The 54556-nt window shown below is 70.6% G+C and carries 59 protein-coding genes, 1 tRNA gene and 1 other RNA gene (2 of these 61 cut by a window edge); 21 read left to right on the top strand and 40 right to left on the bottom strand.

Going from position 1 to position 54556, the window contains the following annotated elements; genetic code table 11:
- The 10 genes from G8E01_RS05885 to G8E01_RS05840 form a co-directional block, all read right to left on the bottom strand.
- A protein-coding gene (locus tag G8E01_RS05885; RefSeq protein ID WP_205827431.1) for a D-arabinono-1,4-lactone oxidase crosses the window boundary here: on the bottom strand, positions 1 to 65 show its beginning. It extends 1201 nt beyond the left edge of the window; 65 of the gene's 1266 nt are visible here — the first part of the coding sequence; it begins with the start codon at positions 63 to 65; the stop codon falls past the left edge of the window.
- 38 nt (positions 66 to 103) lie between these two features.
- Positions 104 to 1615 carry an arabinosylfuranosidase ArfA gene (gene arfA, locus G8E01_RS05880; RefSeq protein ID WP_166317147.1) on the bottom strand — a complete coding sequence of 504 codons (1512 nt, stop codon included), beginning with the start codon at positions 1613 to 1615 and terminating at the stop codon, positions 104 to 106.
- A 50-nt stretch (positions 1616 to 1665) separates the two neighbouring features.
- On the bottom strand, positions 1666 to 2583 hold the full coding sequence (locus G8E01_RS05875; protein ID WP_166317144.1) for a carbohydrate ABC transporter permease: 918 nt from the start codon (positions 2581 to 2583) through the stop codon (positions 1666 to 1668).
- Entirely contained in the window at positions 2583 to 3503 is a 921-nt protein-coding gene (locus G8E01_RS05870) for a carbohydrate ABC transporter permease (RefSeq protein ID WP_166317141.1), read from the bottom strand. The genes G8E01_RS05875 and G8E01_RS05870 overlap by 1 nt, the downstream gene beginning before the upstream one ends.
- A gap of 54 nt (positions 3504 to 3557) precedes the next feature.
- Positions 3558 to 4892 carry an ABC transporter substrate-binding protein gene (locus G8E01_RS05865; RefSeq protein WP_166317138.1) on the bottom strand — a complete coding sequence of 445 codons (1335 nt, stop codon included), beginning with the start codon at positions 4890 to 4892 and terminating at the stop codon, positions 3558 to 3560.
- Between the two features lie 156 nt (positions 4893 to 5048).
- Entirely contained in the window at positions 5049 to 6554 is a 1506-nt protein-coding gene (gene araA / locus G8E01_RS05860; protein ID WP_166317135.1) for an L-arabinose isomerase, read from the bottom strand.
- Between the two features lie 29 nt (positions 6555 to 6583).
- Complete coding sequence (locus G8E01_RS05855; protein WP_166317132.1) at positions 6584 to 7276, bottom strand: L-ribulose-5-phosphate 4-epimerase; 693 nt, start codon at positions 7274 to 7276, stop codon at positions 6584 to 6586.
- On the bottom strand, positions 7273 to 8901 hold the full coding sequence (locus tag G8E01_RS05850) for a xylulokinase (RefSeq protein WP_205827430.1): 1629 nt from the start codon (positions 8899 to 8901) through the stop codon (positions 7273 to 7275). The genes G8E01_RS05855 and G8E01_RS05850 overlap by 4 nt, the downstream gene beginning before the upstream one ends.
- Before the next feature lie 89 nt (positions 8902 to 8990).
- A complete protein-coding gene (locus G8E01_RS05845) occupies positions 8991 to 9995 on the bottom strand; it encodes a LacI family DNA-binding transcriptional regulator (protein ID WP_166317126.1) in 1005 nt (334 codons plus the stop codon).
- Between the two features lie 71 nt (positions 9996 to 10066).
- A tRNA-Lys gene (locus tag G8E01_RS05840) sits at positions 10067 to 10142 on the bottom strand.
- Positions 10143 to 10282: 140 nt separating this feature from the next.
- Here G8E01_RS05840 and G8E01_RS05835 point away from each other — a divergent pair.
- From G8E01_RS05835 to G8E01_RS05825, 3 genes are all read left to right on the top strand, one after another.
- Positions 10283 to 11089, top strand: coding sequence for an inositol monophosphatase family protein (locus G8E01_RS05835; RefSeq protein ID WP_166317123.1), 807 nt, complete (start codon positions 10283 to 10285; stop codon positions 11087 to 11089).
- Positions 11086 to 11601 (top strand): hypothetical protein, encoded by a 516-nt coding sequence (locus G8E01_RS05830; protein WP_166317120.1) that lies wholly within the window; start codon positions 11086 to 11088, stop codon positions 11599 to 11601. The genes G8E01_RS05835 and G8E01_RS05830 overlap by 4 nt, the downstream gene beginning before the upstream one ends.
- Before the next feature lie 170 nt (positions 11602 to 11771).
- The gene (locus G8E01_RS05825) at positions 11772 to 12392 is read left to right on the top strand and encodes a GntR family transcriptional regulator (RefSeq protein ID WP_166317117.1); all 621 of its coding nucleotides are present in this window, start codon (positions 11772 to 11774) and stop codon (positions 12390 to 12392) included.
- 69 nt (positions 12393 to 12461) lie between these two features.
- Here G8E01_RS05825 and ssrA read toward each other — a convergent pair.
- The 3 genes from ssrA to G8E01_RS05810 form a co-directional block, all read right to left on the bottom strand.
- Positions 12462 to 12831: a transfer-messenger RNA gene (gene ssrA / locus G8E01_RS05820) on the bottom strand.
- A gap of 135 nt (positions 12832 to 12966) precedes the next feature.
- Positions 12967 to 13635 carry a DNA alkylation repair protein gene (locus G8E01_RS05815; RefSeq protein ID WP_166317114.1) on the bottom strand — a complete coding sequence of 223 codons (669 nt, stop codon included), beginning with the start codon at positions 13633 to 13635 and terminating at the stop codon, positions 12967 to 12969.
- A 9-nt stretch (positions 13636 to 13644) separates the two neighbouring features.
- Positions 13645 to 14262, bottom strand: a complete 618-nt coding sequence (locus tag G8E01_RS05810; protein WP_166317111.1) for an NAD(P)H-dependent oxidoreductase — start codon at positions 14260 to 14262, stop codon at positions 13645 to 13647.
- Between the two features lie 67 nt (positions 14263 to 14329).
- Between G8E01_RS05810 and G8E01_RS05805 the strand changes: the two genes are divergently transcribed.
- Positions 14330 to 14929, top strand: coding sequence for a WHG domain-containing protein (locus tag G8E01_RS05805; protein ID WP_166317108.1), 600 nt, complete (start codon positions 14330 to 14332; stop codon positions 14927 to 14929).
- Positions 14930 to 15068: 139 nt separating this feature from the next.
- Positions 15069 to 15617: a type 1 glutamine amidotransferase domain-containing protein gene (locus G8E01_RS05800; RefSeq protein WP_166317105.1), complete on the top strand. Its 549-nt coding sequence runs from the start codon at positions 15069 to 15071 to the stop codon at positions 15615 to 15617.
- Positions 15618 to 15666: 49 nt separating this feature from the next.
- On the opposite strand, the gene G8E01_RS05795 is transcribed toward G8E01_RS05800, so the two are convergent.
- Genes G8E01_RS05795 through G8E01_RS05785 form a run of 3 tightly spaced genes read right to left on the bottom strand, consistent with a single transcriptional unit; the run spans position 15667 to position 17272 of the window.
- Complete coding sequence (locus G8E01_RS05795) at positions 15667 to 16287, bottom strand: uracil-DNA glycosylase family protein (protein WP_166314098.1); 621 nt, start codon at positions 16285 to 16287, stop codon at positions 15667 to 15669.
- Positions 16284 to 16649 carry a hypothetical protein gene (locus G8E01_RS05790; protein WP_166314095.1) on the bottom strand — a complete coding sequence of 122 codons (366 nt, stop codon included), beginning with the start codon at positions 16647 to 16649 and terminating at the stop codon, positions 16284 to 16286. The genes G8E01_RS05795 and G8E01_RS05790 overlap by 4 nt, the downstream gene beginning before the upstream one ends.
- A 35-nt stretch (positions 16650 to 16684) precedes the next feature.
- Positions 16685 to 17272 carry a dihydrofolate reductase family protein gene (locus tag G8E01_RS05785; RefSeq protein WP_166317102.1) on the bottom strand — a complete coding sequence of 196 codons (588 nt, stop codon included), beginning with the start codon at positions 17270 to 17272 and terminating at the stop codon, positions 16685 to 16687.
- A 108-nt stretch (positions 17273 to 17380) separates the two neighbouring features.
- Between G8E01_RS05785 and G8E01_RS05780 the strand changes: the two genes are divergently transcribed.
- Positions 17381 to 17869, top strand: a complete 489-nt coding sequence (locus tag G8E01_RS05780) for a tetratricopeptide repeat protein (protein WP_166317099.1) — start codon at positions 17381 to 17383, stop codon at positions 17867 to 17869.
- Positions 17870 to 17885: 16 nt separating this feature from the next.
- Here G8E01_RS05780 and G8E01_RS05775 read toward each other — a convergent pair whose 3' ends face one another.
- The 3 genes from G8E01_RS05775 to ychF form a co-directional block, all read right to left on the bottom strand.
- Complete coding sequence (locus G8E01_RS05775; RefSeq protein ID WP_166317096.1) at positions 17886 to 18182, bottom strand: putative quinol monooxygenase; 297 nt, start codon at positions 18180 to 18182, stop codon at positions 17886 to 17888.
- Positions 18179 to 18664: a GNAT family N-acetyltransferase gene (locus G8E01_RS05770; protein ID WP_166317093.1), complete on the bottom strand. Its 486-nt coding sequence runs from the start codon at positions 18662 to 18664 to the stop codon at positions 18179 to 18181. Before G8E01_RS05770 ends, G8E01_RS05775 begins: the two co-directional genes overlap by 4 nt.
- Before the next feature lie 102 nt (positions 18665 to 18766).
- On the bottom strand, positions 18767 to 19840 hold the full coding sequence (gene ychF, locus G8E01_RS05765) for a redox-regulated ATPase YchF (RefSeq protein ID WP_338100751.1): 1074 nt from the start codon (positions 19838 to 19840) through the stop codon (positions 18767 to 18769).
- A 73-nt stretch (positions 19841 to 19913) separates the two neighbouring features.
- On the opposite strand from ychF, the gene G8E01_RS05760 reads away from it, so the two are divergent.
- Positions 19914 to 21137 carry a DNA recombination protein RmuC gene (locus G8E01_RS05760; RefSeq protein ID WP_166317087.1) on the top strand — a complete coding sequence of 408 codons (1224 nt, stop codon included), beginning with the start codon at positions 19914 to 19916 and terminating at the stop codon, positions 21135 to 21137.
- On the opposite strand, the gene G8E01_RS05755 is transcribed toward G8E01_RS05760, so the two are convergent.
- Positions 21118 to 21318: a UDP-N-acetylmuramyl pentapeptide phosphotransferase gene (locus tag G8E01_RS05755; RefSeq protein WP_166317084.1), complete on the bottom strand. Its 201-nt coding sequence runs from the start codon at positions 21316 to 21318 to the stop codon at positions 21118 to 21120. The two genes, G8E01_RS05760 and G8E01_RS05755, sit on opposite strands and share 20 nt — an antisense overlap.
- Positions 21319 to 21342: 24 nt before the next feature.
- Positions 21343 to 22344 carry a class II fructose-bisphosphatase gene (glpX, locus tag G8E01_RS05750; RefSeq protein ID WP_155049002.1) on the bottom strand — a complete coding sequence of 334 codons (1002 nt, stop codon included), beginning with the start codon at positions 22342 to 22344 and terminating at the stop codon, positions 21343 to 21345.
- A gap of 173 nt (positions 22345 to 22517) precedes the next feature.
- Between glpX and fbaA the strand changes: the two genes are divergently transcribed.
- Positions 22518 to 23549 carry a class II fructose-bisphosphate aldolase gene (gene fbaA, locus G8E01_RS05745; RefSeq protein ID WP_166317081.1) on the top strand — a complete coding sequence of 344 codons (1032 nt, stop codon included), beginning with the start codon at positions 22518 to 22520 and terminating at the stop codon, positions 23547 to 23549.
- Positions 23550 to 23612: 63 nt separating this feature from the next.
- Here the strand turns inward: fbaA and G8E01_RS05740 are convergent, their stop codons facing one another.
- Positions 23613 to 24161, bottom strand: a complete 549-nt coding sequence (locus G8E01_RS05740) for a DUF6264 family protein (protein ID WP_166317078.1) — start codon at positions 24159 to 24161, stop codon at positions 23613 to 23615.
- Complete coding sequence (locus G8E01_RS05735; protein WP_166317075.1) at positions 24158 to 25198, bottom strand: 4-hydroxy-3-methylbut-2-enyl diphosphate reductase; 1041 nt, start codon at positions 25196 to 25198, stop codon at positions 24158 to 24160. Before G8E01_RS05735 ends, G8E01_RS05740 begins: the two co-directional genes overlap by 4 nt.
- 52 nt (positions 25199 to 25250) lie before the next feature.
- On the opposite strand from G8E01_RS05735, the gene xseA reads away from it, so the two are divergent.
- From xseA to G8E01_RS05710, 5 genes are read left to right on the top strand one after another with little or no spacing between them, the layout of a single operon-like run.
- Complete coding sequence (gene xseA, locus G8E01_RS05730) at positions 25251 to 26543, top strand: exodeoxyribonuclease VII large subunit (RefSeq protein ID WP_166317072.1); 1293 nt, start codon at positions 25251 to 25253, stop codon at positions 26541 to 26543.
- 10 nt (positions 26544 to 26553) lie between these two features.
- The gene (locus G8E01_RS05725; protein ID WP_420826042.1) at positions 26554 to 26784 is read left to right on the top strand and encodes an exodeoxyribonuclease VII small subunit; all 231 of its coding nucleotides are present in this window, start codon (positions 26554 to 26556) and stop codon (positions 26782 to 26784) included.
- Positions 26784 to 27434, top strand: a complete 651-nt coding sequence (locus G8E01_RS05720; protein WP_166317066.1) for a DUF4245 family protein — start codon at positions 26784 to 26786, stop codon at positions 27432 to 27434. Before G8E01_RS05725 ends, G8E01_RS05720 begins: the two co-directional genes overlap by 1 nt.
- Complete coding sequence (locus G8E01_RS05715) at positions 27431 to 28093, top strand: carbonic anhydrase (protein WP_166317063.1); 663 nt, start codon at positions 27431 to 27433, stop codon at positions 28091 to 28093. The genes G8E01_RS05720 and G8E01_RS05715 overlap by 4 nt, the downstream gene beginning before the upstream one ends.
- A gap of 17 nt (positions 28094 to 28110) precedes the next feature.
- The gene (locus G8E01_RS05710) at positions 28111 to 29505 is read left to right on the top strand and encodes an aspartate ammonia-lyase (protein WP_166317060.1); all 1395 of its coding nucleotides are present in this window, start codon (positions 28111 to 28113) and stop codon (positions 29503 to 29505) included.
- A gap of 58 nt (positions 29506 to 29563) precedes the next feature.
- On the opposite strand, the gene G8E01_RS05705 is transcribed toward G8E01_RS05710, so the two are convergent.
- Both G8E01_RS05705 and G8E01_RS05700 read right to left on the bottom strand, forming a co-directional pair.
- Positions 29564 to 30919: a PhoH family protein gene (locus G8E01_RS05705; RefSeq protein WP_166317057.1), complete on the bottom strand. Its 1356-nt coding sequence runs from the start codon at positions 30917 to 30919 to the stop codon at positions 29564 to 29566.
- Positions 30920 to 31098: 179 nt separating this feature from the next.
- Positions 31099 to 31884: an isoprenyl transferase gene (locus G8E01_RS05700; protein WP_166319750.1), complete on the bottom strand. Its 786-nt coding sequence runs from the start codon at positions 31882 to 31884 to the stop codon at positions 31099 to 31101.
- Positions 31885 to 32011: 127 nt separating this feature from the next.
- Between G8E01_RS05700 and trhA the strand changes: the two genes are divergently transcribed.
- Entirely contained in the window at positions 32012 to 32701 is a 690-nt protein-coding gene (trhA, locus tag G8E01_RS05695) for a PAQR family membrane homeostasis protein TrhA (protein ID WP_166319748.1), read from the top strand.
- Here trhA and G8E01_RS05690 read toward each other — a convergent pair.
- Positions 32688 to 32987 (bottom strand): hypothetical protein, encoded by a 300-nt coding sequence (locus tag G8E01_RS05690; RefSeq protein WP_166317054.1) that lies wholly within the window; start codon positions 32985 to 32987, stop codon positions 32688 to 32690. The genes trhA and G8E01_RS05690 overlap by 14 nt on opposite strands.
- 73 nt (positions 32988 to 33060) lie before the next feature.
- Between G8E01_RS05690 and G8E01_RS05685 the strand changes: the two genes are divergently transcribed.
- Together G8E01_RS05685 and greA are read left to right on the top strand one after the other, a co-directional pair.
- Positions 33061 to 33456: a DUF4307 domain-containing protein gene (locus tag G8E01_RS05685; protein WP_166317051.1), complete on the top strand. Its 396-nt coding sequence runs from the start codon at positions 33061 to 33063 to the stop codon at positions 33454 to 33456.
- 52 nt (positions 33457 to 33508) lie between these two features.
- Positions 33509 to 33994 (top strand): transcription elongation factor GreA, encoded by a 486-nt coding sequence (greA, locus tag G8E01_RS05680; protein ID WP_166317048.1) that lies wholly within the window; start codon positions 33509 to 33511, stop codon positions 33992 to 33994.
- Between the two features lie 54 nt (positions 33995 to 34048).
- Here greA and ilvA read toward each other — a convergent pair whose 3' ends face one another.
- The 4 genes from ilvA to trpD all read right to left on the bottom strand — a co-directional run bounded on the left by ilvA (position 34049) and on the right by trpD (position 38221).
- Positions 34049 to 35284: a threonine ammonia-lyase gene (gene ilvA, locus G8E01_RS05675; RefSeq protein ID WP_166317045.1), complete on the bottom strand. Its 1236-nt coding sequence runs from the start codon at positions 35282 to 35284 to the stop codon at positions 34049 to 34051.
- A complete protein-coding gene (locus tag G8E01_RS05670; protein WP_166317042.1) occupies positions 35281 to 36483 on the bottom strand; it encodes an AI-2E family transporter in 1203 nt (400 codons plus the stop codon). Before G8E01_RS05670 ends, ilvA begins: the two co-directional genes overlap by 4 nt.
- 36 nt (positions 36484 to 36519) lie before the next feature.
- Complete coding sequence (locus tag G8E01_RS05665) at positions 36520 to 37086, bottom strand: LemA family protein (RefSeq protein WP_155049015.1); 567 nt, start codon at positions 37084 to 37086, stop codon at positions 36520 to 36522.
- A 73-nt stretch (positions 37087 to 37159) separates the two neighbouring features.
- Positions 37160 to 38221: an anthranilate phosphoribosyltransferase gene (gene trpD / locus G8E01_RS05660; protein WP_166317039.1), complete on the bottom strand. Its 1062-nt coding sequence runs from the start codon at positions 38219 to 38221 to the stop codon at positions 37160 to 37162.
- A 176-nt stretch (positions 38222 to 38397) separates the two neighbouring features.
- Here trpD and ctaE point away from each other — a divergent pair, with 176 nt between their 5' ends.
- Genes ctaE through qcrB form a run of 4 tightly spaced genes read left to right on the top strand, consistent with a single transcriptional unit; the run spans position 38398 to position 42680 of the window.
- On the top strand, positions 38398 to 39066 hold the full coding sequence (gene ctaE, locus G8E01_RS05655; protein ID WP_166317036.1) for an aa3-type cytochrome oxidase subunit III: 669 nt from the start codon (positions 38398 to 38400) through the stop codon (positions 39064 to 39066).
- A 19-nt stretch (positions 39067 to 39085) separates the two neighbouring features.
- Positions 39086 to 39895 (top strand): cytochrome bc1 complex diheme cytochrome c subunit, encoded by an 810-nt coding sequence (qcrC, locus tag G8E01_RS05650; RefSeq protein WP_166317031.1) that lies wholly within the window; start codon positions 39086 to 39088, stop codon positions 39893 to 39895.
- Between the two features lie 35 nt (positions 39896 to 39930).
- Complete coding sequence (qcrA, locus tag G8E01_RS05645) at positions 39931 to 40986, top strand: cytochrome bc1 complex Rieske iron-sulfur subunit (RefSeq protein WP_166317027.1); 1056 nt, start codon at positions 39931 to 39933, stop codon at positions 40984 to 40986.
- Complete coding sequence (qcrB, locus tag G8E01_RS05640) at positions 40983 to 42680, top strand: cytochrome bc1 complex cytochrome b subunit (RefSeq protein ID WP_205827228.1); 1698 nt, start codon at positions 40983 to 40985, stop codon at positions 42678 to 42680. Before qcrA ends, qcrB begins: the two co-directional genes overlap by 4 nt.
- A gap of 835 nt (positions 42681 to 43515) precedes the next feature.
- Here qcrB and ctaF read toward each other — a convergent pair.
- The 5 genes from ctaF to G8E01_RS05615 form a co-directional block, all read right to left on the bottom strand.
- The gene (ctaF, locus tag G8E01_RS05635) at positions 43516 to 43956 is read right to left on the bottom strand and encodes an aa3-type cytochrome oxidase subunit IV (RefSeq protein ID WP_166317024.1); all 441 of its coding nucleotides are present in this window, start codon (positions 43954 to 43956) and stop codon (positions 43516 to 43518) included.
- The gene (ctaD, locus tag G8E01_RS05630; protein ID WP_166317021.1) at positions 43957 to 45666 is read right to left on the bottom strand and encodes an aa3-type cytochrome oxidase subunit I; all 1710 of its coding nucleotides are present in this window, start codon (positions 45664 to 45666) and stop codon (positions 43957 to 43959) included.
- Positions 45667 to 45668: 2 nt separating this feature from the next.
- The gene (ctaC, locus tag G8E01_RS05625) at positions 45669 to 46574 is read right to left on the bottom strand and encodes an aa3-type cytochrome oxidase subunit II (protein WP_166317018.1); all 906 of its coding nucleotides are present in this window, start codon (positions 46572 to 46574) and stop codon (positions 45669 to 45671) included.
- A 149-nt stretch (positions 46575 to 46723) separates the two neighbouring features.
- On the bottom strand, positions 46724 to 47089 hold the full coding sequence (gene erpA / locus G8E01_RS05620) for an iron-sulfur cluster insertion protein ErpA (protein ID WP_166317015.1): 366 nt from the start codon (positions 47087 to 47089) through the stop codon (positions 46724 to 46726).
- A gap of 82 nt (positions 47090 to 47171) precedes the next feature.
- A complete protein-coding gene (locus tag G8E01_RS05615; protein WP_166317012.1) occupies positions 47172 to 48590 on the bottom strand; it encodes a dipeptidase in 1419 nt (472 codons plus the stop codon).
- A 49-nt stretch (positions 48591 to 48639) separates the two neighbouring features.
- On the opposite strand from G8E01_RS05615, the gene G8E01_RS05610 reads away from it, so the two are divergent.
- Positions 48640 to 49203, top strand: a complete 564-nt coding sequence (locus G8E01_RS05610) for a DUF3043 domain-containing protein (RefSeq protein ID WP_166317009.1) — start codon at positions 48640 to 48642, stop codon at positions 49201 to 49203.
- 63 nt (positions 49204 to 49266) lie between these two features.
- Here the strand turns inward: G8E01_RS05610 and G8E01_RS05605 are convergent, their stop codons facing one another.
- The 5 genes from G8E01_RS05605 to dnaE form a co-directional block, all read right to left on the bottom strand.
- Positions 49267 to 50286: a quinone-dependent dihydroorotate dehydrogenase gene (locus tag G8E01_RS05605; protein WP_166317006.1), complete on the bottom strand. Its 1020-nt coding sequence runs from the start codon at positions 50284 to 50286 to the stop codon at positions 49267 to 49269.
- A 4-nt stretch (positions 50287 to 50290) separates the two neighbouring features.
- Positions 50291 to 50752: a transcriptional regulator NrdR gene (gene nrdR, locus G8E01_RS05600; RefSeq protein ID WP_155049027.1), complete on the bottom strand. Its 462-nt coding sequence runs from the start codon at positions 50750 to 50752 to the stop codon at positions 50291 to 50293.
- Positions 50753 to 50790: 38 nt separating this feature from the next.
- Complete coding sequence (hisD, locus tag G8E01_RS05595) at positions 50791 to 52092, bottom strand: histidinol dehydrogenase (RefSeq protein WP_166317003.1); 1302 nt, start codon at positions 52090 to 52092, stop codon at positions 50791 to 50793.
- A gap of 27 nt (positions 52093 to 52119) precedes the next feature.
- On the bottom strand, positions 52120 to 53370 hold the full coding sequence (locus G8E01_RS12715; protein ID WP_166317000.1) for a hypothetical protein: 1251 nt from the start codon (positions 53368 to 53370) through the stop codon (positions 52120 to 52122).
- A gap of 70 nt (positions 53371 to 53440) precedes the next feature.
- Positions 53441 to 54556: the final stretch of a DNA polymerase III subunit alpha gene (dnaE, locus tag G8E01_RS05585; RefSeq protein WP_166316997.1), read on the bottom strand. 2397 nt of this gene lie beyond the right edge of the window; the window shows 1116 of its 3513 coding nt (coding positions 2398-3513); its start codon lies beyond the right edge, outside the window; it ends in the stop codon at positions 53441 to 53443.

Genomic DNA, 54556 nt, shown 5'->3' with positions numbered 1-54556 from the left:
TCGAGGATCCGCTCGGCCCGATAGGCGACGTTTCCCGCCCAGTTGCGCTCGCTCGTGTCCGGCATCGTCGCCATGGTTTGCTCCTCGTCCTCGCTGGCCTGCGTCAGGACAGGCCCACCGCGGTCCAGGATACGGGCGGCAGCGTGATCGTCAGAGCGCCGCCCGCGACGGCGGCCGTGTCGTTGCCCTTCGGCGCCACGCGCTCGGTGTTCTCGAGCGTGTTCGCGGCGTGCGGATCCTCATCGAAGATCGCGTGGACCTCGCGCACTGCGACGTCGCCCAGCCGCGAGACGTCGACGGTGACCTCCAGCTCCTCCGTCTGCGAGCGGTTCACGAGGAACACCGCCGACTCGCCCGCCTCGGCGTCGTGCGTCGCGACGGCGTCCACGAGCGGCACCTCGCCGTAGCGCGCCGTGGAGTACGTGGGCGCCTCGACCACGAGCTGCAGCGCGGTGCCGCGCGCGAGGCGCGAGGTCAGCGAGAACGGGAAGAAGGTGGTCTGGCGCCAGGCCGGGCCGCCCGGCTCCGTCATGATCGGCGCGATGACGTTGACGAGCTGCGCCAGGGACGCGCTCGTGACGCGGTCGGCGTGCTTGAGGAGCGAGATCATGAGGTTGCCGAACACGACGGCGTCCATGACCGAGTACACGTCCTCGAGCAGGCGCGGCGCGATCGGCCAGTTGTCGGTGCCCTCGATCTTGTCCACGTTCGCGAACCGGCTCTGGTACCAGACGTTCCACTCGTCGAACGAGATGTTGATCCGCTTCGAGGAGCCACGCACCGCCGCGACGTGGTCGGCCGTGTTCACGACGGTCTCGATGAATCCATCCATGTCGACCGCCGAGGCGAGGAACGAGTCCACGTCGCCGTCCGTCGGCTCGTAGTAGGCGTGGCACGAGATGTAGTCGACGTCGTCGTAGGCGTGGTGCAGCACGACGCGTTCCCACTCGCCGAAGGTGGGCATGTGGGCGCTCGAGGATCCGCACACGACAAGCTGCAGGTCCGGATCCACCTGGCGCATGGCCTTCGCCGTCTGCGAGGCGATCTTGCCGTAGTCATCGGCGCTGCGGTGGCCGAGCTGCCACGGCCCGTCCATCTCGTTGCCGAGGCACCACATGCGCACGTTGAAGGGCTCCGAGCGCCCGTGCGCGGCGCGGCGGTCGGACAGCTCCGTGCCGCCCGCGATGTTGGTGTACTCGAGCAGGTCGAGCGCCTCGAGCGTTCCGCGCGTGCCGAGGTTGAGGGCGAGCATCATCTCGCTGCCGACCTTCTCAAGCCAGCCCGCGAACTCGTGCAGGCCGACCTCGTTGGTCTCGGTCGAGTGCCAGGCGAGGTCGAGCCGGCGCGGGCGCTCGGCGCGCGGGCCCACGCTGTCCTCCCAGCGGAACCCCGAGACGAAGTTGCCCCCCGGGTAGCGGATGGTCGCCACGCCCAGCTCGCGGACGAGCTCGATCACGTCGCGGCGGAAGCCCTCGGCGTCGGCCTCGGGGTGGCCGGGCTCGTAGATCCCGTCGTACACGTGCCGGCCCAGGTGCTCGACGAACCCCCCGAACAGGTTGCGGTGGATCGGGCCGACGGCCACGCGCGGGTCGAGGGTGATGCGGGCTTCGGACATGGTGTCTCCTTCGGGAGGGGCGGTGCGGTCGGTAGGTCGAGAGGGGGCGGTCACTTCACGCTGCCGAGCGTGAGCCCACCCTGCCAGTAGCGCTGCAGGAGCAGGAACGACAGGATCAGCGGAACGACGGAGATGAAGGCGCCCGAGGTGATGAGGTTCCACACCTGCTCGCCGCCGGCGCCGGCGTTCGAGAGCGCGAGCCAGCGGTTCAGGCCCACGGTCACGGGGAGCAGGTCGGGGCTCGTGAGCACGGCCAGCGGGAGGAAGAAGTTGTTCCAGGTGCCGACGATCGACAGGAGCAGCACGGTGACGATGGCGGGCTTGAGCAGCGGCAACACGACCTGCACGAACGTGCGCCACTCCCCCGCGCCGTCGATGCGCGCGGCCTCGAGCAGCTCGTCGGGCACGGCGTCCTGCGTGTAGACGCGCATGAGGTAGACCCCGAACACGTTCAGCAGCGACGGCAGGATCACCGCCCACGGGGTGTCGATGAGGTTGTAGTCGCTCAGCAGCATGAAGGTGGGGATCACGAGGGCGGTCAGCGGGACCATGACGGATCCGAGGATCATGCCGAAGAGGAACCCGCGGCCGCGGAAGCGGAACTTCGCGAACCCGTAGCCCGCCAGCACGGCGATGATCGTGGCGCCCGTCCCGGACACGAACGCGTAGAAGAACGAGTTCCCCAGCCACCGCCAGTACATGCCGCCCTGGTGCTGGAACAGCCCGACGACGTTGTCGACGAAGGCGGTCGGGTCGCCGAACCAGAACGCCGGCGTCGAGAACAGGTCGCCCGTCGACTTCGTCGCCGCGACGACGAGCCACCAGATGGGGACGACGAAGTACAGCGCGAGGATCGCGAGGAGGACGTGGGATCCGATGCGGCGCCCGCCCGTGCGACGCCCTGCGGAGCGATTGACGCGGCTCGGGAGCCCCGTGACGGTCGTGTGCGGGCCGGTCGAAAGGGCCATCACCGGAGTCCGTTCTGCTTGCGGGTGAGGAAGAGGAAGGCGAACGACCCGAGGAAGACCACGAACGCGAGGGCGAAGGCGATCGTCGAGGCGTAGTTGAACTGGCTGTAGCTGAACGCCAGCGCGAACGCGTACATGTTCGGCGTGTAGTCGGCGGGCAGGGCCCCCGACGCGACGGATCGCAGCACCGTCGGCTCGGTGAAGAACTGCATCGTGCCGATCAGGGCGAAGGTGATCACCATGACCATGGAAGACGAGATGATCGGGATCTTGATGCGCGTCGCGATCTGGAACCCGTTTGCTCCGTCAATGCGCGCGGCCTCGTAGAGCGACGGATCCACCGACCGCAGGGCCGCGTAGATGATGATCATGTAGTAGCCCGCCCACTGCCACGTGACGACGTTGACGAGGCTGAAGAAGATGCTCGACGACGACAGGAAGTCCGGCGCGTCGAGCCCGAAGACGCCGAAGATCGTCGCGCCCGGCCCGAAGCGCGGGCTGTACAGGAAGCTCCACATCAGCGAACCGATGACGACGGGGATCGCGTACGGCGCGAAGATCAGCAGGCGCGACGCCTGCGCGAGGCGCGAGGCGAGCGAGTCGAGCAGCAGGGCCGCGACGAGCGCGATGCCGAGCTGCGTCGGGATCATCACGACGGCGTACAGGACGACGCGTCCCACGCCGCCGAGAAAGAGCGGATCCGTGAACGCCTTCACGTAGTTGCCGGCCCCGACGAACTGGGTGCCGCCGGCGAGCGTCGAGCTGAACAGGCTCATGCCGAAGGCGTAGATCAGCGGGAAGACGAGGAACGCGGCGAAGACGACGAGGAACGGGGCGACGAAGAGCCAGCCGACGTGTTGGCGCCTGCCGACGCCTCGGCGTCGCCGGGCGCGCACGGGCGCCGGAGCGGTGGTGGTCATGGTGTGCCTTTCGGACGCGGCGGCGGGCGGGGGCGCACCCCGCCCGCCGTGCAGTCAGTCGAGGAGCTCGAAGCCCTGCTCGGTCGCGTACGCCTCGAGGGTCGCCTGGAGGTCGTCGAGCGCGGCGCCCGCGTCCTTCTCGCCGTCCACGACCACGGCCGTCACTTCCTCCTGCAGCTGGTCATATGCATAGTTCTGGAACGGGCTGAAGGTGAAGCCGCCGTAGCCGGCCGCCGCGTCGAGGAAGACGTCGGCGTTGATCTGCTGGCCGTCGAAGAACGGGTACTCGAGGTCGCGGAAGTAGTCGGACTCGAGGATCGGGCGCCACAGCGGGAACAGCGCGGCCTCCTCGATGCCGATCTTCCAGGCCTCCTCGGTGCCGAAGATCTCCTTCGCCACGAGCGCCGCGGCCTCGGGGTCGTCGGCCTGGCTCGTGACGGCGAAGGCGGATCCGCCCCAGTTGATCTGGACGGGGTTCGCCGCGTCCCACTGCGGGACGGGGGCAGCGCGCCACACGGCGCCCTCGTCGCTGCCCTCGAGCCCCTGCAGGTACCCCGGCCCCCAAGCCGCGGCGACGTAGATCGCGTAGGAGCCGTCGACGAGCTTCGTGTTGTAGTCGGCGGTGAAGGCCTCGTCGACCGCGATCAAATCGCGCTCGGCGAGGTCCTGCCAGTAGGCGAGCACGTCCTTGGACGCGTCGTCGGCGACGTCGATGCCGATCTCGAGCGGGTTGCCACTGTCGTAGGTGAACGGGGTGCTGCCGGCCTGCGCGAACAGGGCCTGCGTGTAGGCGCGGCCGTTCGGCGGGAAGTTCGCGAGCACGCCCGGCGCGCCGTTCTCCTTCAGCGTCTCGGCCGCCGCGGCGAACTCCTCCCACGTGGTCGGGGCCGCGATGCCGTACTCGTCGAGGATGTCCTGGCGGTAGAGCATGCCCATGGGACCGCCGTCGACGGGGATCGCGTAGACCGCGTCGCCGCTCGACACGTCGCGCCAGGCGCCCTCGGTGTAGTCGCCCTCGACGTCGGCCGCGCCGTATTCGCTGAGGTCGACGAGCGCGTCGCGGATGGAGAAGCTCGACAGCACCTCCGACTCGAGCATGATGACGTCGGGGGCGCCGCTGCCGGCCTCGATCGCGGTGGAGAACTTCGTGTACTCGTCGTTGCCCTGGCCGGCGTTCGTCCAGCAGATCTGGACGTCATCGTGCGACGAGTTGAACAGGTCGACGACCTCTTCGAACGCCGGATACCAGGCCCAGACGCTGACCTGGGTGGCGTCCTCGTTGACGATGTCATTCGTGCACGTCGCCTCGGCGGCGCCGCCCGAGCAGCCCGTCAACGCTGCCGCGGCGACGGCCACCGTGCCGCCGGCGGCGAGGATTTTCTGCTTCATTGCTGTGTCCTCTCGGGGAAGAGACTCCGATGTCTCTCGCAAATTTACAACGTTGTAGGTAAACGTTGTAAAGATAGTGTGGCGCCGCGCCCGGTCGCGTGTCAACCCCGATGTGTGCGGGGTGGCAAGCGGCCGGGCGCGGCGCGAATACGGGGCTTAGACGCCCTGGTTGATGTGGTGGTAGACCTGGTTCCAGCGCATCGCGTTGCGGAACTCATTCACGGTCGTCGACTCATCGATCTCGAGCAGCTCGATACCCGCCATCTCGGCGAAATCGCGGAAGCAGTCGATCCCCACGGCGGTCGTCATGACCGTGTGGTGCGCCGCGCCCGCCGTCATCCAGCACGCCGCGCTCGTGGGGAGGTCGGGCTCAGGCCGCCACACGGCGCGCCCCACGGGCAGCTTCGGCAGGTCCGGTGCCTCGACGTTCTCGACGACGTTGGCCGTCAGCCGGAAGCGCGTGCGCATGTCGCTCATCGCGACGACGAGGGCGGGGCCCGGATCCGCCGTGAACACGAGGCGAACCGGATCCTCCTTGCCGCCGATCCCGAGTGGGTGGATCTCCGCCCGCACGCGGCCCGAGGTGAGCGACGGCGACACCTCGAGCATGTGCGCTCCGAGGATCCGCTCGTGGCCCGGCGTGAGGTCGTACGTGTAGTCCTCCATGAGGCTCGCGCCGCCGGGGAGGCCGCGGCCCATCACGTTCGCGATGCGCACGAGCACGGCGGTCTTCCAGTCCCCCTCACCCCCGAAGCCGTAGCCCTCGGCCATCAGGCGCTGCACGGCAATGCCCGGGAGCTGCTTCAGGCCGCCGAGGTCCTCGAAGTTGTCGGTGAAGGCACGGAAGCCCCCCTCGACGAGGAACGCGCGCAGCCCGATCTCGATCGCGGCCGCGTCGCGCAGCGAGGCGTGCCGCTCGCCGCCCGCGCGCAGCTCGTCGGCCACGTCGTAGAGCCGCTCGTACTCCGCCACGAGCGCGTCGACCTCAGCCGCGGTGGCGGCCTCGACGCGCTCGACCAGCTCGTTCACGCCCCACGTGTTGACCTGCACCCCGAGCGCGATTTCGGCCTCGGTCTTGTCCCCCTCGGTGACCGCGACGTAGCGCATGTTGTCGCCGAAGCGGACGACCTTCAGACTGCGGGCCTCCGCGAGGCCTGCGGCGGCGCGGATCCACGTGCCCACCTCGCCCGCAACGCGCGCGTCGCTGACGTGACCCACGACAGTCTTTCGGGCCAGGCCGAGACGGCTCTGGATGTAGCCGAACTCGCGGTCGCCGTGCGCGGCCTGGTTCAGGTTCATGAAGTCAAAGTCGATCGAGTCCCACGGGAGCGCCACGTTCGCCTGCGTGTGCAGGTGCAACAGCGGCTTGGAGAGCGCCTCGAGGCCCGCGATCCACATCTTCGCCGGGCTGAAGGTGTGCATCCACACGACCACGCCGATGACGTCGTCGTCGGCGTTGGCCTCGAGCATCGCGCGGCGGATCGCGGCGGGATCCGTCAGCACGGGGCGCCACACGATCGGTGCGGGCACGCTCTCGCTGGCGTCGAGCTCGCGCGCGACCTCACGCGACTGCTCGGCGACCTGCGCGAGGGTCTCCTCGCCGTAGAGCCCCTGGCTCCCCGTGAGGAACCAGATCTGCTTGTCCTGGTAGGGCTTGGTCATGACGATTCCTGTTCTCTTCGCGGGCCGCGTCAGCGCTGGCCGTACACGTTCTGGTAGCGGTCGTAGAGCCGGTCGACCAGCTCTGTGGGGATCGGGAGCGGCGCGCCGAGCTGGCGCGAGATGTGCACCGTGCGCGCGACCTCCTCGAGGAGGACGGCGGCCTTGACAGCGGAGCGCGCGTCGCGCCCGATCGTGAAGGGGCCGTGGTTCTGCATGAGCACGGCGGGGCTACGGTGCCCGCGCAGCGTCTCCACGATGCCGCGACCGATCGAGTCGTCGCCGATGATCGCGAACGGGCCGACGGGGATCGGCCCGCCGAACTCGTCCCCCATCATCGTCAAGACGCACGGGATCTCCTCGCCGCGGGCCGCCCACGCGGTGGCGTAGGTCGAATGGGTGTGCACGACCCCGCCCACCTCGGGCATATGGCGGTAGACGTATGCGTGCGCGGCCGTGTCGGAGGACGGACTGCGGTCGCCCTCAACGAGCGTGCCGTCGAGATCGCACACGACCATCGCGGCCGGCGAGAGGTCGTCGTAGGACACCCCCGAGGGCTTGATGACGAGCAGATCGTCGTGCCCGGCCACCCCGGGAACGCGCTCGGACACGTTGCCGGCCGTCCACGCGACGAGCTCCCATCGGGGAAGCTCGGCGTGCAGCGCTGCGACGCGCTCGCGCGCGGCCTGGACGGCGCCGGCCATCTCGGCGGGAATTGCGGTCATGCCTGGTCTCCTTCTGCTGTGACGGGGAGCGCCGTGACGGCGGCCCGCTCGATCTCGAGGCCCGCCTCCCACGTCGCCAGGTACGCGTCGTGGTCGCGGATATCGTCGCCGGACGGCGTGACGCGCGCCACGGTTTCGTCGGCGAAGGCGGTGCGCGCGATCCAGTCCGCCAGCGGCGCGCTCTCCCCGCCCACCACGGCGGCGCGATAGGCGGCGAGGACGGCCATGCCCCACGCCCCACCCTCGCTCGCCTGGTCTCCGACGACAACGTCGGACCCGAGCGCCGCGGCCAGGAGCCGCTGGGCGACGCCGGCCGTGCGGAAGATCCCGCCGTGCGCGCGCATCTCGTCGATCGTCACGCCCTCCTCGTGGAGCGCGCGCATCCCGAGCGCGAGGGTGGCGAAGGATCCGCGCACCTGCGCGCGCGCCAACCCCGCGAGCGTGAGGGCGGATCCGGGGGTCCGCACGACGATGGGGCGCCCCTCCGACAGGCCCGCCACGGGCTCGCCCGAGAGGTGGTTGTACGCGAGCACCCCCGCGTCCGCGTCCGGCTCGAGGGCGCCGGCGAGAAACGCGGCGAATGCCTCGTCCTCCGCGACCGGGTGACCGATCGCCGCGGCGAACTCCCGCAGCACGCCCACCCAGGCGCCCGTCTCGCTGGCGCCGTTGTTGCAGTGCACCATCGCGACGGCGTCCCCCGCGGGCGTCGTCACCAGGTCGATGTCGTCGTGTCGCCGCGCGAGCGGGCGCTCGAGCACGACCATGCCGAAGATGCTCGTGCCCGCGCTGACGTTGCCCGACCGGGGCGTGACGGCGTTCGTGGCGACCATCCCCGTGCCCGCGTCCCCCTCGGGCGGCGCGGCGAGGGCGCCGGGGGCGAGCGAACCCGTCGGATCGAGCAGACGCGCGCCCGCCTCGGTGAGGCGGCCCGCGTCCTCGCCCGCGCGCCGCACCTCGGGCAGGATGTCGGTCAGGCTCAGGTGGCCCGCGCCCCGGCGCGCGAGGACCGCGTCCGCGCGCCGAAGCCGGTCGGCGTCGTAGGTGCCGGTCGCCGAGTCGATCGGGAACATCCCCGACGCGTCCCCGATCCCGAGCGCGCGCACGCCCGTCAGGAGCTCGTGGACGTAGCCCGCGAGCGTCGTGACGTGCGCCACGCGGGCGACGTGCTCTTCGCCGTCGCGCACGGCCTGCGCGAGGTGGGCGACGGACCAGCGCAGCGGGATGGTGATGTCGAGCTCGTCCGAGAGCTCGGCCGCCGCCGGCCCCGTCGTCACGTCGCGCCAGGTCCGGAACGGCACGAGCAGGTCGCCCGCGGCGTCGAAGGCGAGGTATCCGTGCATCATCGCGGACACGCCGATCGCAGCGAGCTCTCCCGGGCGCGACCCGCCGTCGGCCTCGATGCGCGACACGAGATCGGCGTAGGCGGCGCGCACGCCCGCGCGCACGTCCTCCAGCGCGTAGGTCCAGTGGCCGTCCACGAACTGGTTCTCCCAGGCGTGGGATCCGGTCGCGATCACGCGCCCGTCTGGCGTCGTGAGGCACGCCTTGATCCGCGTGGAGCCGAGCTCGATACCGAGGCTCGCGGATCCCTCCCGGATTGCGGCGTCGGGGTGTGGCGTCGTCATCGTCGTCCTCTCGTCGGCGTCGTCGCCGCTGTCGCGGTGCGTGCCTATGTTAGCGCTCACATACGCGATGCGATACCCCGGCGCGGGAGTCAGCCCACCCGGGTCGTGCTCTCCCGCACGACGAGCCGGGCACGGATGCGGACGGCCCCCGCGGGCGGCGCGCCCTGGCCCGCGGCTACTAGCGTGTCGACCGCGGCAGCGCCGAGGTCGGCGAAGGGCTGGGCCACCGTGGTCAGCGACGGCCGCAGAAAGGCCGCACCGTCGATGTCGTCGAAGCCGGCGACCGCGACATCCCGCGGCGCCTCGATCCCGCGCTCGCTGCAGGCGCGCAGGGCACCGATCGCGAGGAGGTCGTTCGCCGCGAGGATCGCGGTGACCTCCCCCGCCGCGATTTCCTCCGCGAGCAGAGCGGCCGCGCGATAGCCGTCGGCCGCGGCCCATCCCCCGGCCGGCACGATCCGCGGCTCGGCGCCGCCCTCCGCCATCGCCTCGGCGAACCCGCCCGACCGCTCGATCGCGTCGAACCACCCGCGCGGCCCCTCGAGGTGCGCGATCCGGGTGTGCCCCTCGGCGAGCAGGTGACGCGTGAGGTCGCGCGCCGCGCGGCGCTGGTCGACCGCCACGTCGAGCGCGGCGCCCTCCCCGCGCGCCGCCACCACGACGCAGGGCACGGCGAGCGGGTGCCGGTCGACGACGGCCGCGACCTCGGCGAGGGGCGCGACGACGACGATGCCGTCGACGCCCTGGTTCAGCAGCTGGTCGAACACCTCCCGCGGATCCCGGGAGCCCACGGAGGCCAGGGAGACGAAGTACCCGCGGTCGCGCGCCGCGGCCTCGATCGCGAGCACCGTCTGGGCCGGCCCCGAGTGCGCCGTCGAGGTCGTCACAACGCCGATCGTGGCGGTGCGCGTGGTGACGAGCGTCCGCGCGGCCTGGTTGCGGCGGTAGCCGAGCTCCCCGATCGCGTCGAGCACGCGGGCCCGCGTTTCCTCCCGCACGTACGCGTGGTCGTTCAGCACCCGCGACACGGTCTGGTGCGAGACGCCCGCGCGCTCCGCCACGTCGGCCATCGACGGCCGGTTTGTCCTTGCCATGGGACCCATCCTGGCGGATCCGCCAGACAGAAAACGCCTCCGGCCCGAGAGGACCGGAGGCGTGTGAGAGGTGGTGCGCCCCCTCGGACTTGAACCGAGAACCCACTGATTAAGAGTCAGTTGCTCTGCCGATTGAGCTAGAGGCGCAGGATCCGAACGAAAGAAGAACTCGTGCCGAACCGAGGAATGACATTACCGAGTTTCCCCGCCGGACGCCAATCGGACACCCACGCCCGGCGTGTCTGAGTGCGGACTGATCGTCGCGCCCGCGCCGATACCATGGGGCAATGAGCCCCTCCGCCGCCTCCGCCTCGCTCGCCGACGACCTCGCGCTCGCGTTGCGGCTGGCGGACGCGGCCGACGCCGAGTCCATGGCGCGGTTCGACCGCGCCGACCTCGAGATCGGCCAGAAGGCCGATCGCTCGCACGTGACGGCCGCCGACCTGGCCGCCGAGCGTGCGATTCGCGAGATCATCGCGGCGGAGCGCCCGGACGACGCCATCTTCGGCGAGGAGTACGGCGCAACCTCGAGCGCCGCCCGCCGCTGGATCGTGGATCCGATCGACGGCACCGCCAACTACCTCCGGGGCGTGCCCGCGTGGGGAACGATGATCGCCCTCGAGATCGACGGCGTCGTGTCCGCCGGCGTCGTCAGCATGCCCGCGATGGGCCGCCGCTGGTGGGCGGCGAGCGGAATGGGCGCGTGGACGCTCGCGGGAGGCGAGCCGCGCACCATCGCCGTCTCCGGCGTGGACCGCCTCGACGAGGCGTCGCTGAGCTTCCAATCGATCGCCCAGTGGCGCGACGCCGGGCACCTGGACGCGCTGCTCACCCTCCAGGGCCGCGTGTGGCGTGACCGGGCATACGGCGACGTCTGGTCCTACATGCTCCTGGCCGAGGGGCGCGTCGATATCGTCGGGGAGTTCGACGTCAAGGAGTATGACATCGCCGCGGCCGCCGCCATCGTCCGCGAGGCGGGCGGCCGGTTCACCTCCTTCGAGGGCTCCGACTCCCTCGACACGCTGTCGGCGCTCGCGACCAACGGCCGCCTGCACGACGCCACGCTCGACGCCCTGCACGGACGCACGCCATGACGCGCGCACGCGCGCTTGCGGGCGCCCTCGGCCTCGCGGTCCTCCTCACCGCCTGCTCTCCCGCCGCCGAGGAGGCGACCGAGACGCCCACCCCGGACCCCACGCCCGTCGAGATGTCGTGCGACACGATCGTTCCGACGACCTTCTCGTCGCGGCTCGGCGAGCTGGGCTGGTCGGCCCGCGAGGAGCCGTTCCGCATCGGCGAGCACGTGTTCGACGACGGGATCCAGTGCATCTGGGGCGACGCCGAGACAGGATCCGAGGTGGCGCAGATGTATGGCTGGGCGCCGGCCGACGCGGATACGGCGGTCGAGATGCAGGAGTACCTCGAGGCCCAGGGATGGATCCGCGAGGAGGACGGGGACACCGTCTACATCACGGAGAACCCCGACTACGCTCTCGCCGTCGGGGAGGACGGATACGGCATGACGTACCGCTTCCGGGACGACACGATCGCCCTCGCAGACACCAAGACGGGTCTCGAGCTCGTCGTGTGGCAGGCCGGCGAATAATACCGACATCCCGGCTTTCGCTGAGTGTTTCCGGCGATTCGTCCGATATCGATCCGACAACGGGTTGCATTCAGGGTGCCCCACCTAGCCTGATTCGACCGGGTCGGCGCGCACGGCGGCGACCCGGTTCGACGCCTCGTGCTCCCCCGCACGACGGAGAGGAACACCGCATGTTGCAGCCTGTCGCATCCCCCACCGTCCGCCTGGCCGACGCCGTGTTCGGGCGCCTCGCCGACGCGATCGTCGGCGGATCCCTCGGCCCCGGCGAGCGGCTCCGCGACGCGGAACTCGCGCGGACCATGGGCGTGTCGCGCATGCCCGTGCGCGAGGCCCTCCAGCGCCTCGAGCGGATCGGCATGGTGGAGATGTCGCCCAGCCGCTACACGCGCGTCACGGAGGTCACCGACAAGCTGGCGGCCGACACGCGGACATTCGCGGGCCAGTACGCCGCGATCACGATGCGCATGACCCTTCCGAAGATGACGGCGGATCAGCGCGATGCGGCCGCCGTGCGGATCGACGAGATCGTCGCCGAGGTCGAGAACGGCGCCGCTACCGTCGCCACGCGGCGCGCCATGTACCGCCTCCTCGTGGAGCTGTCCGGCAACGAGTTCGTCCAGACCGTGGCCCGCGACGCCGACCTCGCCATCGCGCGCAACCTCCAGGGCCTCGCGCTGCCCCTCGACGGCCCGGGCGAGCTCGCCGAAAACTACCGCGCGCTCCGCGAGGCGGTCCGCGCCGGCGACGCGGACCAGGCCGAGCTGCTCGTGCGCGCCCAGTACGGCATCTGACAGCCCCGAACGCACGACGCCCCGCTCCTCGAATTCGAGGGGCGGGGCGTCGTTCGTTATGCGGTGCGGTCGTGGAGCTGGGGGGAATCGAACCCCCGTCCAGCACTGGTTCACTGGGGTTTCTCCGGGCGCATTCTGTGGAGACGTTCTCATCGGCTCCGACCTTCAGCACAGACACATAGGTCGACGAGCCCAGTCGAGGAAGAGTCCCCCGTAGCGTCCCGACACCACTACGGAGCAAGATCCCTAAATGACGCCAGGATCCGTGGCGGGATCACCCACGGTCTGACGGACTATCGGGCTCGCTTAGGCAGCGAGGGCGAAGTCAGTGCGCTTGGAGTTGGCACTTATGTGTTTGCAGGGAGCGTTAACGAGATAACCCTGCATCCTCGGCCCGCTTCCCTCAGATCAGCAGACGCTGTCGAAACCGATCAGCCCCGGGTGACCCTTCGCGAGAAGGAAACCGCATCGCACGCTGTGGAGTTGTCAGCGCGACGAGTCGCGCCCCAGCTCGGATCTCTCCGAGCACTCCAGCGTACAACACCCGGGCACGCGCGTCCATTCCCGGGCCCGCTCACCCCCCGCGGCGGGCGACGATCTCGCGGATCCAGATCGGTGCGAAGGGCGACGTGCAATTCGGCGGCGTCCGGTAGTCCTTCAGCACCTCGAGGCGTTCGCCGATGTCGAGCGCGCGATCGCGCTTGTCGGGGTGCTCGATGCCGATCTGCGCGAGCGTCGTGTTCATCTCCCACTGCTCGCGCCCGGGGGCCTCGCGCATCCCGGCCTCGATCTCCTCGAGGAGCGCGTCGAGGTCGAGCCCGTCGGGCTGCTTCGCGACGCGCTCCGCGGTCAGGGCCCACGCCGCGGCCGCGACGTTCGGATCCGGATCCCCGTGCCACGCCAGTCGCAGCTCCTCCGCGTGGCGGCTCTTCTTCACCACATAGTTGGTCAGCCAGTCGAGCACCTTCGGCGCGCGCGCCTCGCGCATCATCTCATCGAGCTCGGCGGCGTCGAACTCGCGGACTCGGCACACGAGAAGGGCCACGAGCCGCGGCGCCGTCTCCCCCGTCGCCCACAGGGCGCGGGCGAGATCCTGGTCCTTGCCAGCATCCTTCGCAACCTGGCGCAGCGCGCTGAGCTTCACGCCGTGATCGTCGCCGTGGCGCTCGTTGACCGCGCGCGTCTTGTCGTCCTCCAGCGCCGCGAGCGCCGCGCGCACGCCGTCGACCGTTGCCTCCGTCATGCGAACAGGCTACGCGCCGGGCACCACAAGCGGCGCCGATGCCCCGGTGCGCGCCGCGCCCGCACTGCTCCGGGCGTCCGCCGCCCCCGCGCGCGCCGCACGGTCGAGCCATGCCTCGCGCCGGGCCGCGTCGGAGCGGCGCACCCGCGTGAAGCGCGTGACGCGCACCCGATCGACGCCGCAGAACCGCATCGTGTGGCGCCGGAGCTGCGCGACGCCCGCGTCGCCGGTTGCCGCGAGGTACCACCCCGGCGAATCCGCGGTCAGCAGGATGCGCCCCGTCGCGGCGGGCAGGAGTCCCTCGGGAAGCCCGTTCGGCCGATAGCGGTAGGTGACCTTCGGCACGAGGATCCGATCGAAGAAGCCCTTCAGGAGGGCGGGCGTCGAGGACCACCAGAGCGGCGTCGCGACCGCGAGATGATCCGCCGCCAGGAACGCGTCGAGCGCCGAGCTCAGGTCGGGCTCGAGGGGCTGGCTGCCGCGATACCCGCGCCGCAGCACGGGGTCGAAGTCGAGGTCGCGCACGGCGACGACGCGCGCATCGCCGTGCGCGTCGGCGTACCGGCGCGCGAGCGCGGACGTGAAGGAGTCGGGGTCGGGGTGACCGTCGATGACGAGCGCGGGCATGGATGCTCCCCTGATCTAGACAGTGGCAAGAAACTGGACAGTGTCATGATGTGGGAGAATCTTGCGCGTGTCAACTTCGGATGCGCGCTACCACCACGGCGACCTGCGGCGAGCGCTCCTCGACGCGGCGGACGAGCTGCTCGAGGAGAGCGGATCCGCGGCGCTCAGCCTGCGCGAGGTCGCGCGCCGGGCGGGGGTCAGCCACAACGCGCCGTACCACCACTTCCCCGACCGCATCGCCGTGATGAAGGGCCTCGCCGCGCGCCACATGCGCAAGCTGCTGGGCGCGCAGCGCGCCGCCGCGGAGCAGGCGGGCGACCCGTTCTGCCGGCTTCGGGCCGTGGGGCGCGCCTATGCCGGATACGCGCTGGAGAATCCCGCGGGCTTCGGCATCGTGTTCGACCCGGAGATCTGCGTTCCGGGCGCGCCGAGCGACGAGATGGCGCCGCTCATCGGCGAGAACGAGGACCTGATCGCCGACCTCGTCGCCCGGTGCCTCACCGACGACGCGGATCCGGCCACCCGCGCCGCGGCCGCGGCGGGCGTGTGGTCGCTCGTCCACGGGTTGGCCCAGCTCATCACCAGCGGGCACCTCCCGCGCTCCGCCGCCGATCACGCGCTGGACGGCCTCGGAGCGCTGCTCGCGACCCCTGCGCCGGGCGCGTAGCGGGGTCGCGAAGTCCGCTGCGGGCGAAAGGCGCGCGGGCGAGCTGGGGATCCGCTCCGAGGTCGTCGCACGGTCCGCCGCTCCGGATCCGCGGGCGTAGCGTAGGCCGCGCATCCGATCCGACAACCGAGGAGGCATCATGGCTCTACTCGACGGAAAGCGCGTCGCATTTCTTTTGACCGACGGCTTCGAGGACAGCGAACTGACGGCACCATGGGAGGCGGCCCGCGACGCGGGCGCGGAGGCGCGCCTCGTCTCTCCCGCGTCCGGCACCGTGACCGGGGAGCACGGATACACGCAGGCGGTGGACGCCTCCACGCGCGCGACGAGCGCCGACGACTTCGACGCGCTCGTGCTCCCGGGCGGGGTCGGTAACGCCGACGCGCTCCGGCTCGACGCCGAGGCCGTCCGCGTGGCGCACGAGTTCTTCGCCCAGCACAAGCCCGTCGCGGTCATCTGCCACGGCGCGTGGATCCTCGCCGATGCGGACGTCCTGTCCGGGCGCACCTTGACGAGCTACCCGAGCCTGAAGACGGACCTCGTCAACGCGGGTGCGACGTGGGTCGACGAGCAGGTCGTGGTCGACCAGGGCCTCGTTTCGAGCCGTACGCCCGACGACCTGCCCGCCTTCACCGCCCGCATGATCGAGGAGATCGCGGAAGGACCGCACAGCGGTCAGACCACGTAGCCGAACCGCCCCGTGCCCGCGACCGCCCCGGTCGCGGGCACGTGGGCGTTCAGGCGTGGTGCCAGGCGTCCGCCCACTTCGCCGCGAGCGTCTCGACGTTCTCGTGCGCGTTGAGGCCACTGGGCTGCGGCACCACCCACAGGCGCACGCCGTCCGGCCACCCGTCGGGCGGATCCTGCGGGCCGAGCACCGCCTTCGGGCGATTGAAACCCGCGCGAAACGCCGTGATGCCCGCGACCGCGACGAGCCCGGGGCGCATCTGGGCGACCCGCTCCACGAGCCGCCGGGCCCCGGCGCGCAATTCCTCCCGCGTGAGCTCGTCGGCGCGCGCGGTGGCACGGCCGACGAGGTTCGTGATCCCGATGCCCCGGGCGACGAGGTCGGCCGCATCGGCGTCATCCAATCCCCGGGAGGCGTCCACCTCGCGCGAGGTGAGGCCGGCGCGAAACAGCGAGGGCCAAAACCTGTTCCCGGGGCGCGCAAACGGCGCGTTCACGGCGGCGGTCCACAGGCCGGGGTTGATGCCCACGATAAGCAGGCGCACCCGAGCATCGCCGCCGGGCACGACGTCGTCGAGCGGCGCGGGGTCGGCGGTCGCGAAGCGCGCGAGGTCCGCGCGCGTCGGCCGGGCGCCGCCCAGCGGCGACGGCCGGCGCGGGACGGGCGTCACGCGCAGATCGAGCCGAGCGCGTCGTGCGCGTCCTCGACCGCCTGGATCGCGTCGGGCGAGGTGAGATCGCGGGCGGAGGCGAGGCGGTCCGCGCCGTCGGCGATCATGTCGCCCGCGCTCCCACCCACGTCCTCCGCGAGCGTCTCGAGCGTGGCGACGAGGTCGTCGCGGGCCGCGGCGATCTCGGCCTCCGTCGCGTTGCCGCTGTCGATCAAGGCGGAGTACTGGTCGTAGGCGTCGTCGGCGGTCGCGCAGATCTCCGCGACGTCGATGCCGAGGGCGTCGCCCGCGACCTGCGCAGCCTGGGCGCACCCGGCCAGGCTCAGCACGGCGAGGAGGGGAATCAGGGCGAGTCGGCGCATGCGGCCAGGCTATCCGGCATCCGCCTACGGCCGCGTCAGCTACGACCCGCAGGCTCGCCCGCGGTTCCGTGACCGCGCCGGTAGTGCGCGTCGATCGCGCCGCAGCGCAGGGCGCGGGCCGAGACGAGCTGGAGGCGCAGCGGATCCGCCAGCGCGCCGGCATAGAGCGTGGGGCCCGCGCCGGCGAGGATCGGCTGCACGAGGAAGCGGTACTCGTCGATGAGGCCGGCCGCGTCCAGCGCCGCCGCGAGGCGCCCGCTGCCGAGGAGCACGCCGCCCGGAGTGCGGTCCTTCAGCGCCGCGACCGAGCGCGCCGGATCCCCGATCAGGTGGTGCGTGCCGGGCCACGAGTACTCGGTGCGGGTCGTCGAGACGACGTACTTCGGCTTCGCCTGGAGCTTCGCCGCCCAGTCTCGCTCGGCGGGGGTCGCGTCGACGTCTCCGCGCGCGACCGCCGGCCAGTACCCCTCCATCAGCTCGTAGGTTGCGCGGCCCCAGAGCATCGCGTCGCAGGCGTCCATCAGCGCCGTGAAATGCGCGTGGGTCTCCTCGTCGGCGATGCCGACCCGGTGATCCGTGCACCCGTCGAGCGTGACGTTCAGTCCGAAGGTGAGCGTGCCCATGGGAACCTCCGTCGGGGGCCTGTCGCGGCGGCGGCAACCGCTCGCGCGCATGAGAACCTACACCCGCCCGCGGATCCGCGGGAGGCGGGCCGGTGCGAGACTGGACGGATGCACACCGTCGAGTCGTGGGAGCGCGCCGTCGCCGACCTCTGGGAGCGATCGGGTGCCCTCGGCCGCGAGGACGGTGTGGCGCAGATGCGCGCGCTCGCGGCGGAGTGCCCCGCGCCCGACGGCCGCGCGGCGTTCGAGCTCGCCGGGATGTACGACACGCACGACGACGAGGCGGAGGCCGCGGCCTGGTACGAGCGCGCGCTCGAGCTCGGGCTCGACGACGCCCGGCACGCCCAGCTCGCCGTGCAGTACGGTTCGACGCTCCGCAACCTCGGGAGGCTGGAGGAGGCGATCGCCGTCCTCCGCGCGGCGCCCGTGCACGCGTCGACCGGATCCGCGCCCCGCATCGTGCTTGCACTCGCGCTGCACAGCGCCGGCCGCGCGGACGAGGCGCTGCGCGTCGCGCTGGAGGCGCAGATCGACGCACTCCCCCGCTACCAGCGCTCGATGCGCGCGTACGCCGCGGCGCTCACGGAGCCGCGCTGACCTTCGCGGCGCCGGCTCACGTCGCGGGTCGCTCGGGCGCGGGCTCGATGACGTAGTCGCGCGGGATGCCCCGCGTCGCCCGCCCCCACGCGCTCCGCCCCACCCGCTCCTGGTGCGCGTCGAACGACGCCCGGTCGACGAATTTCTCGGACACGGTCCAGACGAGCGGATCCGCCGTCGGCTCGACGCTAAACCGGACGCACCCGGGCTCGGAGCGCGACAGCGCGGTGTGCCGCGGTAGCTCGCGGCGCACGACCTCCGCCTCGTCGAGCGTGCGGCAGACGAGCCGTCCCCGGAGCTCGATGGCCGTCATGGGTGTTCTTCCTTCTGCGTCGCGGATCCGACCGGTCGTTCGCCGGGCGCGGGCCGCGTCAGGTAGACATCGACCGGGTCCTCGCTGGCTAGGACGAAGCCGTGGCGTTCATAGAGGCGGCGAGCGCGGCTCCCCTGCAGCACATTGAGGCAAAATGGCCGCCCCGCGGTGTCCATGGCCAGGACCTGCGCCAGGGCCCAGCCCCCGGTGCCCCGCCCCTGCTCCGCCGGGTCAAGATAGAAGTGCTCGATCCACACCACGACTTCGTCGGGGCGCACCGCGACGACGCCGACGTCGGCCCCCGCAACCTGAATGACCCGCGTGTGCGCCGGAACGAACGCGTCAAGGAATCGCCGCCGCACGCGCGTCGCGTCGTAGCGCCCGAGACGCTCGAGATCGGGACGCAGGACCACCGCGCGCAGCTCCGCAATCCACGCGGCATCCGCCGACGTGCTCGGTCGAAAGCTCCGCTCGCCTGTCACTCGATGAGCCTAGCCGCCCGAGGCGCACGGATTCGGGACGGGCCCGTGGGGAGTAGGCGCCGCCCGGCGACGTGGGCGGGGCCTGCTCCTCAGCGCAGAAAGTCACACGTTGAAGCGAAACTCCACCACGTCGCCGTCGGCCATGACGTACTCCTTGCCCTCCATGCGGACCTTGCCGGCGGCTTTCGCCTCCGCCATGGATCCGTACTGGTCGAGATCGGAGTACGAGACGATCTCGGCCTTGATGAAGCCGCGCTCGAAGTCGGTGTGGATGACGCCCGCGGCCTGCGGGGCCGTCCAGCCCTGGCGAATCGTCCACGCGCGCGCCTCCTTCGGGCCCGCCGTGAGGTAGGTCTGCAGCCCCAGCGTCTCGAACCCGACGCGCGCGAGCTGGTCGAGGCCCGACTCCTCCTGCCCGAGCGACTGGAGCAGCTCGAGCGCCTCGTCGGCGTCCAGGCCGATGAGCTCCGACTCGACCTTCGCGTCGAGGAACACGGCCTTCGCGGGCGCGACGAGCGCGGCCAGCTCGGCCATCCGCGCCTCGTTCGTGAGCACGCCCTCGTCGACGTTGAACACGAACAGCGTCGGCTTCGAGGTCAGCAGGCCGAGCTCGCGGATCGGGGCCGTGTCGAAACCGGCCTGGAAGAGGGTCGTCCCCTCCTCGAGGATCGCCTGGGCGGCCTTCGCGGCCTCGAGGGTCGCGGGATCCGCCTTCTTACCCTTGACCTCCTTCTCGAGGCGCGGCACGGCCTTCTCCAGCGTCTGCATGTCGGCGAGGATCAGCTCGGTGTTGATCGTCTCCATGTCGCTGGCGGGGTCGACCTTGCCGTCGACGTGCGTGACGTCGCCGTCCGTGAACCCGCGCACGACCTGCGCGATCGCGTCGGCCTCGCGGATGTTCGCGAGGAACTGGTTGCCGAGGCCCTCGCCCTCGCTCGCGCCGCGCACGATGCCCGCGATGTCCACGAAGGAGACGGGTGCGGGCAGCAGCTTCTGGGATCCGAAGATCTCGGCCAGGCGGTCCAGGCGCGGATCCGGCAGCTCGACGACGCCGACGTTCGGCTCGATCGTCGCGAACGGGTAGTTCGCCGCGAGCACGGTGTTCTTGGTCAGTGCGTTGAAGAGGGTGGACTTGCCCACGTTGGGGAGTCCCACGATGCCGATTGTCAGAGCCACGGGAGACGATTCTACGCGGGCGCGCCCGGGAGCCGCGTCGACGAATGTCAGGGGTCCGCGCGAGAGTGGAGCCATGGACGCACTTACCGCCTTTCTCGTCATCGTCGCCCTCGCCGCCGGCGGGGCGATCGGCTGGTTCGCCCGGGGTTCGCGCGGGGGCGCCGCCGCCGACCTCGCGCGCGCCGAGGCGGAGGCCAGCGCGCTGCGCGACACCCTCGCCCGGCAGGACGAGCGCGTCCGCGAGGCGGCCGAGCGCGATCGCGCCGAGCGCGCCGAGCATGCGGAGCGGGCCCAGCGGGAGAGCGCCGTGCTGTCGGCGCTGGCGCCCGTGCGGGAGACGCTCACGCGGATGCAGCAGCGAGTCGACCAGATGGAGCGCGACCGGCAGGCGCAGTTCGGCCAGGTCGCGGAGCAGCTCCGCGGGGCGCGGGAGATCGACGAGCAGCTCCGCGCGACGACCGAGTCGCTGGCGGGCGCGCTCCGCTCCAACCAGGCGCGCGGCGTGTGGGGCGAGGCCCAGCTGCGCCGCATCGTGGAGCAGGCGGGGCTCATCCCCCGCGTCGACTTCGACGAGCAGGCGCCGGTCGCCTCCGACGCGGGCCGCGGCCGCCCCGACATGCTCGTGCACCTGCCGGGCGGCACCTCGATCGCGGTCGACGCGAAGGCCCCGCTCGATGCGTTCCTCGACGCCATGGCGATCCCCGAAACGGCCACGGGCGACGCCGGAGAGCGGCGCCAGGCCCTGTTGCGGGCGCACGTGAAGGCGGTGCGCGCGCACGTGGACGCGCTCGCGCGAAAGTCCTACTGGTCGGGCCTCGGCTCCAGCCCGGAGTTCGTCGTCTGCTTCATCCCCAGCGAGTCGGTGCTGTCCGCCGCGCTCGCCGAGGATCCCGCGCTCCTCGAGCACGCCTTCGCGCAGCGCGTCGCGCTCGCGTCGCCCGTGAACCTCTGGGCCGTGCTCAAGACCGTCGCCTACGCGTGGACGCAGCAGGAGGTGTCCGAAGAGGCCAAGACGCTGTTCGACCTCGGCAACCAGCTCTACGACCGCATCGGATCCCTCGCCGGTCACGCCGACGGCATGCGCCGCGCGATCGAGCGCACAATCGACGCCTACAACGGATTCGTGGGGTCACTCGAATCTCGCGTCCTCGTGACCGCGCGGCGATTCCCCGGGATCGATGCGTCGAAGATCGAGCGCACACAGGCGCCGGCCGCGATCGACGCCCCCGTGCGCCGGATCTCGGCGCCGGAGCTCCTAGATGCGCGCGAAGGAGGGCTCAGCCCGGAATCAGATTGAGCGCCGCGAGCACGCCCGCCGAGACGACGAGGAAGCCCACGATCGGCCACCACACGCTCGGCTCCGTGCCCTCGGGTCGGCGCACGCGAAACAGCACGTCCGGGCGGCGCGCCGGGTCCTGCGCGTCGGCGACCACGGCGCGCGCGCCGGCGGACGGGGTCTTCTCCGTGGGCTGGGTCATGCCCCTATTGTGACACCGCCTGGCTCAGAGCCACTTCGACTCGAGGTGGTCGCTCGAAATCCGTCGCAACGTGCCCGAGTGACCGCGCAGGACGACGCTCTCCGTGTAGAGGTACCCCTCCTTGCGCTTGACCCCGGCGACGAGGGCACCGTCGGTGACACCCGTGGCGACGAAGATCGTGTTGCGCCCCTTGACCATGTCGTCCGCCTCGAGAACGGCGTCCATCGGCAGGCCCGCGTCGATGCCCTGCTGGCGCTCCGCGTCGTCGCGCGGCCACATGCGGCCCTGGATGTGGCCGCCGAGCGCCTTGATCGCGCACGCCGTCACGATCCCTTCGGGGCTGCCTCCGACGCCCACGCACATGTCGGTCCGCGCGTCGTGGCGGGCCGCGTTGATCCCTCCGGCGACGTCGCCGTCGCTCATGAGGCGCGTGCCGGCACCCGTGGCGCGAATGTCGGCGATGAGCTGTTCGTGGCGCGGACGGTTCAGCACCGAGACGACCATCTCCTCGACCGGCTTGTCGAGCGCGGCCGCGAGACGGCGGATGTTTTCGCCGATCGGCTGGCGGATGTCGACCACACCGACGCCCGCGGGCCCCGTCACGATCTTGTCCATGTAGAACACGCTCGACGCGTCGAGCATCGTGCCGCGCTCCGACATCGCGATCACCGAGAGCGCGTTGTTCCGACCCTCGGCGGTCAGCGTCGTCCCGTCGATCGGGTCGACCGCGATGTCGTAGGAGCGCCCGCGCCCGGTGCCGACGTGCTCGCCGTTGAACAGCATGGGGGCGTTGTCCTTCTCGCCCTCACCGATGACGACCACGCCATCGAACTCGACGGTCGCGAGGAACGCGCGCATCGCGTCAACCGCCGCTCCGTCGGCGAGCTCCTTCTGGCCGCGCCCGATGAACGGCGAGGAGCGGATCGCGGCCGCCTCCGTCGCGCGCACGAGCTCGAGCGCGATGTTCCGATCCGGCTGCAGCGGGATGAGGTCCTGGGGGTCATTGATCTCGTGATCGGCCGTCATGAAGCCGAGCGTAGACCCACCCTGCGACAGCTCGGGGCGATTTTCGACCCGAGCGGCGCGAAGAAATCGCGATTCTTATCCTCACGTTCAGAGACGCGCGCCGTGTTTCGTCGCCCTCGTGCACCCCATAGGCTGAAGGTGCTCTCACCCCTTAGATACGAAGGAGCCGTGTCATGCCGGTCGCAACCCCGGATCAGTACGCCGAGATGTTCTCGCGCGCGAAGGAGGGCGGCTTCGCCTTCCCCGCGATCAACGTCTCGAGCTCGCAGACGATCAACGCCGTCCTGCAGGGCCTGACGGAGGCCGGCTCGGACGGCATCCTCCAGGTCACCACGGGCGGCGCCGACTACTTCGCGGGCCACACCGTCAAGGCGCGCGCCACCGGCGCGATCGCGATGGCGCGCTACGTGCGCGAGGTCGCGAAGAACTACCCCATCACGGTCGCGGTGCACACCGACCACTGCCCGAAGGACGCCCTCGACGGGTTCCTGCTCCCGCTCCTCGCCGCGAGCGAGGAGGCCGTCAAGGCCGGCGGCGAGCCGATCTTCAACTCGCACATGTGGGACGGATCCGCCGTGCCGCTCGACGAGAACATCGAGATCGCCACCCAGCTGCTCCCCCGCACCCACGCCATCGGCGCGATCCTCGAGATCGAGGTCGGTGTCGTCGGCGGCGAGGAGGACGGCGTCCAGCACGAGGGCTCCAACGACGCGCTCTACACGACTGTGGGCGACGTGACCAAGGCCGTCGAGGCGCTCGGCCTCGGCGAGAAGGGCAAGTACATCTCGGCCCTGACCTTCGGCAACGTCCACGGCGTCTACAAGCCCGGCGGCGTCAAGCTCCGCCCCGAGCTCCTCGGCGAGATCCAGGCGGGCATCGCCGAGAAGTTCGGCACGGGCGCGAAGCCGCTCGACCTCGTCTTCCACGGCGGATCGGGCTCCACGGACGAGGAGATCGCCACGGCCGTGGCGAACGGTGTCATCAAGATGAACATCGACACCGACACGCAGTACGCCTTCACGCGCTCGATCGCGGGCTACATGCTCGAGAACTACGAGGGCGTCCTCAAGGTGGACGGCGAGGTCGGCAACAAGAAGAAGTACGACCCGCGCGCCTGGGGCAAGGTCGCCGAGTCGGCCATGGCCGCCCGCGTCGTCGCCGCCACGCAGCAGCTCGGCTCGCACGGCCAGTCGATCTCCGCGTGATCTGACTCCTGTACGACGAAACGCCCCGTGCGCGCGCACGGGGCGTTTCGTCGTTCCCGGGGCCTACGCGCCCTGCATCTCCAGCAGCGCGTCGAGGACGCCGGGATCCTGGATCAGCGGGACCGACACGATGAGCGTGCCGACGAACGTGAAGACGACGCCCGCGACCAGCGCGACCCACCAGGTCGAGCGCCCCGCCGCCCACCGGCGCCACACCCACCAGGTCGTCGCACACCACCCCGCGAGCATGACGACGATCGACGCAACCCCCGCCATGCGCTGGCCCGCGTAGTCGGCGAGCTCCGCATCGATCTGCATGAGATCAAGGAGCTGCTGCGGATCCGTGAACATGCCGATCGCGCCGAGGGTGTTGATCAGGCCGTAGGCGAGCAGCGCGACCGTGAGCACCCGGTCGGCGAGGCGGGACCCGCCCTGCGGCGCGGAGGCCCGTGCGGGCCGCGCGCCCGCGGGCGCGGCCGGCGGAGCGTCGCGCGGGATGAGGGCGGGATCGATCGGCTCGGCCGGGACGCCGCCGCGGGCCGCGACCTCCTCGGGGCTCGCGTACTCGCCGTATCTCGGGCGCGAGCGCTCGGGGGCGGATCCGTCGCTCACGCCGCGGCCCCGCGCCCGCCGCGCGGCCCGTCCCGGAGCTCCTTCGGCAGGGAGAAGATCAGGTCCTCCTCGGCCGTGCGCACCTCCTCGACGTCGTCGAATCCCGCCTGGGCGAGCTCGCGCATGAGCTCCTGCACGAGCACGTCCGGCACGCTCGCGCCGCTCGTGATCCCGATGGTGCGCACGCCCTCGAGCCACTCCTGCCGGACCTCGTCCGGGTAGTCGATGCGGTACGCCGCCTTCGCCCCGTACTGCAGGGCGACCTCCACGAGGCGCACGCTGTTGGAGGAGTTCGCGGATCCGACGACAATCACGAGGTCCGCGCCGACGGCGACCTTCTTGATCGCGACCTGGCGGTTCTGCGTCGCGTAGCAGATGTCGTCCGAGGGTGGATCGTTGAGCTCGGGGAAGCGCGCGCGCAGCCGCTCGACGGTCTCCATCGTCTCGTCGACGGACAGGGTCGTCTGCGACAGCCACACGAGCTTCGACGGGTCGTCGACCTCGACCGTGTCCGCCTCCTCCGGGCTGTTGACGATCGTGACGTTGTCCGGCGCCTCTCCGGCCGTGCCCTCGACCTCCTCGTGGCCCTCGTGGCCGACGAGCAGGATCTGGTAGTCGTCCCGCGCGAACCGCACCGCCTCGCGGTGCACCTTCGTCACGAGGGGGCACGTCGCGTCGATCGCGCGGAGCCCGCGGTCCTCGGCGGCTCCCACCACGGCCGGGGAGACGCCGTGCGCGCTGAAGACGACGTGCGCGCCCTCCGGCACCTCGTCGACCTCCTCCACGAAGATCGCTCCCTTGGCCTCGAGCTCACGCACGACGTGAATGTTGTGGACGATCTGCTTGCGCACGTACACGGGCGCGCCGTAGCGATCGAGCGCCTTCTCGACCGTGATGACGGCGCGGTCGACGCCGGCGCAGTACCCGCGGGGGGCGGCGAGCAGGATCTTCCGGGTGCCTTCAACGGGCACCTCGCGCAGCGGCTCCCGACGCACGGGGAGCCGGGGAATGGGCAGCGAGACGGCGGTAGCGCTCATACCCCCAGACTACGTGGATTCGGGTGTCGGACCTCGGGCATACCCTGAATCCGTGACGTCCTTTCAGCCAGAGAACATCCCCGGCGAGGCCCCGCCGAGCGACGCGGTCTCGCCCCGCGACTCTGCGCCCGAGCAGCCCACGTCGGTCGCGCGCCTGAACCAGACCATCAAGGCGTCGATCGATCGGTGGGGATCCGTGTGGGTCGAAGGCGAGATCACGCAGTGGAATCGCCGCGGCGCGAACGTCTTCGGCGGCCTGAAAGACCTGGCGAGCGACGCTCAGCTCGGCATCCAGCTGTGGTCGAGCGTGCTGCGCCGCCTGACCGACGACTTCCAGGTCGGCGACCGCGTCGTCGCCTGCGTGAAGGCCGACTACTTCGTCAAGCGCGGATCCCTCTCGTTCCAGGTCACCTCCCTCCGCCACGTCGGTCTCGGTGCGCAGCTCGAGCGCCTGGAGCGGCTGCGCCGCGCGCTGCAGGCCGAGGGACTGTTCGACCCCGCACGCAAGGCCCGCCTGCCGTTTCTCCCGGGGACAATCGGGCTCATCACGGGCGCCGAGTCCGACGCGGAGAAGGACGTCATCCGGAACGCGCAGCTGCGGTGGCCGCAGGTGGAGTTCCGGACGATCCACGCCGCGGTCCAGGGCGAGCGCAGCGTACCCGAGATCGTCGCCGCGCTCACCACGCTCGACGCCGACCCCGACGTCGAGGTGATCATCATCGCGCGCGGCGGCGGAGACCCGCAGACCCTCCTCGGCTTCAGCGACGAGCGGCTCGTGCGCGCGGTCGCCGCGGCCCAGACGCCCGTCGTCAGCGCGATCGGGCACGAGAACGACCGGCCGCTGCTCGACGAGGTCGCCGACCTGCGCGCATCCACGCCCACCGATGCGGCCAAGCGCGTCGTGCCGGACGTCGGCGAGCAGCGCGCACTCGTCGCGCAGCTGCGCTCGCGGCTCACCACGCGGCTCCAGCAGCAGGTCCAGCACGGGATCCAGCAGCTCGAGCAGATGCGCTCGCGCCCCGCGCTGCGCGACCCGGAGCGCCTCATCCGCGACCGCGCGCAGGACGTCTTCCTCGCCGTCTCGCGCGGGCGCGACACGGTGTCGCGCGCGCTGGACGCGGGTGAGCGGCGCACGGGAGAGCTGCGGGCCTCGCTCCGCGCCCTGTCGCCGGCCGCGACGCTGTCGCGCGGGTATGCGATCGCGCAGGGCCCCGACGGCGCGATCCTGCGCAACGCGAGCGGCGCGCCGGCCGGGGCCGAGGTGACCGTGACGCTGGAGCGCGGGGCGTTCGCCGCCACCTCGCGCGGCGAGGCCGTGTCCGCGGCGCCCGCGCCGAAAAAGTAGGATGGATGCGATGACCGACTCCGCCCCCGCCGTCTCGTCCCTCACCTTCGAGCAAGCGCGCGATGAACTTGTGCGCGTGGTCTCGGAGCTCGAACAGGGCGCGCCGACGCTCGAGCAGTCCCTCGCGCTCTGGGAGCGCGGCGAGGCTCTCGCCGGCCGCTGCGAAGAGTGGCTCCTGGGCGCAAAGCGCCGTCTCGACGACGCGCGCGCGAACGCCGAGCGCGACGAGCAGGCCGACTGATGGCCAAGGAGCCGCGCATCGCGGCGCACCTCGGTCGCCCCGAGACGCCCGAGGAGGAGGCCACCCGCAAAGCGGAGAACTCCCGCCGGTACCGCCAGAGCCAGTCCTTTCGTAACCTCATCATCGCCCTCGCGGTGAGCCTGGGCATCGTGGCCGTCGTCTACTTCGGTGTCCCGCGGGGCGAGTTGGCCGAGGCTCCGGACGTCGACGTCGCCGCGATCGCGGCGCAGTCCGAGGAGCAGCTCGGGCGCGAGGTGCTCGTGCCCGACGCCCCCGCCGGATGGGATCTCAACCTCGCCGAGGTCGAGGCCGGCGCGCCCACCGTCTGGACCATCAACTACAACTCGATTCCCGACGAGCCGCGGTCCTTCGTGCGCCTCGCGCAGGCATTCGACGCCGACGAGACGTGGGCCGCGCAGGCGCTCGGCGGATCCGCCCCCACGGGCAGCGTGACCATCGGGGGCGTGACGTGGGACGAGTACGAGATCTCCGACACCGGCCAGACCGGCAACGTCACCTACGCCCTCGGCACCCAGGCCGGACCAGATCACGTGCTGATCTACGGCCGTGCGGACGCCGACACCGCCGGCGCGCTCGCGGAAGCGATCGCGCCGGATGTTTCCGAGCTCCAGGAGGAGAGCGCATCATGACCGACACCGCCATCACACCCGCCGAGGCCTGGCAGCGCATGCTCGACGGCAACGAGCGATTCGTCGCCGGGGACCCGCAGCACCCGCACCAGGATGTCGAGCGGCGGCACGAGATCGCGGCGGCCCAGACGCCGACCGCGGCGCTGTTCGGCTGCAGCGACTCCCGCCTCTCGGCGGAGATCATCTTTGACATGGGCCTCGGCGACCTGTTCGTCGTGCGCAACGCGGGCCAGGTCACGGGCGAGTCGATCATGGGCTCGCTCGAGTACGCGGTGGAGGTGCTGAAGGTCCCGCTGATCGTCGTGCTCGGGCACGACGAGTGCGGCGCCGTCGGCGCGGCCATCGAGAGCCTGCGCCCCGACGCCCCCATGCTGCCGTCGGCCATTTGGCGCCAGGTGTCCCCCATCGTCCAGGCCGTGCGGCGCGCACGGCAGGAGCAGGTCACCGCCGGCGAGGACGCCGAGGAAATCAACGCGTGGCGCGTGGGCCAGCTGCACCTGCGCGACACCATCACGTCGATCCTGCACTCGTCCGAGCTCATCAGCGACGCCGTCGCAAGCGGACGCCTCGGGATCGTCGGGGCCAACTATCGCCTGGCGGAGGGCACGGCCGTGCCCGACGTGCTGGTCGGAGTCGCGGAAACCGCCGCGGCCGAGTGAACGAAGGAGTTTTCGAAGTGACCGACACCGAGTACCGCATCGAGCACGACACGATGGGCGAGGTGCGCGTTCCGAAGAACGCGCTGTACCGCGCGCAGACGCAGCGCGCCGTCGAGAACTTCCCGATCTCCGGGTCGGGCCTGGAATCGCGCCAGATCGCGGCGCTCGCGCGCATCAAGAAGGCCGCGGCGCTCGCGAACAAGGAGCTCGGCACGCTCGACGGGGAGATCGCGGACGCGATCGCCTGGGCCGCCGACCAGGTCGTCACGGGCCGGTACGACGACCAGTTCCCGGTCGACACGTACCAGACCGGATCCGGAACCTCCTCGAACATGAACATGAACGAGGTGCTGTCGTCGCTGGCGACCGAGAAGCTCGGCGCGGACGTTCACCCGAACGACCACGTCAACGCCTCGCAGTCCTCCAACGACGTGTTCCCGACGTCGGTGCACGTGGCCGCGACCGAGGCCCTCATCACGGACCTCGTGCCGGCGCTCGACCACCTGGCGCGCGCGTTCGAGCGCAAGGCCGAGGAGTGGAAGACCGTCGTCAAGTCGGGTCGCACCCACCTCATGGACGCGACGCCCGTGACGCTCGGCCAGGAGTTCGGCGGATACGCCCGCCAGATGCGCCTGGGCATCGAGCGCGTCGAGGCAACGCTGCCCCGCGTCGCCGAGGTCCCGCAGGGCGGCACGGCCGTCGGCACGGGCATCAACACCCCGCTCGGCTTCCCCCAGAAGGTCATCGCGAACCTCGTCGCCGAGACCGGCCTGCCCCTGACGGAGGCCGTGGACCACTTCGAGGCCCAGGCAAACCGCGACGGGCTCGTCGAGGCGTCGGGCGCGCTGCGGACGATCGCGGTGTCGCTGACGAAGATCAACAACGATCTGCGCTGGATGGGGTCGGGCCCCAACACGGGACTGGGCGAGCTGCACCTGCCCGACCTGCAGCCGGGCTCCTCCATCATGCCGGGCAAGGTCAACCCCGTCATCCCCGAGGCGACGCTCATGGTCTGCGCGCGCGTGATCGGCAACGACCAGACCATCACGATCGCGGGCGCCTCGGGCGCGTTCGAGCTCAACGTCGCGATCCCCGTCATGGGCACCGCGCTGCTGGAGTCGATTCGCCTGCTCGCGAACGTGAGCCGCGTGCTCGCCGACAAGACCATCGACGGCCTGACGGTGAACCACGAGCGCGTGACGGCGCTCGCCGGCATGAGCCCGTCGATCGTCACCCCCCTGAACAAGCTCATCGGCTACGAGGCCGCCGCGAAGATCGCGAAGCACTCGGTCGCGCAGGGCATCACGGTCCGCGAGGCCGTCATCGACCTCGGCTACGTCGCGCGCGGCGAACTGACCGAGGAGCAGCTCGACGAGAAGCTCGACCTGCTCTCGATGACCCACCCGGGCTGATCCCGGCGACCAAGAACGGGGCGCGCGACCTGGTCGCGCGCCCCGTTTGTCGTCGCCGTCAGCTGAGCTCGTCGCCCTCGAGCAGGCTCGTCACGAGCGCCGCGATCTCGGAGCGCTCGGACCGGGTGAGCGTGACGTGCCCGAACAGCGCCTGGCCCTTGAGCGTCTCGATGACGCTCGCCACGCCGTCGTGGCGGCCGACGCGCAGGTTGTCGCGCTGCTGCACGTCGTGCGTGAGCACCACCTTCGAGTTCTGGCCGATGCGGCTGAGCACAGTGAGGAGGACGTTGCGCTCGAGCGACTGGGCCTCGTCGACGATGACGAAGGCATCGTGCAACGAGCGTCCGCGAATGTGCGTCAGCGGCAGAACCTCCAAGAGCCCCCGCCCGACGACCTCCTCCAGCACGTTGTCCGACACGACGGATCCGAGCGTGTCGAAGACGGCCTGGCCCCACGGGTTCATCTTCTCGGCCTGGTCTCCCGGCAGGTAGCCGAGCTCCTGCCCGCCGACCGCGAACAGGGGACGGAACACGAGGATCCGCTTCTGCTGCTGCCGCTCGAGCACCGCCTCCAGGCCCGCGCACAGCGCGAGCGCCGACTTCCCCGTCCCGGCGCGCCCGCCGAGCGAGACGATGCCGACATCCGGGTCGAGGAGCAGGTCGATCGCGATGCGCTGCTCGGCCGAGCGCCCGTGCAGGCCGAACACGTCGCGGTCTCCCCGGACGAGCCGGAACGAGCCGTCCGCGTCCGCCACGCGCCCGAGGGCGGATCCGCGCTCCGAGGAGATGACGAGGCCCGTGTTGACCGGGAGCCCCCGCGCGTCGTCGTGCATCGCGACCTCGGCCTCGTAGAGGTCGGCCATGTCGTCGCCCGAGACCGCGAGCGAGGCGATTCCCGTCCACCCCGAGTCGACCGCCTGCTCGGCGAGATACTCCTCGGCCTGGATCCCGAGCGAGGCGGCCTTGACGCGCATGGGCATGTCCTTCGACACGATCGTCACGTGCTGGCCATCGGCCGCCAGGTGCGCCGCGACCGCGAGGATGCGCGCGTCGTTGTCGCCCTGGCGCATGCCGCTCGGGAGCACCTGCGGATCCGTGTTGTTGAGCTCGACGCGCACGGTGCCGCCGCTCGCCGTCGGCACGGGGAAGTCCAACCGGCCGTGCTCGACGCGCAGGTCGTCGAGGAGCCGCAGGGCCTGACGCGCGAAGTAGCCGATCTCCGGGTCGTGCCGCTTGCCCTCAAGCTCGGTGATCACGACGACGGGGATGACGACGGAGTGCTCGGCGAAACGGAACAGCGCCCGCGGGTCGCTGAGCAGGACCGACGTGTCGAGCACGTAGGTCCGGAGGTCCGTGCGGGCGTCCGCCGGGGCGGAACGTGCGCGTCGGGTGGAATTCGTGGTGGCTGCAGTCACGGCCCACTCCCCTCAGCCGGGCTCTCGCCCGGTCCCTCGAGTCGACCTGGGGCCACGAGTCGCGATCCAGAAGGCCGACTCGATCGAGCGCTCTGCCCGATGCCCTGACGGTAAATCACACCGGTGTGATTCGAAAGGGTCCTCAGCCGGATTTCACACGGCGTTCACGAACCGAGGCGTTACTTGCCGAAGCGGCGGTCGCGGGAACCGTAGTCGCGGATGGCGCGGAGGAAATCGACCTCGCGCAGGTCGGGGCCGAGCGCCTCGACGAAATAGAACTCGCTGTGAGCGCTCTGCCACAGGAGGAAGTCGCTGAGGCGTTGCTCCCCCGAGGTGCGGATCACGAGGTCCGGATCCTTCTGCCCTCGCGTGTACAGGTGTTCTCCGATGACGTCCGGCGTGAGGCTCGCGGCCAGCTCCTCGAGGGATCCGCCCCGCGCGTCGTGCTTCGCGATGATCTGACGGACCGCGTCGACGATCTCGTTGCGGCCGCCGTACCCCACCGCGAGGTTCACGTGCAGGCCGGTGTTCTCCTCGGTGCGCGACTCGGCGTCGCGGAGCGCGGCGAGAAGGAAATCGGGCAGCAGGTCGTCGCGGCCGACGTGCTGCACGCGCCAGTCGCCGCGCCGGGACAGCCGGCCCGCGAGGCCCGCGATGATCTCGATCAGGTCGGCGAGCTCGGCCGAATCGCGCTTGACGACGTTGTCGCCCGACAGGAGGTACAGCGTCACGACCTCGACCCCGAGATCATCGCACCAGCCGAGGAAGTCGACCATCTTGGCCGCGCCCGCGCGGTGCCCGTGCGCGGGGGTCTCGAATCCCAGCTGGCGCGCCCACCGGCGATTCCCGTCGATCATCATCGCCACGTGGTGAGGAACCCGATCCGCGTCGATCTGTCGGCGCAGGCGCGACGCATAGAGGCGGTAGAGGGGACCCCTCCCCTCATTCGACCGCGAGCTCGTCACCACACCACGACGATACCGCGGTCGCTCCCGCACGCCGCATGTGTCGCTCCGGGCATACGCGGCGGCGTACGCTCAGCGGATGAGCCCGCGCGAGACGCCAGAGCCCACGACCGACGACGGCGCGCACATGCCGCACCTCCCGCTGATCGAAGCGGATGCGCCCCTTGCCCCCGAGATCAAGCCCTCGTGGCGCGGCTGGATCCACGCGGGAACCGCCCCCGTCGCGCTGGCCGCCGGCATCGTGCTCATCGCGCTGGCGGACGGCGCGCCCGCAAAGTGGGCGTCGGCCGTGTTCATGGTGTCGTCCCTGATGCTCTTCGGAAACTCCGCCGTCTACCACCGGTTCAACTGGGGCCCGACGACGAAGGCCGTGCTCAAGCGGATCGACCACGCCAACATCCTGCTCCTGATCGCCGGGACGTACACGCCGATCGGCGTGCTGGCGCTCCCGCCCGAGAAGGGCGTGATCCTCCTGGTGGCGGTCTGGGGCGGGGCCGTGCTGGGGATCCTCTTCCGCGTGCTCTGGATCGGGGCGCCGCGATGGCTCTACGTCGCCCTCTACCTCGCGCTCGGGTGGGCGGCGGTCATGTACATGCCGGATCTCTTCCGCGCCAGCGTCCCGATGATGATCCTCGTGGTGGTCGGCGGGCTGCTCTACTCCGCGGGCGCCGTGGTGTACGCGCTGAAGCGCCCGAACCCCTGGCCGAACCATTTCGGCTTCCACGAGATCTTCCACGTCTGCACCGTCCTGGCCTTCCTCTGCCACTGGACGGCGGCGCTCCTGATCGCGCTTGAGCCGGCGTTTAACGCGGGGTAGGGCCCGCGTCGCCGCTCGGACGCTCCTCGTCGGGCGCGGATCCCTCGGGCCGCTCCGCCCGCGCGGCCGCCTCCTCCGCGTCCAGCATCTGCGTGACCTCCTCGCGGTACCGCACGCGGCGCACGCGGCGCAGCATGTCGATCACGAGCAGCACCACGGCGACGACGACGAGCGCGACGATGAGGAAGCCCAGCGGTCCCGGCGTGACGAGGTCGGGATCGACGGTCTGCGTCGGAACGGGCGTCTCCTCGAGTCCCGTGAGAACGAGGGTGGTGAGGGCGCGCATCGACGGCTCCTGGGGTCACGACGGGTAATCTGGAACCTCCCCAGCCTATTCCTCCGACACCTGAGAGGCGCACGTGACGACCACCGCGGAGCTCGACGACCGATACGGCCGGACCGCGAGCGGATCCCGTCGGCGCGCGTGGTGGGTGGGGGGCATCGCCGCGATCGTCCTGGCGGTGGCGTATCTCGGGTGGACCGCATACGCCGCGAACGCCCGCGCTGTCGACGTGGACGACCTCGGTTTCGAGGTCGCGGGATCCGGCGAGGTCGCCGTGTCCTTCCGCGTCACCTCGGCGGGCGACGAGCCAGTCGTGTGCGTCCTCGAGGCCCTCGACGAGAGTTTCGGCACGGTCGGGTGGCGCGTCGTCGAGCTCCCCGCCACGGGCGCCATCTCGGGGGACCACACCGAGACCGTGCGCACCGTCGCGGAGGCGACGACGGGATTCGTCAACTCCTGCACGCTCCGGTAGATTCTGTCGGATACCGATTCTCGGATCCCTCGATCTGCAAAAGGAGATCACCGTGTCGAACGAGACCTCGCCCTTCCTCACCCAGGAGGCCTACGACCGGCTCGCCGCCGAGCACGAGCGCCTCTCGACCGTCGGCCGCGAGGAGATCGCCAAGCGCATCGAGGCGGCGCGCGAAGAGGGCGACCTGCGCGAAAACGGCGGCTACCACGCCGCAAAGGACGAGCAGGGCAAGCAGGAGGCGCGGATCCGCCAGCTCGCCGCGATCCTCAAGGACGCGCAGATCAGCGAGGCCCCCGAGGCCGACGGCACCGTCGCCCCGGGCACCGTGATCACGGCGCGCATCCTCGGCGACGAGGAGAAGTTCCTCCTGGGGAGCCGGGAGATCGCGGGCGGCACCGAGCTCGACGTCTACAGCGAGCAGAGCCCCCTCGGATCCGCCATCATCGGCATGAAGGAGGGCGACACGGGCTCCTACACCGCGCCGAACGGCAAGGAGATCCCGGTCGAGATCGTCAAGGTCGAGACCTTCACGGGCTGAGGCCCGCACACGAGAAACGGCCCCGCCTCGGCGGGGCCGTTTCTCGTTGTCCGATCAGTCGGGGACGATCTCGGGCCGAAACCCGCCTCCGCGGAGCGCCTCGAGCACGAGCGTCCGGTGTTCTTCGCCCCGCGTCTCGACCGAAATCTGCAGCACCACCTCGCTGATCTGCATGCCCTGCCCGTGCCGGGTGTGCAAGACCTCGATCACGTTGGCGCCCGTCTGGGCGAGCAGCTCGGAGACCTGGACGAGCTGCCCCGGGCGGTCGGGCAACGGGATCCGGATGGTCATGTAGCGACCCGCCGCGGCCAGGCCGTGCGACACCACGCGCTGCAGGAGCAGCGGGTCGATGTTTCCGCCGGAGAGGATGACGGCGGTCTTGCCCTGCGCGCGGACCTTGCCCGCGAGGATCGCCGCGACGCCGACCGCGCCAGCCGGCTCCACGACCTGCTTCGCCCGCTCGAGGAGGGCGAGCAGGGCGCGGGCGATGTCGTCGTCGCTGACCGTGACGACCTCGTCGACGAGCTCGTGGATCAGCCGGAACGGCAGGTCCCCGGGGCGCGCGACGAGGATCCCGTCCGCGATCGTCGGCTGGGTCGTGACGGACACGGGCGCCCCGGCCTCCAGGGAGGGCGGGTAGGCGGCGGCGTTCTCCGCCTGGACACCGATGATCCGAATGTCCCGGCCCTCCGCGCGCGCCTTCGCCTTGGCCGCCGCGGCCACGCCCGAGATGAGGCCTCCCCCGCCGATCCCCGTGATGATCGTCTCGACGTCGGGCGCCTGCTCGAGCAGCTCCAGCCCGAGCGTTCCCTGGCCGACGATGATGTCGCGGTGGTCGAAGGGGTGAATGAGCACCGCTCCCTCGCGCTCGGCGTGCTCGGCCGCGAGCCGCAGACCGACCTCGACCGTCGCACCCTCGAGCACCACCTCGGCGCCGTACCCGCGCGTCGCGAGCAGCTTCGGCACCGGCACGCCGAGCGGCATGTAGATCGTGGCGGGGATCCCGAGCTGCTGCGCGGCCAGCGCCACGCCCTGCGCGTGGTTGCCCGCCGATGCCGCGACGACGCCGCGCGAACGCTCCTCGGCCGTCAGGCGCGAGAGGCGGTGCGTGGCCCCGCGCACCTTGAAGGACCCGGTGCGCTGGAGGTTCTCCAGCTTGAGGATGACCTCCTCTCCGAGCACCTCGCTCAGGTGCTGCGACGCCTGAATGGGCGTCCGTTCGATCACGGGCTGGAGGCCGCGCGCGGCCTCCGCGAACTCCTCGAGCGACGGCATCTCGACATCGGTCATGCGTTCTCCTCCTCGCCTCGCCCGATCTTCTTGGGCTCGGTTCTCCAGATCAAATCCTGCTCGGGCAGGTCGCCCGTGTGCCACGACCGCGACGACAGCGTCACGGCGACGACGTTGACGAACGCCGCCAGCGGGACGGCGAACAGCGCGCCCGCGATCCCACCCGCCATGGATCCGGCCATCACGACGAGGACGACCGCGAGCGGGTGCACGCGCACCGCCGCGCCCATGATGAGCGGCTGCAGCACGTGGCTCTCGAGCTGCTGGACCGCGAGCACGACGGCGAGCATCGCGATCGCGATGATGGGGCCGTTGTACACCAGGGCGATGACCACGGCGAGCGCGCCCGACACGATCGCGCCGACGAAGGGCACGAACGACGCCAGGAAGACCACGACGCCGATGGGGATGGCGAGCGGGACGCCGAGGAGGGCGGCGCCGAGGCCGATCCCGAGGCCGTCGATCGACGCGACGAAGATCTGCGTGCGGGCGTAGTTCATCAGCGTCGCCCACCCGTTGCGCGCCGCCGCGTCCACCGCGTCGCGGGCGCGCGACGGGAAGAGCCGGACCGTCCATCGCCAGATGCCCTCCCCGTCCGTGAGGAGGCAGACCAGCGTGAAGGCCGCGAGGAGGGCCCCCGCGGCGACATGACCGACGGTAGTTCCGACCGACCACGCCCCGGTCAGCAGCACGTGGCTCTGCTCGCGCAGGAAGTCCGCCGCGAACCCCAGGATCTCTTCCACCTGATCCGCCGGGAGGATCCCCGTCTGCAGCACCCAGTCCTGGAACTGTGCCCAGCGCTCGGCGCCCCGCGCCTGGACCTCCTCCGCCTGTTCCCGTACCTGCCACACGACCAGCCAGACCAATCCCGTGATGAGGCCGAGGGTCGTCACGAGCGAGACAACGATCGCCACGGCTCGCGGCACGCGCCGACGGAGCATCCACGAGAATCCGGGCCACAGCAGCGCCGCGAGGAGCACCGCGATCAGGACGGGTACGACGATGAGGGTGAACTCGATCACGAGCCACACGATGAGCGCGACGACGCCCGCCAGCACGAGCAGTCGCCACCCGTAGGCCGCGGCAATCTGCAGGCCGCGTGGGACGGTGTCCGTCACGGTCTCCTCGATGCGCGCCGGGTCCCGCTGCGGTGCGGTGCGGCGGCCGAACGGGCCGCGCCGGCGGGCGTTGACGCTCATTCCTGGGAGTCTATTCCCCGCGCGCCCGCGTGGGTGTCAGAACTGGACGCGCGGGGGCTGTCGCACGGCCGACGCGTGGGGCGCCTCGAAGAACTCGCGCTCGGACGCGCCGACTCCTCCTGCGAACATGCGCGCGGGGAAATGGCGGATCTTGACGTTCACCTCGCGCGCACCGCCGTTGTAGGAGCGGCGGGCGGACTGCACGTCGTTCTCCGCGTCCACGAGTTCCCGCGAGAGCGCGAGGAATCCCGTGTCGGACTGGAGCGCCGGGTACCCCTCCGCCACCGCCATGAGGCTCGCGACGGACGCCTGCAGGTGCTGGTCCGCGGCGCCGGCCGCGGTCGGCCCGCTCGCCGCGAGCACCTCGCCGCGGGCGCGCGACGCGTTCTCGAAGACGGCCTTCTCGTGATCCGCGTGCGCGCGCACGGCGTCGATGGCCTGCGGCACGAGCTCCGCGCGGCGCGCGAGGGCGGCCTCGACGACCTCCCACTGCTCCTGGACGCGGGCCTCGAGAGCCGCGAGCGAGCGATAGGACGCCCAGAGGTACACGCCGGCGACGACAACGACCGCGACCGCGATCAGGACAGGAACGAACCATTCCATGTGTGAGAACTCCCGTGTTTGACCGCACCCATCGTACGTGCGCGGCGGACCGCGCGGCCTGAGGACGGAGCGATCAGCCGGCGACGGCGCGCGTGCTCGCCGACACCCACGCTGCGAGCTTCGCCGTGGCGCGACCGTCATCCACGGCCGCCGCGGCCTCCTCGAGCGCCTCGCGCAGGCGGGCGATGAGATTGCGATCGGCCTGCGTCGGGTCCTGCGACAGCCGGTACGCGACGATTCCGGCCGCCGCGTTCAGGAGCACGACGTCTCGGACGGGACCGCTCTCGCCCCCCAGCGTGCGACGCAGGGTCGCCGCGTTGTCTGCGGGGGTTCCCCCCAGGAGATCCTCGATCGTCGCGGTGGGGAGGCCGACGTCGCGCGGGTGGACGTCGAACTCGTGCATGTCGCCGTTCGAGATCTGCCAGATACGGCTGTATCCGGTCGTCGTCAGCTCGTCGAGGCCGTCCTCTCCGCGGAAGACGAGAGCCGTCGCCCCGCGGGTCCGGAACACGCCCGTGATGATCGGCACGGTCGCGGCCGAGGCCACGCCGACCGCGTTCGCCTCCGCGCGGGCGGGGTTCACGAGCGGGCCGAGGAAGTTGAAGACGGTGGGCACGCCGAGCTCCGCGCGCACGGGCGCCGCGTGCTTGAACCCCGGGTGGAAGGCCGCGGCCCAGGCGAACGTGATGCCCGCCTCGTCGAGGACCCCCGCGACGCGATCCGGGGAGAGCCGCAGGTCGATCCCGAGCTCGCTCAGCACGTCCGAGGACCCGGCGCGCGAACTGACCGCGCGGTTGCCGTGCTTGACCACGGGGATGCCGGTGGCCGCGACAATGATCGACGCGGTCGACGAGATGTTGACCGTCCCGTAGCGGTCGCCGCCGGTTCCCACAATGTCGAGCACGTGCGGATCCACCGGGAGCGGCACCGCGGCATCCAGGATCGCGTCGCGAAAGCCGATCACCTCCTCCACCGATTCGCCCTTGGCGCGGAGGGCCGTCAGGAGGCCGCCAAGCTGCGCAGGCGAGGCGTCACCATCCATGACCTGTCGCATGGCCCACTCCGCCTGGGAGACGGTGAGGTCGTCTCCGGCGACGACGGTGGTGAGGATGTCGGGCCAGCGGAACTGCGTCATGGTGCCGATCGTAGGGGATTGACCGGGATGTCGACACGGCGTAGAAATTCGACCGCGGCCCGCGCCTCCCCGCCGCCGGATCCGCTTCTCGCGCTACGACCTGCACTTTCTCACCCGCGCCCTGGGCGATTCACGGCGAGCGCATATGCGAGGTAAGGGCCGCCTCACACGCGAAGATGCAAAAATCCCCGCTCGGTATCGGCAATAATGGTTGGGTGACGACCCCAGCTACGTATGCCCCCGCGCCCAGAACGGTGAAGCGCCCCGATCCTGTCAGCGTCGGCACGATCGTGTGGCTCGGCTCCGAGGTGATGTTCTTCGCGGGCCTCTTCGCGATCTACTTCACGCTCCGCAGCACCTCCCCCGGGCTGTGGGAAGAGCAGACGTCCGCGCTCAACATCCCGTTCGCCTTCATCAACACCGTGATCCTGGTGCTGTCCTCCGTGACGTGCCAGTTCGGCGTGTGGGCGGCTGAGCGCCTCCAGCCCTACAACGTCAAGGGGCGCGGCTGGCGCAGCATCGGGATGGTCCCGTGGTTCTGGATCACGTTCGCGCTCGGCGCGATCTTCGTGTCCGGGCAGGTGTGGGAGTACGCCCAGCTGGTTCACCACGGCGTCACGCTCTCCGGCGATTCCTATGGCTCGGCGTTCTACCTCACCACGGGCTTCCACGCCCTCCACGTGACCGGCGGCCTCGTGGCCTTCCTGCTCACGATCGGACGCGCGTTCGCCGTGAGGAAGTTCACCTTCAAGGAGGCCCGGACGGCGATCGTCGTGTCCTACTACTGGCACTTCGTCGACGTCGTCTGGATCGCCCTGTTCGCCGTCATCTACTTCCTGCAGTAAGAGCGGAGCACTACGCAACATGTCTCGAGTGAAGAAAACGCGCCGCTCCCAGGGCCGTCGCAGCCCGTTCGCCGCAGCCGCGCTGATCGCCGTCGGTCTCCTGATGACCGGCGGCCTCTACGCGGGCGCCACCGCCGCCGTCGCGTCGACCGGTGAGTCGGCCCAGACGACGAGCGCAAGCGTCGACGTCGAGGACGGCGAGAAGCTGTTCCAGGCGAACTGCGCCACGTGCCACGGCCTCAACCTCGAGGGCACCGACAACGGCCCCGCCCTCACGGGCGTCGGCGCGCTCGCCGTCGAGTTCCAGGTCTCCACGGGCCGCATGCCCATGCAGATGCAGGGCCCACAGGCCGATCAGAAGCCCGTGCAGTTCACGGAGGACCAGATCCTCTCGATGGCCGAGTACGTGCAGTCCGTCGCCCCAGGCCCGGGCTTCCCGAGCGAGGAGATCCTCGACGGCGAGGGCGACGTGTCGCGCGGCGCGGAGTTATTCCGCATCAACTGCGCCATGTGCCACAACGTCGCCGCCGCGGGCGGTGCGCTCACCGAGGGCAAGTTCGCCCCGGACATCCAGGACACCTCCGCGCTGCACATCTACGCGGCGATGGTGACCGGCCCCCAGAACATGCCCGTGTTCAACAACATGAACCTCACGGAAGAGGACAAGCGCGACATCATCTCGGCGCTCCTCTACCAGCAGGAGGCCCAGGCACCCGGCGGATTCACGCTCGGATCGCTCGGCCCCGTGTCCGAGGGTCTGTTCATCTGGATCTTCGGTATCGGCGGGCTCATCGCCGTCGCCGTCTGGATTACGGCGAAGTCGAACTGAGCATGGCGAACGACGAGGACGTGACAAGGAGCACGATGGCACACGACGATTCGACGGGTGTGGAGAAGGCGCAGCAGCCCTCTTCCGGCCTGGCCGTCGCGATCGACGACCCGGTGAAGAACCCGGGCCTCCCGCCGCACCGGGAGCGCATCACCGACAAGGATCCGAAGGCCGCGCAGCGCGCCGAGCGGACCATTTACACCCTCTTTTACATCTCGGTGGCCGCCAGCATCTGGGCCGTCGCGGCGTACATGCTCTTCCCGATCGAGGACATGGAGTTCACCTCGATCCGGAACAACAACCTCTACATCGGGCTCGGCATCGCGTTCGCGCTCCTCGCCATCGGCGTCGGCGCGATTCACTGGTCGAAATCGATCATGAGCGACAAGGAGCACGTCGAGGAGCGTCACGCCACGCGCGGGACCGTCGAGACGCGCGAGGGCGCGACGGATGTGTTCCGGCAGGCCAACGAGGAGTCGGGCTTCGGGCGTCGCAAGATGATCCGTAACTCGCTGTTCGCGGCGCTGGCCGCCTCGATCCTCCCCGGGATCACGCTTTTCCGCGGCCTGGCGCCAAACGACGGCAAGGACCCGGTCGCGCTTCTCAAGCAGACGATGTGGGCCGAGGGCGAGCACCTCACGCGCGACCCCGACGGCACGCGTATCAAGGCCTCCGACGTGACGCTCGGATCCGCGTTCCACGTGATCCCCGAGTCGCTTGCTGGCCTCAGCCACCACGACGGCTATCTCAACGAGAAGGCCAAGGCGATGGTACTCATGGTGCGCATGCGCCCCGAGCAGCTCACCGAGAGCGAAGAGCGCAAGGACTGGTCGTACGACGGCATCGTGGCCTACTCGAAGGTCTGCACGCACGTCGGCTGCCCCGTCGCGCTGTACGAGCAGCACACGCACCACCTGCTGTGCCCGTGTCACCAGTCGCAGTTCGACGTGTCGGACGAGGCCAAGGTCGTGTTCGGGCCGGCGTCGCGCCCGCTGCCGCAGCTGCCGATCACGGTGGACGACGAGGGTTACCTCGTCGCGCAGAGCGACTTCACCGAGCCCGTCGGCCCGACCTTCTGGGAGATCCATTGAGCACCGCGACCGCTACAGAAGAGAAGAAGGCGCCGCTGGGCGGGCGGTTCGTCGGCGCGACCGCGAACTATCTTGACGAGCGCACGAGCCTCTCGGGCCTCGTCAAGGCACTCGGCCGCAAGGTCTTCCCCGACCACTGGTCGTTCATGCTCGGCGAGATCGCCCTGTGGTCGTTCGTCGTCGTCCTGATTTCGGGAACGTTCCTGACGTTCTTCTTCCAGGCCTCGATGGTCGAGACCTACTACTACGGCGCGTACGAGCCCATGCGCGGCATCGCGATGTCGGCCGCCATGGAGTCGACGCTGCACATCAGCTTCGACCTGCGCGGCGGCCTCCTCGTGCGGCAGCTGCACCACTGGGCCGCGCTGACCTTCGTCGCCGGCATCGGCGTGCACATGCTGCGCGTGTTCTTCACGGGCGCGTTCCGTAAGCCCCGCGAGCTCAACTGGGTCGTCGGCTTCGTGCTGTTCGTCCTGGCCATGGCCGAGGGCTTCACGGGCTACTCGCTCCCGGACGACGTGCTCTCGGGCAACGGCCTGCGCATCATCGACGGCATGATCAAGGGCATCCCGGTGATCGGGCCGTGGACCTCGTACCTGCTCTTCGGCGGCGAGTTCCCGGGCGACGCGATCGTGGGCCGCCTGTACACGCTGCACATCCTGATCCTGCCGCTGCTCGTCATCGCGCTGATCGCCGTGCACCTCGTGCTGATGATCGTCAACAAGCACACGCAGTTCGCGGGCCCCGGCCGCACGAACAACAACGTCGTGGGCTACCCGATGATGCCCGTGTACATGTCCAAGATGGGCGGGTTCTTCTTCATCGTCTTCGGCGCGCTCGTCCTGATCGCCGCGACGGTGCAGATCAACCCGATCTGGGGCTACGGCCCGTACGACCCCTCCCCCGTCTCGGCGGGAACCCAGCCCGACTGGTACATCGGCTTCGCCGACGGCGCCCTGCGCCTCGCCCCGTCGCACTGGGACGTCAACATCGGCCCGTACGTGGCTCCCATGGGCGTGCTCGTGCCGCTCCTGGTCCTCGTGGTGTTCATCGTCATCGTGGCGATCTACCCGTTCATCGAGGCGTGGGTCACGGGCGACAAGCGCGAGCACCACATCGCGCAGCGTCCGCGCAACGCCGCGACGCGCACCGCGATCGGTGCGGCGGGCGTGTGGTTCTACGCCATGCTGTGGGCCGCCGCTTCCTCGGACCTCATCGCGACGCACTTCCGCCTCACGATGGAGGGCGTCATCCACATGCTGCAGGCCGGGCTCATCCTCGGCACGGTGGTGGTGTACTTCATCACGAAGCGCATCTGCATCGCCCTGCAGAAGAAGGATCGCGAGATCGCGCTGCACGGCTACGAGTCGGGCCGCATCGTGCGCCTCCCGGGCGGCGAGTACCAGGAGGTCCACAAGCCGGTCGACGCGTACGAGCGCTGGAAGCTCGTCGCCGACGAGACGTACGAGCCGCTGATCGCGCGCCCGAACGCGAACGGTCGGATCACCGGGGGTCAGAAGTTCCGCGCGGCGCTGTCGCGCTGGTTCTTCGAGGACCGCCTGCAGCCGCTCACCAACGCCGAGTACGAGGCGGCGCTGCACCACCAGCAGCACACGCTCGCCGACCACGGCCAGCCGCCGGCGCTCGACGGCCACGGTCACGTGATCGACGAGGACGGCGACAAGTCGCACTAACCTCGGTCACGAAAATGCCCCCGGACGACGCGTCCGGGGGCATTTTCGTGTGCCGGCGCCGCCGCCCGCGCGGACGCGGAGGGCGCCCCTCCCCCGCCCCGGGCGCGCCGGCGGCCGTCGAGCGACCGCGGCGGCGGCAAGCCAGGCGCGGACGGGCGACGTGCACGGCGCACTTACGCCCGCGCCCAACGGGGCTGAGCATGTGCGACGCGGAGCTCCCTCTGCCCCCTCGAGTCGCTCATATGCACCGGCGTCGGCGTTCTGGACGACCATATGGGCGACTCGGACGGCACGTGCCGGGCTCCCGTCGCGCACAAGCACCCGGTTTGGCTCTCCGAGCGTGCACATGAGCGACCCGAACGAGAATCACCCGCTCCACGTCGCTCACGCGCGCCCGGATCCGCGTTCCCGCCGCACGTCTGAGCAACGAGAACGCCGCGCGCCTCCCGCGCGCGCCTCCCTCGTCCGACGAACGCGCGCCCACATGTGCGCTGGCCTGCCCGTCCTCGCGTCGTCTGGGGCGCTGTCCGAGCGCGAGCGGGCCTGCCAGAGCGTATGCGGGCCCCTCACGAGCGCCAGCGGGCGCCCAGCCGCAGCCCGACGCGTCCTCGCCCCTTCTGCAGCCCTCCCCCGATCGCCCGCACGCGGCCCGCCGGCGCGCTCCCCGACGTCCTCGATGTCCTCGACGTCCCCGACGTCCTCGACGTCCCCGACAGCATGCGGATCCCTGGATCCTGACGTCGCCCCGCTCGCGCGGCGCCTGCAGGCGCGCTGGGCGCACGAAAAAGGGGCCAGGCACAAATGTGTGCCTGGCCCCTTTCTCGCGCGGTGCGGGTCAGCGGGCGAAGTTCCCGCGGTAGTACTCGTACACCCAGCCCACGAGGCCGACGATCAGAAGGCCTGCCGCCACGGGAATGAGGAAGTGCGCCGTCGCAAGCGAGATCATGCCGACTGCGGGCGCCGCGGCCAGCACGAGCGGCCACCAGGACCAGGGGCTGAACTCGCCCTGCTCCATCTCGCCGTCGTCGATGTCGGCGTCCAGCCGGTCCTCCGGGAGCTCGACGCCGTGCTGCGCCTTGTAGAGCCGGTGGATGAAGAAGGAGATCATGCCGGACATGAACACGAGGAAGAGGAGGGCGGCGGAGCCCACCCACTCGATCCCGTCATACCAGGCGCCGGTCTCCGCGTGCGCGATGATGTTCCACACCGTGTAGACCGCGAAGCAGAGGAAGAAGAATCCGGTGAGGAGCCACCAGATACCGATCTGAGACTTCATTTACTTCGTGCCTCCCTGCGACGCGGGCACGGGGGCCTTCGTCGGGTCGTAGTCGTCGAGCGACTCCGGGTGGTTCAGGTCGAAAGCGGGGCGCTCCGAGCGGATCCGCGGGATCGACGAGAAGTTGTGACGCGGCGGCGGGCAGCTCGTCGCCCACTCGAGCGATCCGCCGTAACCCCAGGGGTCGTTGACCGTGACCTTGGGCGCCTTGCGGGCCGTGATCCACACGTTCAGGAAGAACGGGATCATCGACGACGCGAGGACGATGGATCCGATCGTCGAGAGCTGGTTCTCCCACTGCCAGTTATCCGCCGGCGAGTAGTCCGCATAGCGGCGCACCATGCCGTCGACGCCCAGCCAGTGCTGGATGAGGAACGTCATGTGGAAACCGACGAAGAGGAGCCAGAAGTGCACGTAGCCGAGGCGCTCGTTGAGCATCTTCCCCGTCCACTTCGGCCACCAGAAGTAGAAGCCCGCGAACATCGCGAAGACGACCGTGCCGAAGACGACGTAGTGGAAGTGCGCGACGACGAAGTACGAGTCGCTCAGGTGGAAGTCGAGCGGCGGCGCGGAGAGGATGACGCCCGTGAGGCCGCCGAACACGAAGGACACGAGGAAGCCGAGCGAGAACAGCATCGGCGTCTCGAACGTGATGGATCCGCGCCAGAGCGTTCCGATCCAGTTGAAGATCTTCACGCCCGTGGGCACCGCGATCAGCATCGTCATGAGCGCGAAGAACGGCAGCAGGACGCCGCCCGTGACGTACATGTGGTGCGCCCAGACCGACACCGACAGCGCGGCGATCGCGATCGTCGCGTAGACGAGGGTCTTGTATCCGAAGATCGGCTTGCGACTGAAGGCCGGGAAGATCTCCGAGACGATGCCGAAGAACGGCAGCGCGATGATGTACACCTCGGGGTGGCCGAAGAACCAGAACAGGTGCTGCCACAGGAGCACGCCACCGTTGGCCGGGTCGTACACGTGGGATCCGAAGATGCGGTCGCTCGCGGCCGCCAGCATCGCCGCGGCGAGCACGGGGAAGGCGATGAGGATGAGCAGGCTCGTGATGAGCGTGTTCCAGGTGAAGATCGGCATGCGCCACATCGTCATGCCTGGGGCGCGCATCGTGATGATCGTCGTGATGAAGTTCACGGCGCCGAAGATCGTGCCGAAGCCCGACAGGCCGAGGCCGACCATCCAGAGGTGGCCGCCAACGCCGGGCGAGAACGACGCGTTCGCGAGCGGCTGGTACGCGAACCACCCGAAGGAGGCCGCTCCCTGCGGGGTGAGGAAGCCGGCGACGGCGATCAGCGAACCGAAGATAAACAGCCACAGCGCGAACGCGTTCAGGCGCGGGAACGCGACGTCCGGCGCGCCGATCTGCAGCGGCAGCAGCGCGTTCGCGAAGCCCGCGAAGAGCGGCGTCGCGAACATCAGCAGCATGATCGTGCCGTGCATCGTGAACAGCTGGTTGTACTGCTCCTTGGTCGGCACGATCTGCATGCCGGGAGCGAACAGCTCGGCGCGGATGATGAGGGCCATCACGCCGCCGAGGAGGAAGAAGATCAGCGAGGCGATGAGGTACATGTACCCGATCGTCTTGTGGTCGGTGGACGTGATCCACCGCACGATGATGTTGCCCTTCTCCGCCGTGCGCGACCCGCTCAGGAGAGCGGCCTGGCGCGGAGGGAGCGTTGCCGTGGCGGTCATGCTCAGTGTCCTTCCTCGGCCGCGTCCTGCGACCCATCCGTGCCCGGGCTGTTCTGCAGGCGGTCGTACGCGTCGTTCACGTCTCCCGTGCTGCCCGCGGCCTCGAGGTCGGCGACGTACTGCTCGTACTCGGCCTCGCTGACGACCTCGACGTTGAAGAGCATCATCGAGTGGTACTCGCCGCACAGCTCGGCACACTTGCCGGCGTACGTGCCCTCGCGCGTCGGGATGAACGACCACGAGTTGTCGTGGCCGATGTACATGTCCTTCTTGTACAGGAAGTCGATGATCCAGAACGAGTGGATCACGTCGCGCGACTGCAGGTCGATCGTGACCTTCTTGTCGACCGGGAGGACGAGCGTCGGCAGCTCCTCCTGGTTGATCGAGCCGTCGGCCGCGGGCTGGGCCTGGACGCCCATCGTGTAGACCGTCTCGTCGCCGGGAGCGGCCTCGTTGTACTGGAAGTCCCAGGACCACTGCTTCGCGATCGCGGTGATGGACACCTCGACCTCGTCGTCGGCCCAGGGCTTCTCGATCGCGGTCTGCTCGCGAGCGGTGAAGGCAAACAGGCCGATCACGAGGATCATCGGCACCGAGGTGAAGAAAATCTCGATCGGCATGTTGTAGCGCATCTGCACCGGCAGGCCCGTCTGCCCCTTGCGGCGACGGTAGACGATCATCGCCCAGAGCATTAGGCCCCACGTGATGAGACCGACGACGAGCGCCACGATCCACGACCCGACCCAGAGGGACGCGATGCCCTCGGTCTGGTTCGTCGTCGGAGTGCCCGAGCTGTCGAAGCCCGGGAGGTATCCGTGAAGCTCTGTGGGAGTGCACCCGGAAAGGGCGGCGGCAGCCGCGGCGATCACGGGGACCGCGGCCCAGCGGATTCGGCGTTTCGACGGCACGAATTCACCTTTCGAACATGGATGTGGCTTCCTCCATCCTATGGCAAGCGCACACCGCGTTCATGCCACCCTCCCAGCGAGCCGCGGCGCGCCCGCGCACGCAAAAGCGCCCCGTGCCGGGCGGGCACGGGGCGCTTTTGTCGCGCTGATCAGTGGAAGCTGTCGCCGCAGGCGCAGCTACCGGACGCGTTCGGATTGTCGATCGTGAAGCCCTGCTCCGAGATCGTGTCCTTGAAGTCGATCGACGCGCCGTCGAGATACGGCACGGACATGTTGTCGACGATGACCTCGACGCCCTCGAAGTCGACGGTCTCGTCGCCCTCCAGGTAGCGCTCGTCGAAGTAGAGCTGGTAGATCAGGCCCGAGCAACCCCCGGGCTGCACGGCGACGCGCAGGCGCAGGTCATCGCGACCCTCCTGCTCCAGCAGGCTCTTCACCTTTGCCGCGGCGGCGTCGGTGAGGCTCACGCCGTGGGCGTTGGCGGTCGCCTCGGCGGTCATGGTGGTGTCCGTCATCGCAGAACTCCTCTCCGTTGTTCTCACCGCGCTCGCGGCGTCTGCCTTCGATTGTATCGGCGCGCCGGGCGCGCGGGCTCCGCTACGGCGCGGATCGCTCGTTCAGGCGCGCGAGCAGCAGCGCCTCGGAGCGGATCGCGTGCCGGAAGGTGTCGATGCGCAGAGACTCGTTCGGGCTGTGGGCGCGCGAGTGCGGGTCCTCGACGCCCGTCACGAGCACCTGCGCGCCCGCGAACCGCTCGACGAGATCGGAGATGAAGGGAATGGATCCGCCCACCCCGTAGTCAACGGACGGCACGCCGTAGCCGTCGGCGAGCGCACGCCGGGCCTCGCCGATCGCCCACCCGTCGGTGTCGACGAGGACGCTATCGCCGAGGTCGATCTCGCTGAACTCGAGCTGCGCGCCGAACGGCGCGTGCGCGAGCAGGTGCCGCTCGATCGCGGCGTACGCCTCGGCCGAGCTCTGTCCCGGTGCGACGCGGCAGCTCAGGACCACCGTCACCTCGGGCGACAGGGTGTTGCTCGCGGACGCGACGGGGGTGAAGTCGATGCCCGTCACGGTGACGGTCGGCTTGTTCCAGATGCGGCTGAGGATCGTGCCGTCGCCCACCGGAGACACGCCATCGAGGAGGCCGGTCTCGGAGCGCAGCTGCGCCTCGTCGTAGGCGGGCGTGGGCGCGTCGCGCACGGCCAGCCCCTCGACCGCGACGGATCCGTTCTCGTCCCACATCGTGCCGAGCAGTCGGATCGTCGCCATCATGGCGTCGGGAACGGCCCCGCCGAACATCCCGGAGTGCGACGCGTGCTCGAGGGTGCGGACGGTGAGATGGAAGTGGGCGTTGCCGCGCAGCGACACCGTGACGGCCGGGGTGTTCGCGTCCCAGTTTCCGGAATCGGCCACGACGATGACGTCGGAGCGCATCTCGTCCGCATGGGCCTCGAGGAAGGGCACGAAGGAGCGCGATCCGTACTCTTCCTCTCCCTCGACGAACAGCACGATGCCGAGGTCGAGGTCGTCGCCCACCGTCTCCGCCAGCGCGCGGAGGGAGGCGATGTGGGTCATGACGCCCGCCTTATCATCGGCGGCGCCGCGGGCGTAGATCCGGCCGTCGCGCACGGTCGGCTCGAACGGCGGCGTCTCCCACAAGGCCTCGTCCCCCGGGGGCTGCACGTCGTGGTGGGCGTAGAGCATCACCGTGGGGCGCCCGGCGCGCGCCGGGCGCACGGCGAGGACCGCGGGCTGCCCGAGCTCGCCATCGCCGTCCGCGACCGGCGCGCGGGCGACCTCCACGCGGGAGAACAGGCCCGTGTCCTCGGCCAGCTCGGCGATCCGCTCCGCGCTCTTCTCCAGCTGCGAAGCGTCGAATGCGGGCCAGGCGATGCCGGGGATCCGCACGAGCTCGCCGAGCGAGGCGACGGCCGCCGGGAATCCCCCGTCGACGGACCGGACGATCGCCTCGTCGGTATCGGACAGGTCACGAGAAGCGGGCTCGGAAGTCATGCGGGTAATCTTAGGTGGATACCCGTGTCCCCACTCCCGAGGTTCCCTCATGGCCAAGAACGCTGCATCCGCCGACGACGCGCCCGTCGAGGCCCCGACCGGTAAGGGGCGGCCCACGCCGTCGCGCGCCGAGCAGGAGGCAAAGCGCCTGCGCCCGCTCGTGCCGAACACGAAGGAGGCCAAGCGCGCCGCCCGCGCCGATATGCGATCCCGGCAGGAGCGCGCGCGGGTGGGCATGGCGAACGGTGAGGACCGCTACCTCGGGCCCCGCGACAAGGGGCCGCAGCGCCGGTTCGCGCGCGACTGGGTCGACGCGGGCTGGCACCTCGGCGAGTTCCTCATGCCGATGATGGTCGTCGTCATCGTCCTGACCTTCATCCCCTCGACCATCACGCAGACCTGGTCGTTCCTCGCGCTCTGGGCCTACATCCTGTTCGTCGTGGCGGACATGATCTTCCTGTCCTCCCGCGTGAAGAAGCGGGCCGCGGAGAAGTTCGGCGCCGATAAGCGCGAGAAGGGCCTCGGGATGTACGCCGCGATGCGCTCCGTGCAGATGCGGATGATGCGCATGCCCAAGCCGCAGGTGCGCCGCGGCGAGTACCCCGCGCTCTGATCCTGATCACGCACGAAGCGGGCGGCGCCTCCGAGAGGCGCCGCCCGCTTCGTGCGTGAGTCGTCAGGCGGCCAGGGCGCGGTTGATCTCGCGCGCCCAGAGCGGCCCGCGGTAGATGAATCCGGTGTAGCCCTGCACGAGCGTCGCGCCCGCGTCCAGCCGCTCGCGGACGTCCGCGCCCGTCTCGACGCCGCCGACCGAGATCACGCAGAAGGACGGATCCGGCGCGGCCTCGCGCACGAGGCGCAACACCTCGAGCGAGCGGGCCTTCACAGGCGGTCCCGACACGCCGCCGGCCCCCATGCGCTCCACCTCGCCCTGCGGGGTCGCGAGCCCGTCGCGGGAGATCGTCGTGTTCGTCGCGATGAGGCCGTCCAGCCCGAGGTCCACGGCGAGGTGCGCGATCGCGGCGACCTCGTCGTCCGGCAGGTCCGGGGCGATCTTCACGAGCAGCGGGGTGCCGCCCGAGGCATCCCGCACCGCCTCCAGCAGGGGGCGCAGCGTCTCGACGGCCTGGAGCCCGCGCAGGCCCGGGGTGTTCGGCGAGGAGACGTTGACGGCGAGGTAGTCCGCCACGGGCGCGAGCGCCCGCGCGCTGCGCACGTAATCCGCCGTGGCGTCCTCGACCGCGACGACCCGGCTCTTGCCGATGTTCGCGCCGACGACGGCGCCTCGACGACGCAGCCGCGCGATGCGGCGCGCCGCCGCGCGCGCCCCCTCGTTGTTGAACCCCATGCGGTTCAGGAGACCCCGATCGGCGACAAGGCGGAAGAGCCGGGGACGCTCGTTGCCGGGCTGCGGGATCGCCGTCACGGTCCCGATCTCGACATGACCGAACCCGAGCGCGTCGACGCCGCGCACACCCACCGCGTTCTTGTCGAAACCCGCCGCGACGCCGAACGGCGTGGGGAAAGTCCGCCCGAGGGCGGTGGTCTCGAGACGCGGATCCGGCGCGGCAAAGCGGCGGACGACGGGGGCGATCGGCCGCGACCCGAGGACGCGGATGGCGGTCATGCCGAGGTGGTGCGCGAGTTCCGGATCCATGCGCCGGAAGACGCTGCGGAACACGAGGTCGTAGAGCATCGGGTCACTCCCCCTGGGTGCGGTGGTCGGCGCGGAGATCCGCGATGGCGGCCTCGAAGTCCTCGAGGGACGCGAACGCCTGGTACACGCTCGCGAAACGCAGGTAGGCGACCTCGTCGAGCTCGCGGAGCGGGCCGAGAATCGCGACGCCGATGTCGCCCGCCTCGAAGGTGCTCTGACCGGTCTGGCGCAGCGCCTCCTCGACCTTCTGCGCGAGCAGCGCGAGGTCGTCGTCGGTCACGGGCCGCCCCTGGCACGCCTTGCGCGCGCCGGAGATGACCTTGTCGCGCGAGAACGGCTCGACCGCGCCGGAGCGCTTGACGACGTTGAGGCTCGCGGTCTCGACCGTCGAGAAGCGCCCGCCGCACTCGGGGCACTGGCGGCGACGGCGGATCGATAGCCCGTCGTCGCTCGTACGGGAGTCGATGACGCGGGAGTCGGGATGGCGGCAGAAGGGGCAATGCATAGCGGAACGAGCCTACTCGGATCGCCCCGAGATCCCCGTCACGCGAAGCGCGCGGTGATCGCCTCGCCGTGTCCGGGAAGGTCCTCCGCGTTCGCGAGGGCCACGATCCGGTCGGCCACGACGCCGAGGGCGTCCCGGTCGTATCGGATCACCTGCTGCGGCCGCAGGAACGTGTAGGCGCCGAGCCCCGAACCGTACCGAGACTGGCCGCCCGTCGGCAAGACGTGGTTGCTGCCGGCCATGTAATCGCCGAGGCTCACGGGCGAGGCGGCACCGACGAACACCGCCCCGGCGTTCGTGTAGCGCGCCGCCGCCGCGTCGGCGTCGGCGAGGTGCAGCTCGAGGTGCTCGGGGCCATAGGCGTTGCTGACGCGCTCCATGTCGCTCGCCGAGTCGACGAGGACGATCGCGGACTGGGGACCCGCGAGGGCCGCGGCCACGCGCTCGGCGTGGCGCGTGCGCGGGGCGAGGTCGGCCAGGGCGCGCGCGACCGAATCCGCGATCTCCTCCGAGGTCGTCACGAGCACGGATGCCGCCTGCTCGTCGTGTTCCGCCTGGCTGATGAGGTCGTAGGCGACCAGCCGCGGATCCGCGGTCTCGTCCGCCGCGATGAGGATTTCGGTCGCACCGGCCTCGGCGTCGGTGCCCACCGAGCCTCCGACGACCCGCTTGGCCGCCGCAACGAAGTTGTTCCCGGGCCCCGTGACGACGTCGACGGGCGCGAGGGACAGCGCCGGCACGCCGTGCGCCAGCGCGCCGATCGCGCCCGCGCCACCCATGGCGTATACCTCGTCGACGCCGAGGAGCCCCGCGACCGCGAGGATCGTCGGGTGCACGCGGCCGCCCTGGTCGGCCTGCGGCGGCGAGGCCAGCGCGAGCGACGCGACCCCGGCCACCTGCGCCGGGACGACGTTCATGACGACGCTCGACGGGTAGACCGCCTTGCCGCCGGGAATGTACACGCCCGCGCGCCCGACGGGTTGCCAGCGCTGGTCGACGACCGCCCCCGGCCCGAGCCGTGTGGAACGCGGATCCGGAACCTGCGCCGCCGACGCCTCCCGCACGCGCGCGATCGCCTCGTCGAGCGCGGCGCGCACGTCGGGCGTCAGGGCGGCGAGGGCCTCGTCGATGTGCGCGCGCGGTACGCGCACGTCGTGACCGGCGACGCCGTCGAAGCGCTCCGCCTGCTCGCGGAGGGCGGCCTCGCCGCGGTCACGCACGTCCGCGACGATCCGCTCGGCCGCGTCGCGGGCCGCCGCGAGCGCCTCCGTGGCGCGCGGAACCACGTCGAGGAGGTCGCGCGCGGAGAGCGTTCGGGAGCGCAGGTCGATCGTGCGCATGGGTGTCGCCGTCCTTCGAAGAGTCGATCAGCCGCGGGTGACGCCGCTGGTGTCGTGCAGGTATCCGATGCGGCCGTCGTCATGGCGGACGACGAAGTACGCGCCGCGGTCCTCGAGCACGAGGGCCCAGGCGGTCGGGCCGATCCGGAAGCTCGGGTTCCCCGCGACGTCGTGCACGTCGCGTTCCACGGGGACGAGGGCCCAGAAGGGCTGGTCCGCGGGCGCAGGCTCGGCCACGAGAGGCCCATCGAAGACCGCCGTCGCGGCGTTGTCCTGCCACGCCGCGGCCTGCTCGGGCGCCGCCTGCTCGGGCGCCGCCTGCTCGTCGGCCGTCTGCTCCGGGGCCGCGGCCTCGGGCACGGCCTGTGCGGAAGCCGGCTGTTCGGGCACCGCCTGCGTGGCGGACTCGTGCTCGGGGGCGGGCACGCCCGCAGATGCGCCCTCAGCGCCCTCCCGCGGCGCGGTCGCCTGCGGGACGGCCGCTTCGGGAGGCGACGCCGCGGTGTCGGTCGGTGCGGGCGCGGCCGCCGGGGTGTACCCGGGCCATCCCTGCTCGGACGGCGACGCGTACGGGTGCGCGGCCTGCGGATACGACTGCGTGGCGTGCGCACCCGGCTCCTCGGCGGAGGCGGGCGCGGGGTGCTGTTGCCAGGCCGACGGGATCGGCTGCGGGCGCGGCGTGCGCAGGAGAGGCCGGACCGGGCGCGCGGTCGCGTGGGCCGGGACCTCGTCGCGCTCCGCGAAGTCCTCGCGGAACGGCGGCAGGAAGCGGCCGAACACGGTCAGCGCGACGCCCGCGAGCGCGACGAGGGAGGCGATCCAGACGACGGCGCCGAGCATGGCGCCGAGCTGGACCCACGTGATCCCGAGGTTCAGCCACACGTAGGCGGACACGGCGAAGGCGACCGAAGCGAACTGATCGATGCCGAGCGCGCCAACGTTGCGGAAGCCCGTGACGAACCGGCGCAGGCCGATGAGGACCACCGCCGCCACGGGGAATCCGACCGCGCCGACCCAGCTGATGCCGAAGCTCCAGATTGGCGCGTACACGCCGCGCCCGAAACCGCTGATCTGCACGACCGACACGAACGACAGCACGAACAGGACCAGCCCGAGGCCGAGCAGGATCCACTCGCGCAGCGTGAACGGCCCGAGGCCCTGCTGCGCGTTGTGCGGCGGCTCCTCGAGGGGCGTGTCGACGGTCATCTGCTGCACGAAGCGCGGCTGCTGCTCGCCCTGCGAGAAGGCGCCGGGCTGCGGCGCATTGGCATCAGTCACTGTGGGATCCTCTCCGTCGCGCCGGGCGCGATCCGTCCGTCCGCAATTCTACGTGGGCCGCGCTCCGCGCTCATCCGAGACACTGCGGTCCGAGGAGCGCTTTGAGGTCGCCGAAGAGTTCGGCGGAGACCCGCACGGGAATCGGCACCTCGAAGACCTTCGCCTGCCGCCCCCGGTGCATCTTCAGCCGCACCTCGGTGTCGCCGCCGTGCCGGCGGAGAATCTCGGACAGGTCGCCGACGACGCGCTCGGTGGCGCGCTGCTCGGGGAGCATGACGGTGAGCGGCCCGCTCGCCACGGACGTCGCGATATCGGGCGCGAACGCGGCCTGCGCGTGCAGGTTCAGCCCGTCGTCGCGGCGCGAGACCCGCCCGCGGACGACGAGGATCGAGTCCTGCGTGAGGATCGGCTGAAACTCCGTGTACGTCTTGCCCATGAACATCACGGTGACCTCGGCCTCGAAGTCCTCGACCGTGATCATGCCGTACGGGTTTCCGCTCGACTTCGCGACGCGGTGCTGGGCCGTCGTCACGAGGCCCGCGATCGTGACCTGGTCGCCGTCCTCCAGATCCTCGGAGTTGACCAGGTCGTTGATCGTCATCGAGCGGTGCTTCGCGAGCGGCACCTCAAGGCCCGCGAGCGGGTGATCCGACACGTACAGCCCGAGCATGTCGCGCTCGAACGCCAGGAGGTCCTTCTTCGTCCACTCGGGGCGCTCCGGCACCTTCTGCACGGCCTCCGGTTCGTCCCACAGGCTGTCGAAGTCGAAGCCGATCGCGCCGCCCGCGGCGTTGCGCTTGTCGGTCACGGCCTGCTCGACGGCCTGCTCGTGGATCTCGACGAGCGCGCGACGGGTGGATCCCATGGTGTCGAAGGCGCCGGCCTTCACGAGCGACTCGATCGTGCGCTTGTTCGTGACGTGCAGGGGAACGCGCGCGAGGAAGTCGTGGAACGACGTATACGGGCCGTCCGACCGCGACGCGACGATGCCGTCGACCACGTTGTGGCCGACGTTGCGGACCGCCCCGAGCCCGAAGCGGATGTCCTCGCCGACGGCGGCGAAGAACTCGATCGACTCCGACACGTCGGGCGGCAGCACCTTGATGCCCATGCGCCGGCACTCGTTGAGGTACATGGCGAGCTTGTCCCGCGAGTCGCCAACCGACGTCAGCAGCGCGGCCATGTA

It is taken from the genome of Microbacterium excoecariae (assembly GCF_011326725.1).
Classification (GTDB): Bacteria; Actinomycetota; Actinomycetes; order Actinomycetales; family Microbacteriaceae; genus Microbacterium; species Microbacterium excoecariae.
Note: the sequence above shows the minus strand (reverse complement) of the source record. Positions and strands in the feature narration are given on the sequence as shown.

What these genes read in the sequence shown, in the direction of transcription:
- arfA (WP_166317147.1), bottom strand. Translation starts at nt 1,615, where the DNA reads ATGTCCGAAGCCCGCATCACCCTCGACCCGCGCGTGGCCGTCGGCCCG.
- G8E01_RS05875 (WP_166317144.1), bottom strand. Translation starts at nt 2,583, where the DNA reads ATGGCCCTTTCGACCGGCCCGCACACGACCGTCACGGGGCTCCCGAGC.
- G8E01_RS05870 (WP_166317141.1), bottom strand. Translation starts at nt 3,503, where the DNA reads ATGACCACCACCGCTCCGGCGCCCGTGCGCGCCCGGCGACGCCGAGGC.
- G8E01_RS05865 (WP_166317138.1), bottom strand. Translation starts at nt 4,892, where the DNA reads ATGAAGCAGAAAATCCTCGCCGCCGGCGGCACGGTGGCCGTCGCCGCG.
- araA (WP_166317135.1), bottom strand. Translation starts at nt 6,554, where the DNA reads ATGACCAAGCCCTACCAGGACAAGCAGATCTGGTTCCTCACGGGGAGC.
- G8E01_RS05855 (WP_166317132.1), bottom strand. Translation starts at nt 7,276, where the DNA reads ATGACCGCAATTCCCGCCGAGATGGCCGGCGCCGTCCAGGCCGCGCGC.
- G8E01_RS05850 (WP_205827430.1), bottom strand. Translation starts at nt 8,901, where the DNA reads ATGACGACGCCACACCCCGACGCCGCAATCCGGGAGGGATCCGCGAGC.
- G8E01_RS05845 (WP_166317126.1), bottom strand. Translation starts at nt 9,995, where the DNA reads ATGGCAAGGACAAACCGGCCGTCGATGGCCGACGTGGCGGAGCGCGCG.
- G8E01_RS05835 (WP_166317123.1), top strand. Translation starts at nt 10,283, where the DNA reads ATGAGCCCCTCCGCCGCCTCCGCCTCGCTCGCCGACGACCTCGCGCTC.
- G8E01_RS05830 (WP_166317120.1), top strand. Translation starts at nt 11,086, where the DNA reads ATGACGCGCGCACGCGCGCTTGCGGGCGCCCTCGGCCTCGCGGTCCTC.
- G8E01_RS05825 (WP_166317117.1), top strand. Translation starts at nt 11,772, where the DNA reads ATGTTGCAGCCTGTCGCATCCCCCACCGTCCGCCTGGCCGACGCCGTG.
- G8E01_RS05815 (WP_166317114.1), bottom strand. Translation starts at nt 13,635, where the DNA reads ATGACGGAGGCAACGGTCGACGGCGTGCGCGCGGCGCTCGCGGCGCTG.
- G8E01_RS05810 (WP_166317111.1), bottom strand. Translation starts at nt 14,262, where the DNA reads ATGCCCGCGCTCGTCATCGACGGTCACCCCGACCCCGACTCCTTCACG.
- G8E01_RS05800 (WP_166317105.1), top strand. Translation starts at nt 15,069, where the DNA reads ATGGCTCTACTCGACGGAAAGCGCGTCGCATTTCTTTTGACCGACGGC.
- G8E01_RS05790 (WP_166314095.1), bottom strand. Translation starts at nt 16,649, where the DNA reads ATGCGCCGACTCGCCCTGATTCCCCTCCTCGCCGTGCTGAGCCTGGCC.
- G8E01_RS05785 (WP_166317102.1), bottom strand. Translation starts at nt 17,272, where the DNA reads ATGGGCACGCTCACCTTCGGACTGAACGTCACGCTCGACGGGTGCACG.
- G8E01_RS05780 (WP_166317099.1), top strand. Translation starts at nt 17,381, where the DNA reads ATGCACACCGTCGAGTCGTGGGAGCGCGCCGTCGCCGACCTCTGGGAG.
- G8E01_RS05775 (WP_166317096.1), bottom strand. Translation starts at nt 18,182, where the DNA reads ATGACGGCCATCGAGCTCCGGGGACGGCTCGTCTGCCGCACGCTCGAC.
- G8E01_RS05760 (WP_166317087.1), top strand. Translation starts at nt 19,914, where the DNA reads ATGGACGCACTTACCGCCTTTCTCGTCATCGTCGCCCTCGCCGCCGGC.
- G8E01_RS05755 (WP_166317084.1), bottom strand. Translation starts at nt 21,318, where the DNA reads ATGACCCAGCCCACGGAGAAGACCCCGTCCGCCGGCGCGCGCGCCGTG.
- glpX (WP_155049002.1), bottom strand. Translation starts at nt 22,344, where the DNA reads ATGACGGCCGATCACGAGATCAATGACCCCCAGGACCTCATCCCGCTG.
- fbaA (WP_166317081.1), top strand. Translation starts at nt 22,518, where the DNA reads ATGCCGGTCGCAACCCCGGATCAGTACGCCGAGATGTTCTCGCGCGCG.
- G8E01_RS05735 (WP_166317075.1), bottom strand. Translation starts at nt 25,198, where the DNA reads ATGAGCGCTACCGCCGTCTCGCTGCCCATTCCCCGGCTCCCCGTGCGT.
- G8E01_RS05725 (WP_420826042.1), top strand. Translation starts at nt 26,554, where the DNA reads ATGACCGACTCCGCCCCCGCCGTCTCGTCCCTCACCTTCGAGCAAGCG.
- G8E01_RS05720 (WP_166317066.1), top strand. Translation starts at nt 26,784, where the DNA reads ATGGCCAAGGAGCCGCGCATCGCGGCGCACCTCGGTCGCCCCGAGACG.
- G8E01_RS05715 (WP_166317063.1), top strand. Translation starts at nt 27,431, where the DNA reads ATGACCGACACCGCCATCACACCCGCCGAGGCCTGGCAGCGCATGCTC.
- trhA (WP_166319748.1), top strand. Translation starts at nt 32,012, where the DNA reads ATGCCGCACCTCCCGCTGATCGAAGCGGATGCGCCCCTTGCCCCCGAG.
- G8E01_RS05690 (WP_166317054.1), bottom strand. Translation starts at nt 32,987, where the DNA reads ATGCGCGCCCTCACCACCCTCGTTCTCACGGGACTCGAGGAGACGCCC.
- ilvA (WP_166317045.1), bottom strand. Translation starts at nt 35,284, where the DNA reads ATGACCGATGTCGAGATGCCGTCGCTCGAGGAGTTCGCGGAGGCCGCG.
- G8E01_RS05670 (WP_166317042.1), bottom strand. Translation starts at nt 36,483, where the DNA reads ATGAGCGTCAACGCCCGCCGGCGCGGCCCGTTCGGCCGCCGCACCGCA.
- G8E01_RS05665 (WP_155049015.1), bottom strand. Translation starts at nt 37,086, where the DNA reads ATGGAATGGTTCGTTCCTGTCCTGATCGCGGTCGCGGTCGTTGTCGTC.
- trpD (WP_166317039.1), bottom strand. Translation starts at nt 38,221, where the DNA reads ATGACGCAGTTCCGCTGGCCCGACATCCTCACCACCGTCGTCGCCGGA.
- ctaE (WP_166317036.1), top strand. Translation starts at nt 38,398, where the DNA reads ATGCAAAAATCCCCGCTCGGTATCGGCAATAATGGTTGGGTGACGACC.
- qcrC (WP_166317031.1), top strand. Translation starts at nt 39,086, where the DNA reads ATGTCTCGAGTGAAGAAAACGCGCCGCTCCCAGGGCCGTCGCAGCCCG.
- qcrA (WP_166317027.1), top strand. Translation starts at nt 39,931, where the DNA reads ATGGCACACGACGATTCGACGGGTGTGGAGAAGGCGCAGCAGCCCTCT.
- ctaF (WP_166317024.1), bottom strand. Translation starts at nt 43,956, where the DNA reads ATGAAGTCTCAGATCGGTATCTGGTGGCTCCTCACCGGATTCTTCTTC.
- ctaD (WP_166317021.1), bottom strand. Translation starts at nt 45,666, where the DNA reads ATGACCGCCACGGCAACGCTCCCTCCGCGCCAGGCCGCTCTCCTGAGC.
- erpA (WP_166317015.1), bottom strand. Translation starts at nt 47,089, where the DNA reads ATGACGGACACCACCATGACCGCCGAGGCGACCGCCAACGCCCACGGC.
- G8E01_RS05615 (WP_166317012.1), bottom strand. Translation starts at nt 48,590, where the DNA reads ATGACTTCCGAGCCCGCTTCTCGTGACCTGTCCGATACCGACGAGGCG.
- G8E01_RS05610 (WP_166317009.1), top strand. Translation starts at nt 48,640, where the DNA reads ATGGCCAAGAACGCTGCATCCGCCGACGACGCGCCCGTCGAGGCCCCG.
- G8E01_RS05605 (WP_166317006.1), bottom strand. Translation starts at nt 50,286, where the DNA reads ATGCTCTACGACCTCGTGTTCCGCAGCGTCTTCCGGCGCATGGATCCG.
- nrdR (WP_155049027.1), bottom strand. Translation starts at nt 50,752, where the DNA reads ATGCATTGCCCCTTCTGCCGCCATCCCGACTCCCGCGTCATCGACTCC.
- hisD (WP_166317003.1), bottom strand. Translation starts at nt 52,092, where the DNA reads ATGCGCACGATCGACCTGCGCTCCCGAACGCTCTCCGCGCGCGACCTC.